59 protein-coding genes (2 of these 59 running past the window's edge) are annotated in these 57,163 nt (G+C 34.3%); 18 read left to right on the plus strand and 41 right to left on the minus strand.

Translation table 11 applies throughout. The features are described from left to right. The 3 genes from QLS97_RS06740 to QLS97_RS06750 form a co-directional block, all read right to left on the minus strand. Positions 1–690, minus strand: the 5' portion of a protein-coding gene (locus QLS97_RS06740; protein ID WP_282715235.1) for a DEAD/DEAH box helicase. It extends 663 nt beyond the left edge of the window; the window shows 690 of its 1,353 coding nt (coding positions 1–690); it begins with the start codon at positions 688–690; the stop codon falls past the left edge of the window. 116 nt (positions 691–806) lie between these two features. Next, positions 807–1,571, minus strand: a complete 765-nt coding sequence (locus QLS97_RS06745; RefSeq protein WP_282715236.1) for a TIGR02757 family protein — start codon at positions 1,569–1,571, stop codon at positions 807–809. A gap of 72 nt (positions 1,572–1,643) precedes the next feature. Continuing rightward, positions 1,644–2,306, minus strand: coding sequence for an ABC transporter ATP-binding protein (locus QLS97_RS06750; RefSeq protein WP_282715238.1), 663 nt, complete (start codon positions 2,304–2,306; stop codon positions 1,644–1,646). A 245-nt stretch (positions 2,307–2,551) separates the two neighbouring features. Between QLS97_RS06750 and msrA the strand changes: the two genes are divergently transcribed. Both msrA and QLS97_RS06760 read left to right on the plus strand, forming a co-directional pair. Further along, positions 2,552–3,100 carry a peptide-methionine (S)-S-oxide reductase MsrA gene (gene msrA, locus QLS97_RS06755; protein WP_282715560.1) on the plus strand — a complete coding sequence of 183 codons (549 nt, stop codon included), beginning with the start codon at positions 2,552–2,554 and terminating at the stop codon, positions 3,098–3,100. A 42-nt stretch (positions 3,101–3,142) separates the two neighbouring features. After that, positions 3,143–3,442 carry a hypothetical protein gene (locus QLS97_RS06760; RefSeq protein WP_282715240.1) on the plus strand — a complete coding sequence of 100 codons (300 nt, stop codon included), beginning with the start codon at positions 3,143–3,145 and terminating at the stop codon, positions 3,440–3,442. A 14-nt stretch (positions 3,443–3,456) separates the two neighbouring features. Here the strand turns inward: QLS97_RS06760 and QLS97_RS06765 are convergent, their stop codons facing one another. From QLS97_RS06765 to QLS97_RS06790, 6 genes are all read right to left on the minus strand, one after another. Beyond that, entirely contained in the window at positions 3,457–3,759 is a 303-nt protein-coding gene (locus QLS97_RS06765) for a DUF6787 family protein (protein WP_282715241.1), read from the minus strand. Between the two features lie 32 nt (positions 3,760–3,791). Beyond that, positions 3,792–4,226, minus strand: a complete 435-nt coding sequence (locus tag QLS97_RS06770; RefSeq protein WP_282715243.1) for a DUF6146 family protein — start codon at positions 4,224–4,226, stop codon at positions 3,792–3,794. A 112-nt stretch (positions 4,227–4,338) separates the two neighbouring features. Then, positions 4,339–4,902 (minus strand): DUF937 domain-containing protein, encoded by a 564-nt coding sequence (locus tag QLS97_RS06775; protein ID WP_282715244.1) that lies wholly within the window; start codon positions 4,900–4,902, stop codon positions 4,339–4,341. Between the two features lie 95 nt (positions 4,903–4,997). Continuing rightward, positions 4,998–5,948, minus strand: a complete 951-nt coding sequence (locus QLS97_RS06780) for a D-2-hydroxyacid dehydrogenase (protein WP_282715246.1) — start codon at positions 5,946–5,948, stop codon at positions 4,998–5,000. 160 nt (positions 5,949–6,108) lie between these two features. After that, complete coding sequence (gene serC / locus QLS97_RS06785; RefSeq protein WP_282715248.1) at positions 6,109–7,179, minus strand: 3-phosphoserine/phosphohydroxythreonine transaminase; 1,071 nt, start codon at positions 7,177–7,179, stop codon at positions 6,109–6,111. Between the two features lie 93 nt (positions 7,180–7,272). Further along, positions 7,273–8,331 (minus strand): acyl-CoA reductase, encoded by a 1,059-nt coding sequence (locus QLS97_RS06790; protein ID WP_282715250.1) that lies wholly within the window; start codon positions 8,329–8,331, stop codon positions 7,273–7,275. 135 nt (positions 8,332–8,466) lie between these two features. Here QLS97_RS06790 and QLS97_RS06795 point away from each other — a divergent pair, with 135 nt between their 5' ends. After that, positions 8,467–8,817: a 4Fe-4S dicluster domain-containing protein gene (locus tag QLS97_RS06795; RefSeq protein WP_073207893.1), complete on the plus strand. Its 351-nt coding sequence runs from the start codon at positions 8,467–8,469 to the stop codon at positions 8,815–8,817. Positions 8,818–8,888: 71 nt separating this feature from the next. Here QLS97_RS06795 and QLS97_RS06800 read toward each other — a convergent pair whose 3' ends face one another. The 3 genes from QLS97_RS06800 to QLS97_RS06810 form a co-directional block, all read right to left on the minus strand. Then, positions 8,889–9,425, minus strand: a complete 537-nt coding sequence (locus tag QLS97_RS06800; protein ID WP_282715252.1) for a hypothetical protein — start codon at positions 9,423–9,425, stop codon at positions 8,889–8,891. A gap of 116 nt (positions 9,426–9,541) precedes the next feature. Beyond that, a complete protein-coding gene (locus tag QLS97_RS06805) occupies positions 9,542–10,282 on the minus strand; it encodes a class I SAM-dependent DNA methyltransferase (RefSeq protein ID WP_282715253.1) in 741 nt (246 codons plus the stop codon). Between the two features lie 94 nt (positions 10,283–10,376). Continuing rightward, entirely contained in the window at positions 10,377–13,025 is a 2,649-nt protein-coding gene (locus QLS97_RS06810; RefSeq protein WP_282715255.1) for a TonB-dependent receptor, read from the minus strand. Positions 13,026–13,328: 303 nt separating this feature from the next. On the opposite strand from QLS97_RS06810, the gene ychF reads away from it, so the two are divergent. From ychF to QLS97_RS06835, 5 genes are all read left to right on the plus strand, one after another. Beyond that, positions 13,329–14,423 carry a redox-regulated ATPase YchF gene (gene ychF, locus QLS97_RS06815; RefSeq protein WP_131994568.1) on the plus strand — a complete coding sequence of 365 codons (1,095 nt, stop codon included), beginning with the start codon at positions 13,329–13,331 and terminating at the stop codon, positions 14,421–14,423. Between the two features lie 329 nt (positions 14,424–14,752). Next, on the plus strand, positions 14,753–15,274 hold the full coding sequence (locus QLS97_RS06820; protein ID WP_282715257.1) for an NADPH-dependent FMN reductase: 522 nt from the start codon (positions 14,753–14,755) through the stop codon (positions 15,272–15,274). A 131-nt stretch (positions 15,275–15,405) separates the two neighbouring features. Beyond that, positions 15,406–17,268: a DNA topoisomerase IV subunit B gene (locus QLS97_RS06825; RefSeq protein ID WP_282715259.1), complete on the plus strand. Its 1,863-nt coding sequence runs from the start codon at positions 15,406–15,408 to the stop codon at positions 17,266–17,268. Between the two features lie 11 nt (positions 17,269–17,279). Further along, positions 17,280–17,465: a hypothetical protein gene (locus tag QLS97_RS06830; protein ID WP_282715260.1), complete on the plus strand. Its 186-nt coding sequence runs from the start codon at positions 17,280–17,282 to the stop codon at positions 17,463–17,465. A gap of 50 nt (positions 17,466–17,515) precedes the next feature. Then, positions 17,516–20,251 (plus strand): DNA gyrase/topoisomerase IV subunit A, encoded by a 2,736-nt coding sequence (locus tag QLS97_RS06835; RefSeq protein WP_282715262.1) that lies wholly within the window; start codon positions 17,516–17,518, stop codon positions 20,249–20,251. Between the two features lie 55 nt (positions 20,252–20,306). On the opposite strand, the gene QLS97_RS06840 is transcribed toward QLS97_RS06835, so the two are convergent. The 10 genes from QLS97_RS06840 to QLS97_RS06885 all read right to left on the minus strand — a co-directional run bounded on the left by QLS97_RS06840 (position 20,307) and on the right by QLS97_RS06885 (position 27,769). Next, complete coding sequence (locus QLS97_RS06840) at positions 20,307–20,966, minus strand: 3'-5' exonuclease (RefSeq protein WP_282715264.1); 660 nt, start codon at positions 20,964–20,966, stop codon at positions 20,307–20,309. Continuing rightward, positions 20,966–22,885 (minus strand): DUF294 nucleotidyltransferase-like domain-containing protein, encoded by a 1,920-nt coding sequence (locus QLS97_RS06845; protein WP_282715266.1) that lies wholly within the window; start codon positions 22,883–22,885, stop codon positions 20,966–20,968. The genes QLS97_RS06840 and QLS97_RS06845 overlap by 1 nt, the downstream gene beginning before the upstream one ends. Before the next feature lie 160 nt (positions 22,886–23,045). Further along, positions 23,046–23,816 (minus strand): TerC family protein, encoded by a 771-nt coding sequence (locus tag QLS97_RS06850; RefSeq protein ID WP_282715268.1) that lies wholly within the window; start codon positions 23,814–23,816, stop codon positions 23,046–23,048. Positions 23,817–23,858: 42 nt separating this feature from the next. Then, positions 23,859–24,233 (minus strand): DNA topoisomerase IV, encoded by a 375-nt coding sequence (locus QLS97_RS06855; RefSeq protein ID WP_282715269.1) that lies wholly within the window; start codon positions 24,231–24,233, stop codon positions 23,859–23,861. 21 nt (positions 24,234–24,254) lie between these two features. Continuing rightward, the gene (locus QLS97_RS06860; RefSeq protein ID WP_282715270.1) at positions 24,255–24,827 is read right to left on the minus strand and encodes a pentapeptide repeat-containing protein; all 573 of its coding nucleotides are present in this window, start codon (positions 24,825–24,827) and stop codon (positions 24,255–24,257) included. Further along, entirely contained in the window at positions 24,827–25,048 is a 222-nt protein-coding gene (locus QLS97_RS06865) for a DUF6095 family protein (RefSeq protein ID WP_282715271.1), read from the minus strand. Before QLS97_RS06865 ends, QLS97_RS06860 begins: the two co-directional genes overlap by 1 nt. Before the next feature lie 10 nt (positions 25,049–25,058). Next, positions 25,059–25,361 (minus strand): Dabb family protein, encoded by a 303-nt coding sequence (locus QLS97_RS06870; RefSeq protein ID WP_282715272.1) that lies wholly within the window; start codon positions 25,359–25,361, stop codon positions 25,059–25,061. 6 nt (positions 25,362–25,367) lie between these two features. Continuing rightward, positions 25,368–26,180, minus strand: a complete 813-nt coding sequence (murQ, locus tag QLS97_RS06875) for an N-acetylmuramic acid 6-phosphate etherase (RefSeq protein WP_282715274.1) — start codon at positions 26,178–26,180, stop codon at positions 25,368–25,370. 156 nt (positions 26,181–26,336) lie between these two features. Further along, positions 26,337–27,005 (minus strand): ZIP family metal transporter, encoded by a 669-nt coding sequence (locus tag QLS97_RS06880; protein ID WP_282715276.1) that lies wholly within the window; start codon positions 27,003–27,005, stop codon positions 26,337–26,339. Beyond that, positions 27,005–27,769 carry a class I SAM-dependent methyltransferase gene (locus QLS97_RS06885; RefSeq protein WP_282715278.1) on the minus strand — a complete coding sequence of 255 codons (765 nt, stop codon included), beginning with the start codon at positions 27,767–27,769 and terminating at the stop codon, positions 27,005–27,007. Before QLS97_RS06885 ends, QLS97_RS06880 begins: the two co-directional genes overlap by 1 nt. A gap of 69 nt (positions 27,770–27,838) precedes the next feature. On the opposite strand from QLS97_RS06885, the gene QLS97_RS06890 reads away from it, so the two are divergent. After that, complete coding sequence (locus QLS97_RS06890; RefSeq protein ID WP_282715279.1) at positions 27,839–29,014, plus strand: THUMP domain-containing class I SAM-dependent RNA methyltransferase; 1,176 nt, start codon at positions 27,839–27,841, stop codon at positions 29,012–29,014. Between the two features lie 58 nt (positions 29,015–29,072). Then, positions 29,073–29,309 (plus strand): hypothetical protein, encoded by a 237-nt coding sequence (locus QLS97_RS06895; RefSeq protein ID WP_282715281.1) that lies wholly within the window; start codon positions 29,073–29,075, stop codon positions 29,307–29,309. Between the two features lie 83 nt (positions 29,310–29,392). On the opposite strand, the gene QLS97_RS06900 is transcribed toward QLS97_RS06895, so the two are convergent. From QLS97_RS06900 to rlmD, 3 genes are read right to left on the minus strand one after another with little or no spacing between them, the layout of a single operon-like run. Beyond that, complete coding sequence (locus tag QLS97_RS06900; protein ID WP_282715283.1) at positions 29,393–30,226, minus strand: DUF6048 family protein; 834 nt, start codon at positions 30,224–30,226, stop codon at positions 29,393–29,395. Continuing rightward, on the minus strand, positions 30,198–30,734 hold the full coding sequence (locus QLS97_RS06905) for a DUF6452 family protein (RefSeq protein ID WP_282715284.1): 537 nt from the start codon (positions 30,732–30,734) through the stop codon (positions 30,198–30,200). Before QLS97_RS06905 ends, QLS97_RS06900 begins: the two co-directional genes overlap by 29 nt. 57 nt (positions 30,735–30,791) lie before the next feature. Further along, the gene (rlmD, locus tag QLS97_RS06910; protein ID WP_282715286.1) at positions 30,792–32,204 is read right to left on the minus strand and encodes a 23S rRNA (uracil(1939)-C(5))-methyltransferase RlmD; all 1,413 of its coding nucleotides are present in this window, start codon (positions 32,202–32,204) and stop codon (positions 30,792–30,794) included. A 472-nt stretch (positions 32,205–32,676) separates the two neighbouring features. Here rlmD and QLS97_RS06915 point away from each other — a divergent pair, with 472 nt between their 5' ends. Both QLS97_RS06915 and QLS97_RS06920 read left to right on the plus strand, forming a co-directional pair. Next, positions 32,677–33,720, plus strand: a complete 1,044-nt coding sequence (locus QLS97_RS06915; protein WP_282715288.1) for a sensor histidine kinase — start codon at positions 32,677–32,679, stop codon at positions 33,718–33,720. Between the two features lie 108 nt (positions 33,721–33,828). After that, positions 33,829–34,239, plus strand: a complete 411-nt coding sequence (locus QLS97_RS06920) for an OsmC family peroxiredoxin (RefSeq protein WP_282715290.1) — start codon at positions 33,829–33,831, stop codon at positions 34,237–34,239. A gap of 68 nt (positions 34,240–34,307) precedes the next feature. On the opposite strand, the gene QLS97_RS06925 is transcribed toward QLS97_RS06920, so the two are convergent. The 3 genes from QLS97_RS06925 to cysM all read right to left on the minus strand — a co-directional run bounded on the left by QLS97_RS06925 (position 34,308) and on the right by cysM (position 37,044). Next, the gene (locus tag QLS97_RS06925; RefSeq protein ID WP_282715292.1) at positions 34,308–35,294 is read right to left on the minus strand and encodes an aldo/keto reductase; all 987 of its coding nucleotides are present in this window, start codon (positions 35,292–35,294) and stop codon (positions 34,308–34,310) included. A 26-nt stretch (positions 35,295–35,320) separates the two neighbouring features. Continuing rightward, positions 35,321–36,013, minus strand: a complete 693-nt coding sequence (locus tag QLS97_RS06930) for an SGNH/GDSL hydrolase family protein (protein ID WP_282715293.1) — start codon at positions 36,011–36,013, stop codon at positions 35,321–35,323. 143 nt (positions 36,014–36,156) lie between these two features. Further along, positions 36,157–37,044, minus strand: coding sequence for a cysteine synthase CysM (gene cysM / locus QLS97_RS06935; RefSeq protein WP_282715294.1), 888 nt, complete (start codon positions 37,042–37,044; stop codon positions 36,157–36,159). A gap of 401 nt (positions 37,045–37,445) precedes the next feature. Between cysM and QLS97_RS06940 the strand changes: the two genes are divergently transcribed. After that, the gene (locus QLS97_RS06940) at positions 37,446–38,144 is read left to right on the plus strand and encodes a DUF1003 domain-containing protein (protein ID WP_282715296.1); all 699 of its coding nucleotides are present in this window, start codon (positions 37,446–37,448) and stop codon (positions 38,142–38,144) included. Between the two features lie 36 nt (positions 38,145–38,180). On the opposite strand, the gene QLS97_RS06945 is transcribed toward QLS97_RS06940, so the two are convergent. Beyond that, entirely contained in the window at positions 38,181–38,459 is a 279-nt protein-coding gene (locus QLS97_RS06945; RefSeq protein WP_282715298.1) for a DUF2752 domain-containing protein, read from the minus strand. A 102-nt stretch (positions 38,460–38,561) separates the two neighbouring features. Between QLS97_RS06945 and QLS97_RS06950 the strand changes: the two genes are divergently transcribed. Beyond that, positions 38,562–38,744 (plus strand): hypothetical protein, encoded by a 183-nt coding sequence (locus QLS97_RS06950; RefSeq protein ID WP_282715299.1) that lies wholly within the window; start codon positions 38,562–38,564, stop codon positions 38,742–38,744. Further along, complete coding sequence (locus QLS97_RS06955; RefSeq protein ID WP_282715300.1) at positions 38,737–39,288, plus strand: Smr/MutS family protein; 552 nt, start codon at positions 38,737–38,739, stop codon at positions 39,286–39,288. Before QLS97_RS06950 ends, QLS97_RS06955 begins: the two co-directional genes overlap by 8 nt. Positions 39,289–39,429: 141 nt before the next feature. Here QLS97_RS06955 and QLS97_RS06960 read toward each other — a convergent pair whose 3' ends face one another. Further along, entirely contained in the window at positions 39,430–40,374 is a 945-nt protein-coding gene (locus tag QLS97_RS06960) for a hypothetical protein (RefSeq protein WP_282715302.1), read from the minus strand. Between the two features lie 205 nt (positions 40,375–40,579). Here QLS97_RS06960 and QLS97_RS06965 point away from each other — a divergent pair, with 205 nt between their 5' ends. The 3 genes from QLS97_RS06965 to QLS97_RS06975 are packed head-to-tail and all read left to right on the plus strand — an operon-like array spanning position 40,580 to position 43,739. Next, the gene (locus QLS97_RS06965; protein ID WP_282715304.1) at positions 40,580–41,500 is read left to right on the plus strand and encodes an EamA family transporter; all 921 of its coding nucleotides are present in this window, start codon (positions 40,580–40,582) and stop codon (positions 41,498–41,500) included. An 18-nt stretch (positions 41,501–41,518) separates the two neighbouring features. After that, on the plus strand, positions 41,519–42,643 hold the full coding sequence (locus QLS97_RS06970; protein ID WP_282715305.1) for a cysteine desulfurase family protein: 1,125 nt from the start codon (positions 41,519–41,521) through the stop codon (positions 42,641–42,643). A gap of 13 nt (positions 42,644–42,656) precedes the next feature. Next, positions 42,657–43,739, plus strand: coding sequence for an FUSC family protein (locus QLS97_RS06975; RefSeq protein WP_282715307.1), 1,083 nt, complete (start codon positions 42,657–42,659; stop codon positions 43,737–43,739). Positions 43,740–43,764: 25 nt separating this feature from the next. Here the strand turns inward: QLS97_RS06975 and QLS97_RS06980 are convergent, their stop codons facing one another. From QLS97_RS06980 to QLS97_RS07030, 11 genes are all read right to left on the minus strand, one after another. Continuing rightward, positions 43,765–44,742: an MlaD family protein gene (locus tag QLS97_RS06980; protein WP_282715309.1), complete on the minus strand. Its 978-nt coding sequence runs from the start codon at positions 44,740–44,742 to the stop codon at positions 43,765–43,767. An 8-nt stretch (positions 44,743–44,750) separates the two neighbouring features. Further along, positions 44,751–45,503: an ABC transporter ATP-binding protein gene (locus QLS97_RS06985; RefSeq protein WP_282715311.1), complete on the minus strand. Its 753-nt coding sequence runs from the start codon at positions 45,501–45,503 to the stop codon at positions 44,751–44,753. Positions 45,504–45,509: 6 nt separating this feature from the next. Further along, positions 45,510–46,292 carry an MlaE family ABC transporter permease gene (locus QLS97_RS06990; RefSeq protein WP_282715313.1) on the minus strand — a complete coding sequence of 261 codons (783 nt, stop codon included), beginning with the start codon at positions 46,290–46,292 and terminating at the stop codon, positions 45,510–45,512. Positions 46,293–46,473: 181 nt separating this feature from the next. After that, positions 46,474–48,369: an SPFH domain-containing protein gene (locus QLS97_RS06995; RefSeq protein WP_131916817.1), complete on the minus strand. Its 1,896-nt coding sequence runs from the start codon at positions 48,367–48,369 to the stop codon at positions 46,474–46,476. Positions 48,370–48,719: 350 nt separating this feature from the next. Continuing rightward, on the minus strand, positions 48,720–51,323 hold the full coding sequence (locus tag QLS97_RS07000) for a cation-translocating P-type ATPase (RefSeq protein WP_282715317.1): 2,604 nt from the start codon (positions 51,321–51,323) through the stop codon (positions 48,720–48,722). 49 nt (positions 51,324–51,372) lie between these two features. Continuing rightward, positions 51,373–51,666 carry a chaperone modulator CbpM gene (locus tag QLS97_RS07005; RefSeq protein ID WP_282715319.1) on the minus strand — a complete coding sequence of 98 codons (294 nt, stop codon included), beginning with the start codon at positions 51,664–51,666 and terminating at the stop codon, positions 51,373–51,375. Continuing rightward, a complete protein-coding gene (locus QLS97_RS07010) occupies positions 51,663–52,562 on the minus strand; it encodes a DnaJ C-terminal domain-containing protein (RefSeq protein WP_282715321.1) in 900 nt (299 codons plus the stop codon). Before QLS97_RS07010 ends, QLS97_RS07005 begins: the two co-directional genes overlap by 4 nt. A gap of 48 nt (positions 52,563–52,610) precedes the next feature. Beyond that, positions 52,611–53,183: a YceI family protein gene (locus QLS97_RS07015; RefSeq protein WP_282715323.1), complete on the minus strand. Its 573-nt coding sequence runs from the start codon at positions 53,181–53,183 to the stop codon at positions 52,611–52,613. Positions 53,184–53,440: 257 nt separating this feature from the next. Then, positions 53,441–54,502 carry a reverse transcriptase domain-containing protein gene (locus QLS97_RS07020; RefSeq protein WP_282715324.1) on the minus strand — a complete coding sequence of 354 codons (1,062 nt, stop codon included), beginning with the start codon at positions 54,500–54,502 and terminating at the stop codon, positions 53,441–53,443. A 499-nt stretch (positions 54,503–55,001) separates the two neighbouring features. Next, a complete protein-coding gene (locus QLS97_RS07025) occupies positions 55,002–56,156 on the minus strand; it encodes a phospholipase D-like domain-containing protein (protein ID WP_282715326.1) in 1,155 nt (384 codons plus the stop codon). Then, a protein-coding gene (locus QLS97_RS07030; RefSeq protein ID WP_282715328.1) for a site-2 protease family protein crosses the window boundary here: on the minus strand, positions 56,143–57,163 show its 3' portion. Its footprint extends 83 nt past the window's final position; 1,021 of the gene's 1,104 nt are visible here — the last part of the coding sequence; the start codon falls outside the window, past its right edge; it ends in the stop codon at positions 56,143–56,145. The genes QLS97_RS07025 and QLS97_RS07030 overlap by 14 nt, the downstream gene beginning before the upstream one ends.

The raw sequence follows: 57,163 nt of genomic DNA on the forward strand, positions 1-57,163 counted from the left end.
TATTTTGGTATTGAAATTGGGAACATTATAGGCAATTTGTTTGATGTTTTCCAATGGTGTTCCTGATGCCGAAAGTGTAACTTCTTCCGGATAATCAAAATAGTCATTCAAAATAGCATCTACTTCATCCGTCATAGTTGCCGAAAAAAGTATGTTTTGACGTTTTTTAGGCATCATGGCCAAAATAGCAGTCAATTGGGTGCGGAAACCTAAATTAAGCATTTCGTCAAACTCATCGATTACCAGCTTTTGCATTTCTTCAAAACGAATCACATTATCCAGCGTTAAATCCATGATTCTTCCTGGAGTTCCCACTAGTATGTCGCAGCCTTGATAAACGGTTGTTTTTTGAGTATTGATGTTGACACCTCCAAAAATACCAACAGTACGAACCGACATGTATTTTGTCAATTTTTCTACTTCTTCCACTACTTGCACGACAAGTTCACGTGTAGGAACCAAAATTACTATTTTAGGAGTATGTCCCGGAGTAAATTTATATAATTTTAATAAAGGCAAAAGATAGGCAAATGTTTTACCAGTACCAGTTTGTGCAATTCCCATCATATCTCTTCCAGACATTATCACAGAAAAAGTTTTTTCCTGGATGGGAGTTGGAGAAGTAAATCCTAAATCATCTATTGCTTTTTGCACAGATTTAGGGAGATTGAATTGTTCGAAAGTACTCATTTGCTTAAATTTTGTGCAAAGGTACATTAAATTTTAGACTTCATTAGATTCTTATATTTTTAGATTTCAGGTTTTTAAAATTAATCTAAAAATCGAAGGAGTCTAGCTCATCTAACTTAAAATTTTTCAAAAACCCCTAATCCAAATAATGCAAAGTCATATTTAACGGGATCAATCGGGTCGAATTCACGAAGTCTTAAATCTAATTCGGCTAATGCTTTTGCGTCATTTTGTTTTCTGGTCAGCAATCCTAGTTTTCGCGCTACATTACCGGAATGCACATCCAAAGGACAGGATAAAGAAGCTGGAGAAATACTTTTCCATATTCCTAAGTCGACACCTTTAGTGTCCTGGCGCACCATCCAGCGTAAATACATGTTTATTCGCTTGGCTGCAGAATTGTTCAGAGGGTCTGAAATGTGTTTTTGTGTTCTAATTTGATGGGGAATTTCGAAGAATGTCTTTTTGAATTCCGAGATGCTGTTTTGCATGGTTTTTAACTCTTGGTTTTTAGCATATACGGATTCTAATCCATTATGGTTTTCATAGATATTTTTTAGGCTTCTAATAAAACTTGCAAAATCCTGTCCGTTAAAAGTTCGATGAACAAAAGTTTCTAGTCGTTCCAAATCATTTTCGGAATGTGACATGACAAAATCATAAGGTGCATTTCCCATTAAATCCATCATTTTATGAGAATTTTTGATAATCATTTTGCGATTCCCCCAAGCGATTGTAGCACTCAGAAAACCAGCAATTTCGATATCTTCTTTTTGTGAAAATAAATGCGGAATTTGTACAGGATCACTTTCGATGAAGTCGAGTGTATTATATTGTATCACTTTTTCGTCGAGGAAAGATTTGAGTTCTGAAGAATTCATTTTTATTTAAAGTTTAATATTTAAAGTGGTTCGTCGTTTCAATGAACTTTAAACCTGAAACTTCAACCTTTTTTAGTTGCTAATCATTCCATCAACCATTATTAATTTTCTGTCGGCCATATTGGCTAAATCTTCATTGTGTGTTACAATCACGAAAGTTTGTCCCAACTCATCACGCAATTTAAAGAATAATTGATGTAAGTTTTCAGCCGAAGCAGTATCGAGATTTCCCGAAGGTTCATCGGCAAAAATGATGGCTGGTTTATTAATCAGCGCTCTGGCCACAGCCACACGTTGTTGTTCCCCGCCGGAAAGTTCATTGGGTTTATGATTCATTCTATGGGAAAGTCCAAGATAAGTCAGCAGTTTTTTTGCTTCAATCTCAGTTTCCGGTTTTGGTTTATTGGCAATGAAAGCGGGAATGCAAACATTCTCTAATGCAGTAAATTCAGGTAATAATTGATGAAATTGAAAAATAAAACCTAAATTTAGATTTCTGAATTTAGATAAGGTTTTGTCATTCATAGTCAGAATGTCTTCATTGTTGATGCGCAATTCAATTCCGTTTTCAACGGTTGGCTTGTCTAAAGTTCCAAGGATTTGCAAAAGAGTTGTTTTTCCGGCTCCCGAAGCACCAACGATAGAGACAATTTCTCCTTTTTGAATATGTAAATCGACTCCTTTCAACACATGTAGTTGATCGTAATATTTATGTAGATTTTTGGCTTGTATCATTTTGAAACTGTTTTGACAAAGAAACAAAGATTTTAATGATTATTAAATGCATCCCAATATATTTTGCTTTGACAAAATATAAACTTTAGTTAATATCGAATAATCAGTTCGTTTTAATGGATAAATTTGATTCTAAATCGGTAATGATGAAAAAAATAATTGGTATTTTTCTGGCACTATTGCCTTTTTCATTTTGTGCAAAAGAAAAGAATAGTATTGTGCCAAAAAGTAAAGAAACAAAAAATATGGAAATACAAAACGGATTGGAAGTTGCAACCTTTGCAGGAGGTTGTTTTTGGTGTACAGAAGCAGTTTTCTTAGAACTGGATGGAGTAAAAAAAGTTGTTTCAGGATATATTGGCGGCACTACTGTAAACCCAACGTACAAGGATATTTGTAATGGAGATACGGGTCATGCGGAAGCTATTGAAATTACTTTTGATCCTAAAGAAGTAAGTTTTGGAGAACTATTGGAAATATTTTTTGCCACACATGATCCGACTACGTTGAACCGTCAGGGAAATGATATTGGTACACAATATCGTAGTGAAATTTTTTATCACAATCCTACTCAAAAGCAACTCTCTGAAGATTATATCGCTTTAATGATCAGCGAGAATACATTTGGAAAACCAATTGTAACTAAAATCTCTGCAGTTTCTAAATTTTATGAAGCCGAAGATTATCATCAAAATTATTACAATCAAAACAAAACCCAAGGATATTGCAGTTATGTAATTACTCCAAAAATTGAGAAGCTGAAAAAAGTGTATCAAGACAAGCTGAAAAAATAATTGGCATCAGATTTGTACAATTTTCTGATAAATTGAAATAGTATGACAGAGCAAGTGCCCGTTAGTGCAGAAAACAATAAAACAAGGAATCTTATATTAGGAATTCTGTTTGATGCAATAGGATTAGTATCGTTTACGGTTCCATTGGTTGGCGAGTTTTCCGATGTGATTTGGGCGCCATTGGCGGGATTTTTAATGACTTGGATGTATAAAGGAACCATAGGACGAGTAGGAGGTGTGGTTACTTTTCTGGAAGAAATTTTACCTTTTTCGGATTTTATACCAACATTTACATTGACTTGGATTTATAATTATTGGATTAAAAACAAAAACGCCTCGTAATTGAGGCGTTTTTGTTATTCTGTAAAAAGAAATCCTAATCCCATACGTTTCAGCATCTTTTTTTCGAATGCCCAAAAGAATTTGAACTGCCCAAAAAGAAATCCAATTAGGACTAAAAGCACTTGGTATATAGGGAAAATTAAAATTAATCGCACTGGTGTAAACCAATATCCTAAATCTTCTTTTGTAATTCCCAACCAAAAACAAAATGGTTTTGACAACCATGCTGAAGCCGAACCAGTAATCGCAAAAACGATAAATATGATCATGAGTTGGAAATTTGTCTCAATTCCCCAACGTTGTTTTAGTTTATTCATTTTTATTTATAATGATTACAAATATAGTAACATTATCTGATGGGGACTAAACCAAAAAGTTTTTGTTTATAGGTATTTTGAAAATAAATCATGTAATTGTAGATCAAATAATTTACTTCGTAGCCATAATCAATATTTGGATCATAATTGATAGACATTTCATATAAATTTGGATCAAATCGCATAGGCTGTAAAACACGGCTATTCCACTCGCTGATGTAAAATTGGTTTTTGTTTTCTAAATAGCTTTGAGAATAATATCCTCTTGGGTATGCTCTTGAATTAAGCCACGTACTAAAACCGGGATCAATAATGATAACTTCATATTCTAGCTCGTCATTAGCAATTCGCACGGTATCGCCTTGAGTTGCAACAGTATTTTCAGTACTTGGAAAATTAGACTTTGAAGTGTTACAACTAAAAATAGAAACTAGAATAATTGCTAATAGATAAACACTATTTTTCATAATCAAAAAATTGAATATTAAATTTACAAAATTAAATGATTTGTTAGTAGCGTTTTAACATAAAAAATCACCTACAATGAGTAGGTGATTTTTTATAAATATTTTATTTTTATTATTTTCCAAAGAGTTTGCCAAGTATACTTCCAAGCCCGCCACCTTTTTTTGTTACGGCTGACATGGCATCACTGATATCTACTTTACCATCTGCATTTTGGTCCAAACCAAATTGACCTCCATATTTAGATATTGCCTCCATTATGCCAGAATTCTGGGTACTATCACCAGAAATAGCCGCTATCACATCAGAAATTTGAAAGCTGCTGTCATTAGGATCTTTAGCTTTATTGACTAACGAACCTAAAATTTGAGGAATTAAACTTCCTGCAACACCGGAGGCAGTTTCACTATTGAAGCCAAATTTTTCTCCCAAACTACCAGTAAGTTGTTCCGTTAATTTTTGAATTAGAGGATTAGAGGTGTTTTGTGCATTGTTTCCTTGAAATAATCCCGCAAGCTGATCTGCTCCGCCTTCTGAAACTATTTTTTGTAATCCAGAAAAAATAGAACTGCTGGCTTCAGTCATTACGGCTTCATTATGCTCGTTTGGAATTGCTTGGTTTTTAACAACTGATTCGACCCCAAACTGTTGTGCTAATTGTGTTAATTGTTCAAACATGGAAAATATTTTAAAATTAGAAATCAAATTTAATAAAAAAAGGGATTTATTAAACAAAGTTAATAAATCCCTTTTCATTTATTTAGTCTAAAATACTAGCCTAATATGCTAATGATTTGTGAAGCTAATTCAGTACCAATTCTGTCTTGAGCTTCTCCAGTTGCAGCCCCAATATGAGGAGTCAACGAGATTTTATGATTCATCAAAATAGTCATTTCAGGAGTTGGTTCGTTTTCAAAAACGTCTAATCCTGCGAATAATACTTTTCCGCTGTCTAGTGCTTTTACTAATGCAACTTCATCAATAACACCACCACGAGCACAGTTTACAATACCTACACCGTTTTTCATGATTGCCAATTCTTTCTCTCCAATGATGTAACCATCTTGAGCAGGAACGTGTAATGTGATGAAATCAGCTTCTTTGAATAAAGATTCCAATGATTGAGAAACGATAGTAGTTGTGATAGATTGCCCGTCAAAAAACTCCACTTTAATATCAACTTGTGGGATAAACATATCAGCAGCAATTACTTTCATGCCTAAACCTAGTGCCATTTTAGCAGTAGCCTGACCAATACGGCCAATTCCTACTACTCCAAGAGTTTTCCCTCTTAATTCAATTCCGTTTGCATAAGCTTTTTTCAAACCTTCAAAGTTTGTATCTCCTTCAAGAGGCATATTTCTATTAGAATCGTGTAAAAAACGAACACCAGAAAATAAGTGTGCAAAAACCAATTCTGCAACTGATTCTGATGAAGAAGCTGGAGTGTTTATTACGTGAATTCCTTTGCTTTTAGCATAATCCACATCAATATTATCCATTCCTACACCACCACGACCTATAATTTTTAATCCTGGACAAGCGTCAATGATATCCTTACGAACTTTAGTCGCACTACGTACCAAAACTACACTTACATTATTTTCGTTTACAAAATTAGCTACTTGTTCTTGAGCTACTTTTGTAGTTATAACTTCAAATCCACCTTTTTCTAAAGCTAGAATTCCACTTTTAGAAATTCCATCGTTGGCTAATACCTTCATTTATGTTTATTTGTTTATTCGTTATTTGTTTAATCGTATTTTGGATAAAAAATAACTGAATTATTAATTAATTTGATTGTTGATTTAAATAATTAAATCAACACGATATTGTTTTCTTGTTTTTTGGTTATTTCGATTAAACAAATAACCAAATTAACGATTAAACTTTTGACTCTAATTCTTTCATTACATCAACCAATACTTGAACACTTTCTAACGGAAGTGCGTTGTACATAGAAGCTCTGTAACCACCTACTGAACGATGTCCAGGTAATCCAGATATTCCTGCTGCTTTCCACATTGCATCAAATGTTGCAGCGTGTGCTTCATCATTCAATAAGAAAGTAGCATTCATGTTAGAACGATCTTCTACAGCTGCAGCTCCTTTAAATAATGGGTTTCTGTCTATTTCTCCATAAAGTAATGCTGCTTTAGCATTGTTTATTTTTTCAATAGAAGCAATTCCACCAAGGTTTTTCAACCATTGTAAAGTCAATAACGATGCGTAAACAGGGAAAACAGGTGGAGTATTATACATACTTTCTGCTTTGATATGTTTAGTATAATCCAACATGCTTGGGATTATTCTGCCATTTTTACCTAAAATTTCTTCTTTTACAACAACCAAAGTAGTTCCAGCTGGACCCATATTTTTTTGAGCTCCTGCATAAATCAAATCAAATTTAGAAAAATCCAATTCTCTTGAAAATATATCAGAACTCATATCACATACAATTGGCATATCAAGTGACGGGAATTCCTTCATTTGTGTACCAAAAATAGTGTTGTTACTTGTGCAATGGAAATAATCAGCATCTGCAGGGACAGTATATCCTTTTGGAATGTGATTGTAATTTTGTTCTTTTGATGAAGCTACAACAACTGTATCTCCAAAAAATTTTGCTTCTTTTATAGCGGCTGAAGCCCATGTTCCGGTATCAAGATAAGCCGCTTTTCCGCCTTCTTTCATTAAGTTATAAGGAACCATCAAAAATTCTAAACTTGCTCCGCCAGCAAGAAATAATGCTTGATATCCTTTGCCCTCAAGGCCTAAAAGTTCAATAACAATTGCTCTTGCTTCATCCATTACGGCAACGAAGTCTTTGCTTCTATGCGAAATTTCTAAAAGCGATAATCCAGAATCGTTAAAATTTAATATTGCTTGTGCTGATTTTTCAAAAACTTCTTGTGGTAAAATACAAGGTCCTGCGCTGTAGTTGTGTTTTTTCATGGTGTAGTTTAAGTCCAAAAAATTAAAGTGCAAATTTCGGCAATAGGAATTTAAAAGGCGTTAAATAATTCGAAATAATTAAACATATTTCAACTATGTTGTTAACAAAAACGAAATAGTATCGGTGTTATCTGCGTAATTCCACAATTTAGGTTTTTGGGTTTGCCCAAAGCCAATGCTGTTCTCTATAAGATTGTCACTTACAATGCACTGAATTTTATCGTTTTCTGATTGCAATCTAGTTTTCAAATCATTGATGTCATCATAAAACTCATAAAATATACTAGAAATGGGCGATGCATGGCTTTGATCTTCTTTTATTGTCAAAAAACCATTATCCAATAATTTGAAATTACTCATCAGGAAAACGGCTTTGTTGTAATCGTAATTGTTAGCGTATTTTTCATAATGAATAACGTGTTGGTATTCAAATATTGCTTCAAAAAAGGGAACAAAGGAATATCCTTTTGGTACAAAAAGTTTTGAAACATTGCGACAGCCCAATCCAAAATATCGGAATATGTCTTCCCCTAAAGCAGCTAGTTGCTCTTTAGTTTCCTTTCCATTCAAAACTGCAATTGAGTTTCTGCTTTTTCGAATGATAGAAGGTTTGTCTTTGAAATAATATTCAAAATAACGAGCAGTATTATTACTTCCTGTGGCTATTACAGCATCGAAATTTTCTAATTTTCCATCTACGAAAGTGATGTTATTGACTAATTTAGGGTCAACTGCTATGATGTATTTTGCTAAAAACGGCAACAAATGTTGGTCATTTGAGGATGTTTTCACCAATACATTATTTCCTGTAATTAAAACCGAAAGAAAGTCATGAAAACCCACTAACGGAATATTTCCGGCAAGAATTAAGGCGATGTTTTTAGGTTCTTTTATTTGAAAATTATAAGCCGAAAGCCATTGATTTAAGTTTTCTGCAGTTAATGCTTCTGCCCAAGATTGGATAGCAAAATAGACTTGTTCCGGCGTATACCATCCATTATGAGATTGAGATAATTTTATTAATTCTATAAAATCTTCAAAAAACAGATTGTTGTGCAAAACAGTCGGATTCTTAGAGGTATTATCTTCGGAAAATTGACTTAAGAATTTTCCTAATTCAACAAAAACACTTTTTTTTGTTTCTAATGTCATAATGTTTGCTTATGAATAGTTTTGATTGTAATTTTGCACAAAAATAAGCATAAATATGTCGAAAGTCAAAAGTCCTAATGTCAAAAGAATTTTGGCGTTTGACATTTGATACTAAGACTTTAAAACTATAGAAAAATGGCAATTATTATAACAGACGAATGTATCAACTGTGGTGCTTGTGAACCAGAGTGCCCAAATACAGCAATATACGAAGGAGCAGATGACTGGAGATATAAAGACGGAACAAAACTTAAAGGGAAAGTAATTTTGCCGGATGGTACCGAAGTTGATTCTGATGAAGCTCAAACTCCTATTTCTGACGAAGTGTATTACATTGTACCAGGAAAATGTACGGAATGTAAAGGTTTTCACGATGAGCCACAATGTGCTGCAGTATGTCCTGTAGACTGTTGTATTCCGGATGATAATCATGTAGAAAGCGAAGAAACGTTATTAAATAGACAAGCGTTTTTACATAACGAATAAAGATTAAATTTTAATCTAAAAAAAAATCCTGAGCTATTGTTCAGGATTTTTTTGTTGTATTCCGTAATAGATTATTTTTTGATAATTACAAAAGTTTCTACCGTTATCTTATCTGTTTTGTCATCATAGGATTCCAAAACTAAATTTCCATTAGCATCAAAGTAACCATAAGAAGTTTTGTTTTTTGAACTATAAATATAGTTGTTGTTTGATGTTTTTCTTAAAACAGCTGCTTTTTCAGCATTAGGTTGGTATATAGTATATCCACTTTCAGCTAATTTGACTTGGTATTTCTCTCCGTTTAAATCATAATATGCTGATCTGTCTACATCAACAATATTTGTAACTCCATTTGCGGTAATGCTAGTAATAGCCGTTACTTCAACCGGTGTTTCTTTTCTTTCTTTGTTTAAAGCATTAGATTCGGCGTCTTTTAATTCAATTTTTTGAATCTCTTTTACTTCTTGAGTTTTTATTGATTTTTTTTGGCCATCAGAACTTTTTACAGTAGTAACTGTCGTTTTAACTTCCGATTTAACATTTTTATTTTGAGCTTGAATATTTACTGAAAATAGAAAAGTAACCATTCCAAGAATTATAGTTTTCATAATATTTAATTTTGTGATTAATATGAAACAAATTTACAATCCTCTGGCGGAGTACTTGTTACGTAATTATGATAAAAGATTATATAATTTACATAAAGGGAGATAAAACTATGTTTTTATTTTTGTCTAGCAACAATTACAAAAGTGTCATAAGCATAGGTTTTTCGGTCAATTGTTCTAATGATTTCAAAGTCATTTAGATATAAAAACAATTGTATTTCATTTAAGGTAAAAATGCGAACTGTAGAAAAATCATCTGCAATTATTTCTTTTTCATCATTTTTCAAGGTATAATATTGTGCGGTCCACTCCAGCATAAAATTTTCTGATGAAGTTGTTTTCCAATTGCTGTTTCGATAATATTTTATTGAATCATATTCTGCTTCATGAATTATGATTTCATTCTCTTTGGTAAAAGGAATAAATCTATTGGCATCAATAAAATCAAAAATAAGAACTCCGTCTTTATTTAGGTTTTTATGAATAGATTCAAAAGTGTTGTTTATATCTTCATTTGTTATTAAATAACTGGTGGAGCGTCCGGTAATGAGGATGCAATCAACTGGTTTTTCAAGTTCAAAATCTCTCATGTCGCCATGTATGAAAGTGCCGTTTTTATTCCTCTCTTTGGCGATTGCAATCATGCTTTGACTATAATCCAGACCAATGTAATCTTGATTGTTTTCCTGGAATCGTTTGGCAAGATTTCCTGTACCACTGCCAATTTCAAGTATAGTTTTGCAATTTTTTTCTTGGATTAAACTATTATAAAAATGATACTCTTCATCATAATCAATAAAGGTTTGGTACATAGCATCAAAAATTGCCGCCATTTTTCCGTCATAAAGATTTGCCATGATATTTGTCTATAAAGAACTAAATTTAGGGAGAATAAATGAAATAAAAAAAGGGCTATCGAAAGATAGCCCTTTTAAATTATTCAAAACTTAATTAGAATTTATAGTTTAAAGATAAATTAAACATAGTCCCTAATTGGCTAAAGTGATATCCATCATACGTCATTTGAGAATAACGTTGGTTGAAAGTGATCAAATTAGATTGATTTTTTACTTGAGCAGGGTCATTTAAAATAGCTGTTCCAGCTGCATTTTCTGCTTTAAATTCCCATTCAGGAAGTATATTCAACAAGTTGTTTACATTCAATGCCAAAGTTAATTTGTCAGTAGCAGAGAAAGTAATCCCTAAATCTGTAACAATTTTAGGAGTAAATTCAGTTCTTAAATTAGAATCTAAACCAGCTTGTTTAAATGTAGATTTTCCAAAATAAGTGTTGTTAAGAGAAAAACCAAATTTTCCAACTTCGTAGTTTGCTCCTAAAATCCATTTTGTTTCTGGTCTAGAAGAAAACATTAATGCATCTAGTGTTGCACTAAAATTGTTGCTTTTTACTGGAGAGATTCTTTCATTTTGAAAAGTTACGTTTCCAGATAAATTGAATCCAAGTTTTCCAGTTCCTAATTGAATGTTGTTGTAATTAGCAACTACATCTAAACCTGAAGTTCTAGAGTCAAATGAGTTTTCAAACCAAGCAACATCTCCAAAACTAGTAGGTACAATATCTCCTAAAACAATTCTGTCTTCCACTTTAATGTTATAGTAATCTACTGTAAAATTAAAATTTTTCGTAGGTTTTGCTCCAATTCCAACAGTTATATTTGTTGATTTCTCAGCGTCTAAACGATCAATTCCTAATTGACGTGCTTGCGGAGAAACGTTATTTATAATTCCGCTTACTTGTATTCCTTCTCCAGGAACGAAAGAATATTGAGATTTTTGAGTGTAAATTTGGTGTAAAGTAGGAGCTCTGAATCCAGTAGATACAGATCCTCTTAATGTAACTTTATCATCTAAAAATTTATATCTAGAACTCAATTTCCATACGGTTGCTCCACCAAAATCGCTATAATCTTCATAACGAACAGTACCATTAATCAAGAAATCTTCTGTTACATCATAAGCAAGGTCAAAATACGCACCTAAATTATAACGGTTCCATTTTCCTGAATTTTCAGGTCTGTTACCGGCGAATGAATCAGCTCCAATTCCATCCCAAGAACCTTTGTCTCCTTCTGTTACTTCAAAAGTTTCTGTTCTGATTTCAGATCCAAAACCAATACTGATTTTATCTGATAATACTTTAGAGATGTCTAAATTCCCTACAACGTGATTGAAAGAAGTTCCTCCTGGTTTAAAAGAGATTTGACTATTCTCTAGGTAAACATTATTTCCATCAGCATCTTGAATGTCAGATCTGTTAAAAGAGTTGTCAACTGAATAAGTTTGTGTATTTCCACCTACAGTAATACTGGCGTCAGTATTCCAATCGTTTTTTGTTGATTTATATCCCAATGTAGCATTGTAATCATTTAAATCTCCTGTAAATGTTGGTACGTAACCTAAATAAGAAGCTGGTGTTCCGTCTCCAAAAAAGTCTTTTAGGAATGGGTAATCAGCTAAAGTTCTCCAATATGGAGTTCTGTAATTAGCAAATGAGTTTACTTTTTTGTAAACATAAGCAGCATTGTAATATAATAATGTTTCATCAGATAAACTAAATCCACCATTTACCAAGAATTTAGCAGCTGCAGTTTCTGGAGATCCATTTATATTTCCAGCATCTGGTTTTTTAGCAAGGAAGGCTTGAACATCTGATAGAGAAGCTCCAAAATCTCCTGCTTCACCAGCAGCATCTACTGTTCCCGGTCTGTTAGATAAATTTACTTTAGAAAAATCAACTGTATAATTTACAAATCCTTTATCTCCTACAGTAGAACCATTATTCATGCTTACTCCTAACATTTCACCATCACCTTCAGAAGTCATTCCGCTTCTTACAGTTACAGACCCACCGTTTGTATTCTTTTTCAAGATGATATTCATAACTCCAGCAATAGCATCAGAACCGTATTGAGCAGATGCGCCATCACGAAGTATCTCTACTCTTTCGATAGCATCAGTAGGAATTGCAGAAATATCTGCGCCTGTTTCACCACGTCCCGGAGACGTTTGTACATATAACAATGAACTTAAATTTTTACGTTTCCCGTTGATAAGGATTAAAGTTCTACTAGGTCCCATGTTTCTGATTTCATAAGGATCCAATAATGAAGTTGCATCATTTACTGGTGTTTGAACCGTGTTGAAAGATGGAATTTTGTACTGTAACGCTTTGTCAAATGAAGCTTGTCCAGTTGATGTCAAATCTTTTGAAGACAATACATCTATTGGAAGCGCGGATGTCGTGTTACTTCTCGGTGCCGTTCTGGTTCCCGTAACTACAACTTCGTCTAGATTCTGTCCGCCTTCTTCTGATAAAACCACATTTATTACTGCATCTGTAGCGGCTTTTTCTAATTTAGAAAACCCTACATAACTAAAAACTAAAGTAGCACCCTCTTTTACTTTAATCTTATACATACCGTCCATGTCAGTAGAAACACCATTCTGTGTCCCTTTTTCAACAATATTTACACCAGGCAAAGGGTTGCCGGTGTTGTCTTTTACAACGCCCGAGACTTCTTTTTGTGCAAAAAGAAACGAGACGTTTAATAGAAATAATAATAATGCAAATTTTTTCATAATAAGTTGTGTTTGGTTTTTGTTTGGTTTAAAATCGGTTGCAATATAATTTTTTTTTAACAAAAGATTAGCATATCGTTTAATTTTTTATAAAAAACATATCAGACCTGTTTAAACTACAATTTTTACTTAGTTTAAACATTTATAAAATCTTATATTTGCAAACTTTTAAAGTAAATGCTAAACTTTTAACTGGCAACGGTTATTGGTTAAGAAAAAGATCATAAACTCTCAATCGTTATGTTTTAGAGCAAAATTTAGATTGCGATACAATATTCCATTAAAAACAAATATTATCTACATATGAAAGCAGGAATTGTAGGATTACCAAATGTTGGAAAATCAACATTATTCAATTGTTTATCTAATGCCAAAGCGCAAAGTGCGAATTTTCCTTTTTGTACTATCGAACCTAATATAGGTGTTGTAAATGTTCCGGATTCCAGAATAGAAAAACTGGAAGAATTAGTAAAACCAGAGCGTGTGCAAATGGCAACTGTTGATATCGTTGATATTGCAGGATTAGTAAAAGGAGCTAGTAAAGGAGAAGGTTTAGGAAATCAGTTTCTAGGAAACATCAGAGAATGTAATGCAATTATTCACGTTTTACGTTGTTTTGATAATGATAATATAGTTCACGTTGACGGAAATGTAAACCCAATTCGTGACAAAGAAACAATTGATATTGAGTTGCAGTTGAAAGATTTAGAAAATGTTGAAAAACGTTTAGAAAAAGTAAAACGTGCCGCCAAAACTGGAAATAAAGAAGCAATCGTTGAAGAAGCGTTGTTGAACAGAATTAGAGAAACGTTACTTCAAGCGAAATCTGCTAGAACGATAACGCCACAAAACAATGACGAAGAAGTTCTGATGGAAGGTTTCCAATTGATTACTGCAAAACCAGTATTATACGTTTGTAACGTGGATGAAAATTCAGCAGTTAACGGAAACAAGTATGTAGATCAGGTTCGTGAATTGGTAAAAGACGAAGATGCTGAAGTTATCGTACTTTCTGTAGGTGCTGAGGCTGATATTACAGAATTAGAAAGCTACGAAGAACGTCAGGTTTTCTTAGAAGATATGGGTTTAAGTGAGCCAGGAGCATCAGTATTGATTCGTGCCGCTTACAAATTATTGAAACAACAAACTTATTTTACGGCAGGAGTTAAAGAAGTTCGTGCTTGGACTATAGATGTTGGTTCAACTGCACCACAAGCTGCAGGAGTTATTCACACTGATTTCGAAAAAGGATTTATCCGTGCCGAAGTTATTGCTTATGAAGATTTCGTTCATTACGGTTCAGAAGCTAAGTGTAAAGAAGCAGGGAAATTCAAAGTAGAAGGAAAAGAATATATTGTTAAAGATGGCGATGTAATGCATTTTAGATTTAACGTCTAAAAAAGTCATAAAGTCGAAAGTCATAAAGTCGAAAGTTAGCAATAACTTTCGACTTTTTTTATGTACCCAATTCCAGCTTTCCACATCAAGATTTTACCATCAATCTCTTTTTTCTAAGACAAAAAAAGAGCGACCAAAGGAAGCTCCTTTTTTGTCTTAGAAAAAAGAGATTGATGGTAAAAATGCTTTCCGTTTCATTCTGGGGTAAAATCGATTTTGGTGAGTACCAGATTTTATAGTTTTATATTCGTTTTCAAAATCTGTGAATCTGTGGCTAATTATTTTGCATCAGAGCCAATTTTCACTACTTTTAGTAAAAATAAAGTATCATGAAAATTATCGCTTTTGGCGCAAGCCCCAGTAAAAACTCTATCAATAAAAAATTAGCAATTTACGCAGCAAGTCTTTTCGAAAATGCCGAAGTGGAGGTTTTGGACTTGAATGATTTTCAAATGCCAATTTTTACTGTTGATATAGAAAAAGAAATCGGTCAGCATGAATTAGCAAAAGCATTTTTGGCTAAAATTGCCACCGCTGATATTCTGGTGGTTTCTATGGCTGAAAATAACGGAAATTATTCTGCAGCTTTCAAGAATATTTTTGATTGGTGCACTAGAATAAATGCTAAGGTTTTTCAGGAAAAACCAATGCTGTTGATGGCAACTTCTCCAGGAGCGAGAGGTGGTGGAAGCGTTTTGGGAATTGCGAAAAATGCTTTTCCTTTTTATGGAGGAAATATAAAAGCAACGTTCTCATTGCCTAGTTTTGATGCTAATTTTGATATTGTAAACGGTAAAATTTCCAATCCGGAATTTGATAATCAGTTGAAAGAAATTATCAAGAATTTTTAATTTTTTTCAATCCTTTAATTTTTCAATCTTTCAATAGAAAATGTCAATATCATTCTTGATAACTTTGATGGCTTGCTATTTTAAATTTTATCGAATTACACTACATTAGCACCAAATCCACAAATTTTACAATGTCCGAACAAAATCAATATACCGAAGATAATATTCGGTCGCTCGACTGGAAAGAACATATTCGCATGCGTCCCGGAATGTATATCGGGAAATTAGGTGATGGTTCTTCTCCGGATGATGGTATTTATATTCTTCTAAAAGAAGTGCTCGATAACTGTATCGATGAATTTGTGATGGGCGCCGGAAAAACAATCGAGGTAACGATCAAAGACAAAACGGTTACTGTTCGAGATTATGGTCGTGGAATTCCATTAGGGAAAGTGATCGATGTAGTTTCTAAAATGAATACGGGAGGGAAATACGATTCCTTGGCATTTAAGAAATCTGTTGGTTTGAATGGAGTAGGGACAAAAGCCGTGAATGCTTTGTCTAATTATTTCCGTGTAGAATCTGTTCGTGACGAAAAACAAAAAGCAGCTGAATTCTCGGCTGGAAACCTTGTTCTTGAAGAAGATGTAATTGATACCACTAAACGAAAAGGAACAAAAGTTACTTTTATTCCGGATGAAGCGATTTTCAAAAATTATAAATTCAGATATGAATATATAATCAAGATGCTTAAAAACTATTGTTACTTAAACAATGGTTTGACTATTATATTCAATGGTGAAAAATACTTTTCAGAGAATGGTCTGAAGGATTTATTAGAAGAAACGATTCACGCCGAGGATTTGGAATATCCAATCATTCACTTGAAAGGCGATGATATCGAGATTGCGTTAACACACAGCAAAACACAATATAGCGAAGAATACCATTCGTTTGTAAACGGACAAAATACCACACAAGGAGGGACACATTTAGCAGCCTACAGGGAAGCGATTGTGAAAACTATCAGGGAGTTTTATAATAAAAGTTTTGAAGCTTCGGATGTTCGAAAATCTATTGTTACAGCTGTTAGCATCAAAGTAATGGAGCCCGTTTTTGAGTCACAGACTAAAACCAAATTAGGTTCGACTGATATGGGTTCTGAACCGGGAATGCCATCAGTGCGTACTTTTGTAAATGATTTTGTAAAAACCAAATTAGATAATTATTTACACAAGAATCCTTCCACTGCAGATGCTTTACTTAGAAAGATTCTTCAAGCTGAGAGGGAGCGTAAAGAACTTTCGGGTATTAGAAAATTAGCAACAGATCGTGCCAAAAAAGCGAATTTGCACAACAAGAAATTAAGAGATTGCCGTGCGCATCTTCCAGACACTAAAAATCCTAAAAATCTGGAAAGTACCCTTTTTATTACTGAAGGAGATTCGGCTTCTGGATCTATTACAAAATCACGGGATGTAAATACACAAGCCGTTTTTAGTTTGCGTGGTAAGCCTTTGAATTCGTATGGAATGAGCAAGAAAATTGTTTATGAAAATGAAGAATTCAATTTATTGCAAGCGGCTTTGGATATTGAAGACGGACTAGAAAAATTGCGTTACAACAACATTGTAATTGCAACCGATGCCGATGTCGATGGAATGCACATTCGATTATTGTTGATTACTTTTTTCTTGCAGTTTTTTCCGGAGTTAATCAAAGAAGGACATTTATACATTTTGCAAACGCCTCTTTTCAGGGTTCGAAATAAAAAAGAAACGATTTACTGTTATTCTGATGAAGAGCGTAAAGCAGCGATAGAAAAACTAAAACCAAAACCAGAAATCACCCGATTCAAGGGATTGGGAGAGATTTCTCCAGATGAGTTCAAAAATTTTATTGGAGAAACCATTCGTTTAGATCCGATTATGATGGACAAAAATACTTCTATTGAGCAATTATTGTCTTTCTATATGGGGAAAAATACGCCAGACAGACAGGAATTTATCATCAAGAATTTGAAGGTCGAATTAGATGTAATTGAGAAAGTTTAAAGAGTTATAAAATGCCTACAAAAAGAACATTAATTTTTATCGCTTTACTATTTGTGATTAGTTTTTCAGCTACCTTTTTTATGATAAGGAGTAATGATCATAAAGAATGTGAGATAGTTATAAAGAAAGAGTTGGATAAAAATGGAATTGAGGTTACCAAGGAAGGGCATGTTTGTAAAGAAAAATATTCTTTTTAGCATTTTTAGTACAAAATTAGAATTGATTACTATTCAATAGAATACATTTAATGAAAGACGAAGAAGACGATAACACAATCCCAGAAGGTCAGGACGAAGAAAATAATTCAGAGGATCATTCTATTGATGAAAATCAAGAAGAGAATGATGCTGATGGAATTATTGAAGTAAACGCCAAATCTTTTGAAGGCCAGCATTTTTACGATAATCAAGAAGACGGAAACGATACCATTACCAAAGTTACGGGAATGTACAAGGACTGGTTTCTGGATTATGCTTCGTATGTAATTTTGGAACGTGCCGTTCCGGCGATTGAAGATGGTTTTAAACCGGTACAACGTCGTATCATGCATTCTTTGAAAGAATTAGATGATGGTCGTTACAATAAAGTGGCCAATGTTGTAGGACACACCATGCAGTATCATCCTCACGGAGATCAGAGTATTGGTGATGCGATGGTGCAAATTGGACAAAAAGAATTACTGATTGACTGTCAGGGAAACTGGGGAAATATCCTAACAGGTGATGGTGCTGCGGCTTCCCGTTACATTGAAGCGCGTTTGTCTAAATTTGCTTTGGAGGTTATTTATAGTCCAAAAATCACTGATTGGGGCATTTCTTACGATGGACGAAGAGCAGAACCGAACAATCTTCCGGTGAAGTTTCCGTTGCTTTTGGCACAAGGAGCCGAAGGTATTGCGGTAGGTCTTTCCACGAAAGTGTTGCCTCATAATTTTAATGAATTAATCGATTCTTCGATAAAAATATTAAAGGGGAAACCTTTTACACTGTATCCGGATTTTATGACGCAAGGTATTGCCGATGTGTCTAATTATAATGATGGATTGCGTGGCGGACGGGTTCGTGTTCGTGCCAAAATTGGTCAGCTTGACAAAAATACCTTGGTGATCACCCAAATTCCGTTTTCAACTAATACGACGACTTTGATTGACAGTATTTTGAAAGCGAATGATAAAGGGAAAATCAAAATCAAGAAAATTGAAGACAATACCGCTGCTGAGGTCGAAATATTAATTCACCTTTTTCCTGGTGTTTCTCCAGATAAAACTATTGATGCATTGTTTGCTTTCACGGCTTGTGAAACTTCGGTAGCGCCATTGGGTTGTGTGATTGAAGATAATAAACCGTTGTTTATTGGGGTTTCTGCGATGTTGAAAATTTCAACGAACAGAACAGTCCAATTGCTGAAAAGCGAACTCGAAATTCAGTTGAGCGAATTGGAGGAACAATGGCATTTTCTTTCTTTGGAACGTATTTTTATCGAAAATAAAATCTATCGAGACATTGAAGAAATGACGACTAGAGAAACGGTAATTAAGGCCGTTGATGATGGTTTGAAACCACACACGCAACACTTAAAACGCGCCGTTACCGAGGAAGATATTCTGCGTTTATTGGATATCCGAATCATGCGTATTTCTAAATTTGACAGTAACAAAGCACAGGACAAAATCGAATCGTTGGAAGGCGATATCGAACAAGTAAAACACAATTTAGAACATCTGATTGATTTTGCGATTGCCTATTTTACCAAATTAAAAGAGAAGTACGGAAAAGGACGTGAACGTCAAACGGAGCTTCGTATTTTTGATGATATCGAAGCAACCAAAGTTGTTTTAAGAAATACTAAATTATACGTAAATAAAGAAGAAGGATTTGTAGGTACGAGCCTGAAAAAAGACGAATACGTTACGGATTGTTCTGATATTGATGACGTAATTGTTTTTCTGCGTGATGGAAAAATGATGATTACCAAAGTGGATGCGAAAACCTTTGTGGGTAAAGATATTATTCACATTGCTATTTTTGACAAAAGTGATAAGCGCACCATTTACAATATGATTTACCGTGATGGAAAATCTGGGCCTTCTTACATCAAACGATTCAATGTTTCAGGAGTTACCAGAGATAAAGCATACGATTTAACCAATGAAACTGCAGGTTCTCAAGTAGTATATTTCTCTTGTAATCCAAATGGAGAAGCAGAAGTAATTACGATATTATTGCGTCAGGTGGGAAGTGTCAAAAAACTGAAATTCGATATTGATTTTGCCAGTTTAGCTATAAAAGGAAGAGCTTCCAAAGGAAATTTGGTTACCAAGTATCCAATCAAAAAAATAGAACTGAAGGAGAAAGGAATTTCTACTTTATTGCCTAGGAAAGTTTGGTTTGACGATACCGTTCAACGATTAAACGTTGATGCAAGAGGAGAATTATTAGGGGAGTTCAGGCCTAATGATAAAATTTTGGTCATATCGCAATCCGGAAAAATAAAAGTAATTACACCAGAATTATCGACTCATTTTGATGAAGATATGGTGGTTTTGGAGAAATGGATTCCTAAGAAACCAATTTCGGCGATTTATTATGATGGAGAAAAAGAACGTTGTTACATCAAACGTTTTTTAGTGGAAACAGAGAATAAAGAAGAAAGTTTTATCACGGAACATTCTAATTCACAATTAGAGATTGTATCAACGGATTATCGCCCTGTGGCTGAATTAATTTTCACAAAAGTAAAAGGAGTTCAAAAAGAGGCAATGACGGTAGATATAGAATCATTTATTTCGGTAAAAGGATTTAAGGCTTTAGGAAATCAATTGACAACCGATAAGTTGAAACAAGTAAACCTACTGGAACCTTTACCGTATGAAATTCCTGTTGAGGTTATTCCTGAGGATTTAGAAGTAAAAGGAGAAACAGATGCTGATGATTCTGATATTCAATTGGAAGATGACGGTCAGATTACTTTGTCTTTAGAATAATGAAAAGCTCCTGAACAGGGGCTTTTTTTATGCGTTTTCACCAATTTTTCTACGCTTATTTAAACAATTGTCTTAGGGTAATTTCTTTTCTCTCTCTCAATTTATTTAGAATTTTCAAAAAGGCAATTGCAGTAATATAAGCATCTCCCATTGCGGTATGCCTGTCTTTTTTTGAAATATCAAATTTATCGGCAAGCTCGTCTAAACTATAATTTTCTTTACGTTCCAATAAATTAGAAACCAATAACGTTTTTTTATACAAAACAGCCGTGTCTAAAGTCTTGTTTTTTAATTCTGGCAATCCGTTTCTTTCGAGTGCCTTATTAATCATGGTAATGTCAAATATGGTATGATGTGCAATGATGATAGAATCTCCTAAAAAATCTAAAAACTGTTGTAAGGCTTCTAATTCTGTGGGGCGGTCTATTACAAATTCTTTCAGAATTCCATGAATTTTTGCAGTTGCCTGATTGTAATGTTCTTGTTGAATAAAAACTTCAAAACTTCCATTAATAGGAATCGTATTGTTTTGAAGAACAATAGCGCCAATGCAAAGTATCCTGTCAGTTGTATAATCAAATCCGGTGGTTTCTGTGTCCAATACAACAAAACGTACCGCATCAATATCGTTTGATAGCTCCTCATCTGATGATTTTTCGGATTTCCCCAATAAATCAAATAAAATAGTTTTACTTTTTTCTATAAAATTTATCATCATAATATATTTGAAGGATTAAATCGGATGGTAATGACTTCTTGGAGTTCCTTAATGGTTTTGAATGTTCGCTTTAGCTTAATTTTTTCTAATTTAGATAACGCTTCGAGAGCAATAAACTGTCCGGAATCATTATGCAAAAGTCCTTGTTTTGTTCTGAATTTTAATAATGCTTTATACGAATACGAACAAGCTAAATACAATTCTTTATTGTTGGGTTCTAATTCTGCCAATTTTTCAAAACGTTCGGGAGTATTGCTGATTGATTTTACGGAATGAGATAGAATTAAAACCCTTGCAGCATCTGTTAGTGGCATTAAAGCGCGTCTTTTTATATCGAAAAAATCTTTGTGGGCGCCATCTTGTTCTACTAAAAATTGTCTAAAGAACCCTGTTGGAGAAGGACTTTGTAGCGCGCCACTTACCAAGTGAATATAAAAAACAGGATTTGCTTTTATGTTTTCAAAAATAAATTCAGAAAGCTTGTTTACCAGTTCGCTGTCTCCGTAAGACAGGCTGTAATCAAAAAATATAAAGGACAACAAGACTTCATTTTTCCCGGGGTTCGTAATCCAATGATAAACCAGACTTTCCCATTCGCCAAGACTTAAGCACCACTTTGGGTTAGAAGCCATCATTTCTGCCGGACAGTATTCATAGCCAATTTCAAAAAGTCCTTTGTTGACATGTGTGGCGAATTCTAAAAAATAGTTTTTGGTCTTTTCTTTTAATTCTTCGGGTACATCCTCATAGACTAAAGCATTGTCTTGGTCAGTATGCAGTAACTGTTCACTTCTTCCTTGACTTCCCAACGCCAACCATCCAAATTTTACTGGAGGAGGCGTTTTCATTTTCTTCAAGGCGATTTCAATAACTTGCTTGATACAGGCATCATTTAATTCTGTAATTATTTTAGAAGTCAGTGTCATCGGAATATTTTGGTCTAAATATCCTTGCAACAATTGCATTATACTGGCGCGTATTGGTTTTATCTGTTTGGCTTTTTTAGCTCTTTTTACTGCTTTTATCAATACTGCTGGATTATTGCCAAGTTCTACCATAACATCATGTTTGGATAGAATTCCAACAGCTTTGGAGTTTGGCGTGCCATCTTTCGTAAGGCATAAATGGCTGATATTGCTTTTCATCATGGCCATTTGAGCTTGAGTAACCGTCATTTTCTTTGGATACGTAATAACAGGAGTTGTCATTATTGTTACCGCAGTTGTTGTGATGGGAAATTCTCCAGTCACAATTTTGTTCCTTAAATCTTTATCTGTAATGATGCCAATGGGGAGCGAATCTTCGACTACAAGAATTGCACCCACATTTTTTTTGGTCATGGTCTCCGCAATATTTTTTACAATAGTGTTTGAATAACAGGTGATTAGTTTTTTAGAATATTTTACAGGTTGTAAGTCTAATAATTTTCTACCCGTGTCCAGACCTTCCAGATCTATTGTTTCGCCATATAGTTTTCCGCTGTGACTTTTGGAATAAGGATTGTGCGTATTAGAAGCAAAGCTTTCGATTAAAAAATTTCCCACAGCCCTGTTTTCTAATGCATAAGGTTTGAAAATTGCGATTGGAATCGCATAAAGAATACTTTCTTCATGGGTTCTGGCTTCCATTTTATAGTTTTCATTGGCTATAAGTGGTCTCAACCCAAAAATATCTCCTTCATCACACATATCCAAAATATCGTTCTCCAGATTTGTTCTAAGTGCCACTGCTCCTTTATGTACAACATAAAAACAAGAGTGTGTTTCTTCGTTTTCGGCAAAGATAACACTGTCCTTTTCTCTATAAATAATGGAGATTTGTTCAGAAATCACTTCGATGTCTTTTTGATTTAAAAAGGAAAAAGGAGGGAAGTTTTTTAAAAAGTCAGCAACTCTATGGGAGATAGTATTTTTCATGGTGCTTATTTGTGTCTAAGGTAATTTATAAAAAATAAAATAAAAAGAAAAAAGACCAAATTTGGGTCTTTTTAGCGTTTCCCTATTTAAGGAGGAATATATTTTCAGAATAAAAAAAAAGCTCCCGAAAAGGAGCCTTCTTTATCAAAAAATAGTTTGATTATTTATTTTTCTTCATTTTCATATTCAGCACTTCAACTAATAATGAGAAAGATATGGCAAAATACAAGTATCCTTTTGGTACTGGAGTAACGTGATTTCCAAAGATTAAAGCATTCGATAAATGCGCACTTTCGGTAAGTAGCATCATTCCAATTAATATCAAGAAAGATAATCCAAGTATTTGAATAGAAGGATGTTTGTTGACAAAATTTCCAACAGGAACAGCAAATTGCATCATAATTAATACGGAAATAACTACTGCAGTTATCATAATATACAAAGCACCTTCAACTCCGTTTGTCATACCTACCGCGGTAAGAATACTATCGAAAGAGAAAACTAAATCAATCATGATAATTTGAAAAAGCACGTTCTGGAAGGATTTTGTGGCAGCTTTTCCTATTTCTTTTTCTTCATGACCTTTCTCGTCTACTTTTTCACGAATTTCATTGGTACTCTTATAAATCAAGAATAATCCTCCGCCTAGTAAAATAAGACTTTGACCAGTAATTCCTGCTGAAAACCAACTGAAATCTATATGAAACCACGGTTCTTTCATTTGAATCAATAAGTTGATACCAAACAAAAGCGCAATTCTCATGAACATGGCAAGGAACATTCCTATTTTTGTAGCTCTCTTACGTTGTTCAGGAGGTAATTTTCCTGTAGCAATTGATATGAAAATAATGTTGTCGATTCCTAATACAATTTCCAAAAAAGTCAATGTTAAAAGGGCAATCCAAGCATCCGGATTTAAAAATACTTCCATGTTTGTTTCGTTATTATTTGTAATTATTTTGATTTTATATGCTTAATCGGAAATCTTAGTAACGGTTCCTCTTTGTTTTTCATCCACACCAACCATTCCAAATTCAAAGGTATAGGAATTTTTTGTGGTTGTCAAAATTTTCATACCAATAGCCTTTTCCTCAGCCATATTTTTTGGATGCAATTTCAGCAATACATATTCACAATCGTTTACCCATCGTATCGAAGCGGTATCAGTCTTTCCTTCAAAAGTTTCTATTTCGATACTGTCATTACGCTCAAAAATAGCCGTTTTCTTTACGCCGTCAACTTCATATTCAAACTTGAATTTTCCAGTTTTAAAATCCTTACAATTGCGCTCCGCATCATAGCAAGAGATTAGTAGCAATAGTGGGAGGAGTAATAATATTTTTTTCATCTCAGTATATTTATTTTTTAACTATTGTATTTTGATATCGTATTTGTCCAGAAGCCCAATGATTCCTTGTGTAGAAAACTTGGCTTTTTTCATGGGATTGAATTCGGGATCAATTTTAAAATCAGTTGCTTTTGAAAAATCGGCTCCGGCTAATTGCGTATTGTTAAAAATAGCACCGTCTAAATTACTGTTGTCAAAAACGGAACTCGTAAGATTGGTACCAACAAAACTTACCTCTCTTAGCGAACAGGAATTGAATTTCGTCTTTGGCATTTTTTTATTGGCAAACGAGGAATAATCCAAAACACATTCCTGGAAATTGACATTAAACAAAAAATCATCGCATTCCTCAAATTGAATGCCCAGTAATTTACAGTTTTTGAATTGTATGCCTTTCAAGCTTGTTCCTGATAATTTGGTCATAGCCAAATTGCAATCAATGAACTCGCAGTCCATGAAGCTACTATAGGAGAAGTCACTATTTGATAAATCACAATTTTTAAAAACGCAATCCTCAAATTCTCGGTTGTTTACTTTTTTATCGACGTAAACGATTTTTTCAAATGTTTTTTGAACGTGAATTAGATTTTCCATTAGTCGTTAAATAAGCTTTTCATAATTATTTTTAATCCCAAATACATCAAAAACATTGCGGCAATACAAGCAATTATCCCTATTGCTAAAACCAAATAATGCCACACATTTTGCTTATTCATAAAGGCATTATAAATCACGGCTGGTCCCAAGAATAGCAAAGGTAAAGCGCCTGCTAAATATTTAATTCCTTTAGATAATAGTTCTTTGTTCGTTGCCATAATTTAATAATTAAAATTCATAATCCACACAATATCTCAAATCTCTAATTTTACCTATCCATTCAGCAACAACATTATGTGTTGGATGATTTTGGTATTTATCTAATGTTTCAAACGAATCAAAATAGGAGTGTAGAACGGTATCAAAGTTTGAATATTCACTTTCAATATTTAATCCTACCCGTATTTCAATTATTTCAGGAATATCCTTTTTTAAACCTTCAAGCCTCTCTTTTAGGATAATTGCATTTTCGGCTTTGCTTTTGCCTTCTGCAAAATCTTTTAATTTCCACATTACGATATGGTGAATCATTGTTGTTTACTTTTTAAAATTATCAACAGCTTTCCTTACACTTCCATGTTTTTTTAATAATTCAGCACCTTCTTCATAGGAAACGGGAATTTCTCCCATAATCATTTTCACACCGCGATCGACCAGTTTGCTGTTGCTCAATTGCATATCAACCATTTTGTTGCCTTTCACTTTTCCCAGTTGAATCATAGTTGCGGTAGTAATCATATTCAGTACCAGTTTCTGGGCTGTTCCGGCTTTCATTCTAGAGCTTCCAGTTACAAATTCCGGTCCTACAACTACATCAATAGGGAATTTTGCTGTTTGCGAAAGCGGACTTCCTGCATTACAAGAAATACTTCCTGTGGTTATATTGTTCTCGTTGCAAGTTTGTAATCCTCCAATAACATAAGGTGTTGTTCCCGAAGCGGCTATTCCTACCACGACATCATTTTCATTTACATCAAAAGCTTTCAAGTCAATCCAGGCTTGTGTTGCGTTGTCTTCGGCATTTTCTACTGCTCTGCGGATTGCGGTGTCGCCTCCGGCAATTATCCCAATTACCAAATCGAAAGGAACGCCAAAGGTTGGCGGACATTCCGAAGCATCAAGAATTCCCAAACGTCCGGAAGTTCCAGCGCCAATATAGAATAATCTACCTCCGAGTTTCATTTTGGCAACGATTTCAGTCACTAAATTTTCTATTTGGGGTAGCGCTTTTTCTACGGCAAGCGGAACTGTTTTATCTTCTTGATTGATATTGGAAAGCAATTCTTGAACCGACATTTTTTCTAAATGTTCGTATTTTGAGGATTGTTCGGTGGTTTTAGTAAATTCCATAGTTATGTTTTTTTGAAGGGACAATTTACAAGTTGTCCTAACTACAATGTTTTCTTGCGTGAGGGATAATAGCGGAAATCCTTTTTATTTTTTCTTTAAAAATAAAAAGATTACAGCGAATAGCCCGACCCTTGTGGTCACGCCCAAATTGTGAAATTATATAAAATACGCCAAGGCAATTCCTATCACAATCATCGAAACTTTGGCAATGTTGAACTTGTGTCCTTCGCTGCTTTCGAAAATAATGGTAGATGAAATATGAAATAATATTCCTATTACTATAGCTGTGATTTCAGTATAATACACGTTTAATATTGGCAAATAATCAGATAAGATGGTTCCCAGCGGTGTCATAACGGCAAAGGTAATCATAAAGAAAAAAATTGCTTTTTTATTCAGACTTGCATTGATGAAAAAAGTAGTCAGAATAATGGCAATAGGCAAATGGTGGATGGCAATTCCTATGGCTAAATCATGATGATGGCTTACGGGGAATCCTTCTAAAAACGCATGTATACAAAGACTGATGAATAATAGCCACGGGATTTGGGTCATTATTTCATGTCCGTGAACGTGACCGTGTTCAGCTCCTTTTGAGAAAAATTCCAATATAATTTGGAATAATATTCCCAGCATGATAAAAAGTCCAATGTTTGGGTTTGCACTTTCGTAAATTTCCGGTAATAAATGCATCACCGTTAATGAAAGTAAAAAAGAGCCACTGAAAGCCAATAGCAATTTTAGGTTAGTTTTGTTCTTTGGTCGTATAATCAATGCGACGATATATCCTAAGATTACGGAAAGTAAAGGTAAAAGGTAATTCATTATTTAAAAATCATGATTAGGCGTTCACTATCTGTTTTATGGAATTTTTTCAATTTGTAATCACCAAAAATATCCAATAGATAAATTCCGGCTTCTTCCATTAATTCTTCGAAATCTTTTAGGGTAAGGGCTTTTACTTTTTCGGTAAAATGAAATTTTTGACCTTTGTCTTCAAAGTCAATTTCTTTGTAAATATGCCCGTCTTTTAAATACCGTTTGATATGAAAATCAATGCCTTCGACTGTTTTTGTTTCTTCAGGAACTAATGTTTCGAGTACTTGGGCAACATTCATGAAGTCAATCACGGCAAAACCATATTCCGAAAGGCTTTCTTTGATGGCTTTTAGTGTAGTTAGATTGTCTTCGTCATTTTCGAAATAACCAAAGCTGGTAAATAGATTGAAAATGGCATCGAATTTTTCTTCAAAAGGTTCACGCATATCGTGTACTTTGAAATGAAGGGTTTCATTCGTATTTTTAGTGGCTTCGGCAATGCTGTTTTCAGATAAATCAGCTCCAAGAACTGTAAAACCTAATTGATTCAAATAAATAGAATGACGGCCTTTGCCACACGCTAAATCCAATACTTTTGCCTTTTCAGGAAGATTAAGGTAATGGGTAAGATTATCCATAAAAACCTGAGCTTCTCTATAATTTCGGTCTTTGTAAAGAATGTGATAATAGGGAGTGTCAAACCAAGAAGTATACCAGTTTTCAGTTGATTTCAGTTGATTTTCAGTTGGTGGATTTTGTGCTGCAGACATTTATTCTTTTTCAATTAATTCGATTGATGCAAATTTAGTGTATTTTTGCAACGAATACTTGATTTTACAATGGAAAATAATTATAAAATGGTTGCCAAAACCTTTTTTGGTTTTGAAGAAATATTAGCAAAAGAATTGCAAAACCTTGGCGCACAAAACGTGGAGCAAGGGGTGAGAATGGTTAGTTTTAAAGGGGACAAAGGGTTTATGTACAAAGCAAATTTGTCTTTGCGTACGGCTTTGAAAATCCTGAAACCTATTTATTTTTTCAAGGCAAATAATGAGCAGGCTTTATACAAAGGCATTTCGGGAGTGAATTGGTCTAAATTGATAGGTGCCAATCAGACATTTGTGATTGATACAACGGTGCATTCGGAATATTTTAATCACTCAGAATTTGTTTCCCAAAAATGTAAAGATGCGATTGTCGATCAGTTCAGAGAAAGAACGGGGCAACGACCAAGTATTGATAAAGTACATCCTGATTTAAGAATCAACATTCATATTGATAAAGACCAAGTTTCAGTTGCACTGGATACTTCAGGAAATGCATTGAACCAACGTGGGTATAGAACCGCTACCAATATTGCTCCTATAAACGAGGTGTTGGCAGCAGGAATTCTATTGCTTTCCGGTTGGGACGGTCAAACGGATTTCTTGGATCCAATGTGTGGTTCGGGAACATTCTTAGCCGAAGCAGCCATGATTGCTTGTAATATTCCCGCAAATATTAACCGTAAAGAATTTGCTTTCGAAAAATGGAACGATTGGGACAATGATTTGTTTGATAGTATTTCAGACAGTTTATTGAAACGCGTTCGTGAGTTTCATTACACCATAAAAGGCTACGATAAAGCACCAAGTGCGGTTCAGAAAGCCAAAGACAATATCAAAAATGCCAATCTTGACGAGTATATTTCTATTGAAGAAAAGAACTTTTTTGATACTGAAAAAACTTCAGAAGGGAAATTACACATAGTTTTCAATCCGCCGTATGATGAGCGTTTGGATATTCACATGGAAGAATTCTACAAAAATATTGGTGATACTTTGAAGAAAAATTATCCGGGAACAAATGCTTGGATGATTACAGCAAATCTGGAAGCATTGAAATATGTAGGTCTTAAACCTTCGAGAAAAATCAAGCTTTTTAACGCTGGTTTAGAAGCTCGTTTGGTAAAATACGAAATGTACGAAGGAAGTAAGAGAACAAAGTTTCAGGTAACAACTGATAGTGCTGAATAAGCAATATTCAATTTTTTATTTTTCGACCTTTGACTTTAAAACTTTAAGACTTAAAAAAATGACTAAATTACAAATACGCGCATTTATTTACCAACTGGGATGTTTTGCAATATTATTTATTTCTGCCCGATATGTAGTGGCACATTTTACTAATTTAACTGGTTTCTGGATTCCATTAACGGCATTTGTTATAGGAACGCTTTTGGCACCAAAATTCCAATCCGTAAAAACCAAAGACGGAGAGAAATTATTCATGAAATGGATTTTCATGAAAGGAATTAAGGAAATAGGGTAGTTTTAGTTTATTCTAACAACAAAAAAAAAATCGCAAAGAAGAACTGTTGTTTTCTTTGCGATTTTTTTATTCGTATTTCGTAATTATTTTTTCTCAGCTTTTTTAGCAACCGCAACAGGTTTTACTTTTTTCTTATAAATAGGAACAAAATAAGTAACGGTGTAGTTGAATCCTACTCCAAAACTACCATCGTAAGTTCTGTTAAATCCAGGAATATATAAGTTAGAGAAATTTTCAGGTTCTTTGTTGGTTACCAATCGGTTCAATCGAAGACTGAAACCCACAAATACATTATTGAATACTTTAGCTTTCACTCCGGCCACAACTTCAATCCAGCTCGCGGATAAACCATCAAACTTTTTACCAGAAGGAATTACAGGAACTTCACCAAAATAAGGATTGGCATTGTAAATTCTATAATTATTTAATTGCTGATTAAAAGTACTGAAACCGTATCGCATTCCTATAGAAATGATATTCTCCATATCCAGCCAGTTTTCATAGGCATTATAATCAAAACCGGCTTTTAGGTACGAACCTTTGGTAGTAAAATTAAGGCGGTCATCATCAGTAGTTTTGTTTTCGTTTCCAATTTCGGCAGCCAAAAAATATTTTTTCGTCAATCGATAATCTCCCACAAACTCAATTCCTTTATAATTTTCGTCATATAAAGCGCGTGTCAGTTTGAATAAATCTAGTCCTACACGAATCCCGTATCGGTCTGTTTTTACAGGAATCGAATCGTTCTTTATAATTTCAGGACTAATTTCGACCAATGGCAATGGCGCTTCAGGAATCATCTGATCCGTTTTGGTGCTTTTTGGGTCATTTTTGACAGGAGTAGTTTCCTGTGCTTGTACCAAAGTCAACGATAATAGGAGACAAAAACTAAAAAAAGATCTTAATGTGTGTTTCATTTTCGTTTTCTAAGTTACTTTTTTCAACCGAGATGTATTCTATCCATTTTTCATCTGCAACAGCAGCATCGGTATGTGTATATGGATTTATTGGGTCTAATGTAAATATAGTTTTGTAGCCACAAGCTCTTGACACAAATAATTCTTGAGTCGTATAATCAAATTTTATATTGTCTACGTTTACCAAAGCTGGATTTGTATTACCAGAATTTAACGTAAAACTATAGCTGGTGCTGGTTCCAACTGTTTTTAGCGGAATCGAAATCGTACTTCCGTTTGTCAGGTATTTAGCATCTCCGGTAGCAGCATTAAATACAATTCCATCTGTCATTCCTTCACCAACTACTTTTAAATTCGTTACATTTTTTAAAACCGAAGGATTTAAGAAATCATAAAAGCTAATTACCAAACGCGGTGTTGTGGGAGTATTTGCATCGCAAATGTCATCTTTCTCACAACTGGAGAGGGATAGTGCTAATGTGAATACCAACAAAATTATTTTTTTCATATTTTTTTAATGAAAACTTTTGATTGCAGTTTATTAAAATCTGCAATCAAAAATCAATTATCTTTTTTCCAAAAGTACAACATTCTCTACGTGATGCGTTTGAGGAAACATATCCACAGGACGTACACGAGTCACTTTGTATTTTTCATCCATTAAAGCTAAATCACGCGCTTGTGTAGCCGAATTACAACTTACATAAACCACTTTTTCAGGAGCAATTTTCATAATTTGTTCAATTACATCTTTGTGCATTCCGTCTCTTGGCGGATCCGTGATAATTACATCAGGATGACCATGCTGGGCGATAAAACTATCGTTGAAAACGACTTTCATATCTCCTACAAAGAACTCACAATTCGTAATTTCATTGCGTTCCGCATTCAATTTAGCATCTTTAATCGCCTCAGGAACACTTTCCACACCAATTACTTTTTTTGCTTTTTTCGAAACAAACTGAGCAATAGTTCCCGTTCCTGTGTATAAATCATAAACGATTTCATTTCCGGTAAGTCCAGCAAAATCGCGTGTTATTTTATACAATTCATATGCTTGGTCGGAATTGGTTTGGTAAAAAGATTTCGCATTAATGCTAAATTTTAAACCTTCCATTTCTTCTAGGATGTAATCTCTTCCTTTGTATAATTTAATGTCAGTGTCGTATAAAGTATCGTTCGCTTTATTATTGATAACATATTGTAGCGAAGTAATCTGAGGGAATTTCTCGTAAAGATGATCCAGAAGTAATTCTCTGTTGGCTTTGTCATTTTCAAAAAACTGAATCAAAACCATGATTTCACCAGTCGAAGCCGTTCTTAACATCAAAGTTCTCAATAAACCTTCATGCGCTCTTGGATTAAAGAAAGTCAAACCATGTGCATTGGCAAAATCTCTCACTTCGTTTCTTATCGCATTCGATGGATCTTCCTGCAAATGACATTTGTTGATGTCCAGGATTTTATCCCACATTTTCGGAATATGAAACCCAAGCGCATTTCTGTTTCCTAAATCTTCGGTGCTGTCAATTTCTTTTTCGGTCAACCAACGGCTGTTCGAAAATGAAAATTCCATTTTGTTTCTGTAAAAAAACTGTTTTTCAGAACCTAGAATCGGTTCAAATTCTGGAAGTTCTATTTTCCCGATGCGTTGCAAGTGATTTTTCACCTCATTTTGCTTATAATACAATTGTTGGCTGTATTTCATATTCTGCCATTTACAACCACCACAAATACCAAAGTGCTCGCAAATAGGCTCTACACGATGCTCTGAATATTCATGAAAATGAACTGCTTTTCCTTCGTAATAGGCCTTGCGCTTCTTGAAAGTCTGCACATCAACCACATCGCCCGGAACCACATTCGGGATAAAAACTACTTTTCCATCGGGAGCCTTTGCTACCGAAACGCCTTTTGCACCAGCATCAAGGACTTTTATTTGATGAAAGACAACTTTGTCTGTATTTTTCTTTGCCATAGCGCAAAAATAAGTGTTTGAATGGTTTTATAAATTCAAATTGTGAAATATTTTCACTTTTAGCTGTTTTTTATTTGAGCCCATTCCCGCTTTCCGCTGTAAATCCTCATTCCGCAAGCAGCAACACTACGCCCGTAAAGGAGCTTCCGTTGGTCGCTCTTTACCGGCAAGTGTTCCAAAGCTTTCGCAACTGCGGGTTTTTCGCTATAATCGGGGGCAGGGATTTGTGGACGAGAATTGTATTTTGTTTTTCAGCGAAGCGCAATTGTGTTTTACTTTTGTAGAAAATCATAAGTTAGAATAATAGTGGATTACTTTTAAGAACCAAATACTCTTTTCACACTTAAATACGTCGGCGTAAAGCACTTAATTTAACATTTTATTTAGAAAAACTTAGGTATTAATAAGAAATTAATCACTTATTTTGTTGTTTATGATTGACTTTTGTTAAAAAAACTAAAATAAATTTTCTATGCAATTATATAAAAAATTATCTCACATAGGTTTTCTTAAAAATAGCTATGCGTTCAAATTTTTGTTTGTCGCATTTATAGGAATTCATATCCCACTGATTGGACTGTTGTTTTTTGTGCTTTATGGCAGTAAAACTATTTCTACAGATACCATTTTGATTTTCGCACTTATAATGACCTTAGCCGCTACAGGTATTACATTACTGTTTTTAAAGTTACTAATTAAGCCAATTGAAGTCGCATCTAAAGCCTTGAGTGAATATAGGAACAAAAAAACTATTCCTTCATTGCCAACTAATTTCTCTGATGAAGCAGGTTTGTTAATGAGTAATATTCAGGATTCAATCGAAGAAAATGAAAAGTTCATTACTGAAAAACAAGATTTGGTATATTTGCTTTCCCATGATTTAAGAAACTTCGTTGGGAATTCTAAATCGGTGGCATTACTTATTTTAGAAGAGAAACCTTCAGAAACCATAACAGAATTAGCCGAATTAATACTTCAATCGACAGAACAACAATACAATTATATTGAAAACTTCATTAAATTACTAAAAGAGCAAGATCAAATTATAGAAAAAAAATCCGAAAATGAGATTGTTCAATTTTCTTCTATTTTTTCTGTGGTATCAAAGCAATTGGATCAATTGTTAATTCATAAAAATATTAAATTGGATTTATCAATTGAAGTTGAAGAGGCATTTTTGAAAATTGATAAAATTTTGTTGATTCGAGTTTTAGTGAACTTGATTGATAATGCTATAAAATTTTCGTTTCCGAATAGTGAAATAAAAGTTCGTGTTTATGTTCAAGGCAGTAAATTGTTTTTTAAAATAACGGACAAAGGTTTGGGTTTTGATCAAAAGCAAAGCCATGAACTGTTCCGTAAATTTACTAAAATGAGTAAATTAGGAACGTCAAATGAGCCTTCAACAGGAATTGGATTGTATTTGTGTAAAAAAATAATAGAAAAACACGACGGTCAAATTTTAGCAGAAAGTGATGGAGTTAATAAAGGAGCTACTTTTTCTATTGTTTTTTAGCGCATCATAGAAAATACACGAACTTTAAATTTTCGTTAAAAAATCCTATTTCCGAAAGCGTTTTTTTACAAATGAACTAAATTTGAGAAAACATAAAAATTTATAATTATGAAAAGAAATGCAACCGCAGTTTGGAATGGTTCACTTAAAGAAGGAGCCGGGAAACTTACCACACAAAGTACCACGTTAAAAGATACACAATATTCGTTCAAATCCCGTTTTGAAGAAGGAGTAGGGACTAATCCGGAAGAATTAGTTGCAGCGGCGCACTCAGGTTGTTTTACCATGCAACTTTCGGCTTATATAACTGAAGCTGGTTTTGAAATCGAAAGTATCGAAACAAAATGTGATATTGATTTGGTGGACGGAACAATTATAACGTCACACTTAACGGTAAATGGAAAAGTAAATGCAATAACAGATGATGTTTTTCAACAATTAGTTACTAAGGCTGAGAAAAATTGTCCTATTTCTAAACTATTGAATGCTGCAATTTCTACTACGGCTACTTTAGCATAAAAATAAGATTCACATAAAAAAAGGCTCGATTTAACTAAAATCGAGCCTTTTTTTTATGCTAAAATGGATTACCAAAGTTGGTGTACTTCGGATTTTATATAACGCTCATAAATTTCATTCATCGCTGCAATTTTTTCATAGGTCAATTTAGGTAAATCATAAACCGATAAATTAGACAGCACATGACTTTCGTTAGAAGCGCCAGGAATAATGCAACTTACTTCATCAAAACCTAAAATCCATTGCAAAGCAATAGGAGCTAAGTTTGTTGTTTCTGGAAATAATGCTTTCAATTCTTCTACGGCTTTTAAGCCCAGTTCGTAATTAATGCCGGAGAATGTTTCGCCTTTGTCAAAAGCAGCTCCATCTCTATTAAAATTGCGATGATCTTGAGTGTCAAAAGTAGTTTTAGTATTGAATTTTCCTGTCAGAAGCCCGCTCGCAAGAGGAACTCTAGCAATAATACCAACATCATGTTTTGTTGCTTCTTTGAAAAATAGTTCGGATGGACGCTGACGAAAAAGATTAAAAATAATCTGAACCGAAGTTACATTTGGAAATTCGATAGCTTTTAGTCCTTCTTCCACTTTTTCGACGCTAACGCCAAGATTTAAAATTTTTCCTTGCTCTTTTAAACGGTCAAACATTTCAAATATTTCAGGACGGTAAAACACTTCAGTCGGAGGACAATGCAATTGTATTAAATCCAGTGTTTCTAATCCAGTTCTTCTCAAACTATCTTCCACAAATTGTTGCAGCACTTTGGGCTGATAGCCTTCATTTATATGCGGATTAATGTGTCGACCGCATTTTGTAGCCACATAAATTCGTTCAGAACGGGAACGAACCACTCGACCTACCGCAGTTTCACTCAATCCGTTTTCATAAACATCGGCTGTATCAATAAAATTTACGCCGTTGTCAATCGCAGTATTGATTAACTCATCTGCGGTTTTATCATTGAATGCAGAACCCCATTTTCCGCCTACCTGCCATGTGCCAAGAGATATTTCTGAAATTTCAAAATCTGTTTTACCCAATCTGCGATAGTTCATTTTTCGTTTCTTTTTAAAGTAATAATTTATTTTTTCGATAAAACTTTGGCGATTGCTTTTTCGGCAAGTGGCGCCATTACTTGATACCCTTTTTTATTGGGATGCACTTCATCATTAGAATACAAAGTAGGCAAACCTTTTCGTTCATCTGCCATAGCCAAAAAGTAATCAAGATAAAGAATACTATTGGCATCAGCGTAATTTTTTATCATTTCATTTAAAGCTACTACTTTTTCAGCAGGATTTTGATTGGGTTTCCAAGAGAAATCATAAGCAGGCAAAACAGAACAAAGAATTACTTTAATCTGGTTTGCTTTTGCCAATTCGGCCATCGAGAAAATATTATTTGCTATCATCTCCAATGTTGCAGGACCTGTATTGCCGGCAATATCATTTATTCCAGCCAAAATAACCACAGCAGCGGGTTTTAAAGCAATAACATCAGCTCTGAAGCGTATCAGCATCTGAGGCGTAGTTTGACCGCTAATACCGCGATTAACGTATGGTTTTCCGGCAAAATATTCGGGGTCGGTTATACTCCAAAATTCAGTTATGGAATCTCCCATAAATACAATTCTTTTTTGTCCGGGCGTTACCGGTTTCAGATTTGCATTTTCATTTTGGTATTTATTTAAATTTGGCCAGTCTTGAGCCTGTACTTTTCCTCCCATAATGATTGATAAAAATAGAATGCAGTAAATTAATGGTGTGTTTTTCATTTGTAACCAAATTATAAAGTGTGAATCAGTTAATAGGTTTTGATTAAAAATAGAAATTGTTCTTTCTTAAAATCGAAACAACCTTCCTTTTTATATCCGAAAGATACAGAAAAGGAAGGTTGTTTTTATAACGTCTAATTAATTTAATCAAACAAATCAGAAGACAAATAGCGATCGCCACGGTCGCAGATAATAGCTACGATTACTCCTGATTCTAATTCTTCAGCTATTTTTATTGCAGCTGCAACTGAACCGCCACTGCTCATTCCTGCAAAAACACCTTCTTCAAGCGCTAAGCGTTTTGTCATGGCTCGGGCTTCTTTTTCAGATACTTCAATGATTGTATCTACTTTTTTGGAATCAAAAATTTTAGGTAAATATTCTTCAGGCCATTTTCTGATTCCCGGAATTTGAGATCCATCGCTGGGTTGAGCGCCTACAATTTGTATCGTAGGATTCATTTCTTTTAAATATGTTGAAGTGCCTATAATTGTTCCTGTTGTTCCCATAGCAGAAACAAAATGGGTTACGGTTCCTTCTGTATCATTCCATATTTCTGGGCCTGTGGTTTTATAATGTGCTTTCCAGTTGTCATCATTTGCAAACTGATTGAGCATGATGTAACCGCCTTCGGCTACTTTTTTATCAGCATAATCTCTGGAACCTATTATTCCGGTATCTGCAGGTGTCAAAATTACGGTTGCGCCATAAGCCCGCATGGTTTGAGTACGTTCTTTAGTGGAATCTTCTGGAAGAACCAGTTCGATTTCGATATTGAATAATTGGGCAATCATGGCCAAAGCAATTCCGGTATTTCCACTTGTTGCCTCAATAAGTTTATCCCCTTTTTTGATTTCTCCTCTTTCCAGTGCAGAAGCAATCATATTGTAGGCTGCCCTATCTTTTACACTACCACCGGGATTGTTTCCTTCGAGTTTCAGTAAAAGTTTTACGTTTTTATTTTTTATCAAATTAGTAGTTTCTACTAAAGGCGTGTTTCCAATAAGGTCTAATATTTTTTGTGATTTCATGCTATTTTGTGTCTTGTGTTTTAATTGTAGCAATCTGATTACAGAATTGATTACAATACGTATTCGTTTTTGAACAATGTTTTTTAAGGAGAGTATTTTAAAAACAGCTACAACAATAGCAGAAAGGAATATTTTTGTAGTTCAGTGACATTTTTATGGGTTTTAAAACGAATTGCAAAGATATTGAACTATTTCGAATTATTTCTTTCTTAAACATAAAGCTATCTTGTTTATTTAGACACTTTTGTTAAATAAATTGATGTAAAATGTCGTGGGTAGTGCTGTTTTAAACTTTTAAGATAAAAAAGCTGTTGTGTATCTGTTTTATTTTCAATGTATAGGAGCTGAATTATTAGTTTTGATGAAAGTGTTTTTTTAAATTAGCCAATAAATAACAATCCATGAAATCCAAGACTACTTTTATAAGCGATATTTCCCAAAAAGAATTTCCAATAGCGGATAAAATTGCTGCCAAAACCATACGAAACCCAATATTGGCGCTTATTCAAAATGATTACCCTGATTTTGATGAGGACAAATTCTTATCAATTGGCGAATTGAATATGTATCGCGAGAAATACATTTCTAATTATTTATTGGTAGAAATAGGGGAGTTGTCAAATCTGGAAAATAGAGTTATCGGTTCCTTGAACGAAGATAAATCATTAGTGAGTACTGTTGAGGATGAAATTGGTATTCGTACAATTGGGCAAAAAGTGGCGGATAAAGTGGCGGCTTTTGGCGGAAGTTGGAAATTTATAATCCTTTTTGGAGTATTTATTCTTTTTTGGATTCTGATTAATATTTACATTTTCTTGAATAAAGGATTTGATCCGTATCCGTTTATTTTGCTGAATTTAATTTTGTCTTGTCTTGCCGCACTTCAGGCTCCAGTAATTATGATGAGTCAAAATCGTCAGGAAGAGAAAGACAGGGAAAGAGCTAAAAAAGATTATATGATTAATCTAAAATCAGAACTTGAAATTAGAATGCTTCATGAAAAACTGGATCATTTGATTATGCATCAACAAGAAGAATTAATAGAAATTCAAAAAGTCCAAATCGAAATGATGAATGATATTTTGACTCGAATCAAATAATTTTTTTTGTTCTAAAAAGTCAAAAAAAGTAACTTCTTAGTAGTGTTTAAAATAATAACCCACAATCATAAAAACACCATTTAGGATTGCCGAACCAATAATGAGTTTTTTGTAATTCCTGTTTTTGTCGATAAAATTAAAACCTAGAATTCCCAGAAATATCAAGGTTGTAAAAATGGCCGGATACATCTTAAAAGCACCTCCAAAATCTCCTTGCAAAAGTAACAAAAATCCCCTCTGAAAACCACAGCCCAAACACTCGATTCCAAAAAGTGTTTTGCTTAAACAAGGCAACATAAATTTTTCTAAATCCAATGGTTTTTCTTTTTTACAATTTTACAAAAAAATAAGAAACGGTTGCGATAATAATTGATGCAATTTTAAATTCATTACTTTTGAAAACTGATATTTAAAAAGATGAGAAAGTTTATTATTCCAATAATGGTTGTGGCGATAACTGTTGCTTTATATGAGCAGGTAAGTGCAGAAAAAAATGTGTATATAATGGTAATTGCAATTGTAGTTTTCATGATGGGAATGATGCAATTGAGTGCCAAAACGCCAAGTAAAAATCAAGATAAAGAAGACGGAAATGTTTAACAAAGGAGATAAGGTTTCAGTACTTGACGAAGCTATCAATGGAGTCGTGTTGTCAGTCAAAGAGAAGCAGGTTACGGTAGAAACAGAAGACGGATTTACGATGACATTTTTTGTCAATGAGTTAATTAAAATAAACGATTCCAGTAACTTACTAGATTCTATTAGAAGAATTAATATAAGTGAGGTTTCAAAAGAAAAAGAGATCCCGAAAGCGCGAAGTTTTGTTAAGGAAAAGAAATCAAAGCACGAAATTCCGGCTCCGGAGTTTGATTTACACATCGAAAAACTGGTGCCAAATAAACGCGGAATGTCGAATTATGACATACTAACTTTGCAGACTGATACGGCAAAACGTCATATAGAATTTGCTATTCGGAATCGCATTCCAAAGATTGTTTTTATCCACGGCGTGGGTGAAGGAATTCTAAAAGCAGAGTTGGATTTTTTATTAGGGCGTTATGATAACATCGCTTTTCAAGAAGGGAATTATCAAAAATATGGTCAAGGGGCAACAGAAGTTTTTATTAAACAAAGTGCCATGTAAACTTTATTTTGGTTTTTAAAAGCACAAAAAAAAAGGTCCGATTTTTAAGCAGTTTTCATTAGAAAATTCACTTAAAAATCGGATCTTTTTTGGGATTAAAAACGGTTGTTTTTTGTCTCTAATTTTGCTTCTTATTTGGGGTTAATTTGTAGTCAATAATTCACCATAGATGTAATTATCACCCAAAATAAAATCACTGTTTCCTTTCTTCATTTTTGCTTTTTTAAGGACAACGGTGTGTTTAAAACCAGTTCCCAAAGTAGTAGTTGTTACTTCCACAATGCCACTTTCGTTTGCCACTCCAGCCACTGCAATCCATTCTTCGCTTACTGCGGGAGTTGCCGGAAAAGTTGTGTTACAAAAATAAGCGCCAGTTAGTAAACCGGAGAATAAACGATACGTAAGTTTGTTTTTTGTGTCGCTTATTAATCCGGTTCTTGGGGTATTTAGCGGTGTAGCTTGATTAACAATTAAAGCGGGATCAATGTCTAAAATAAGTGCTTCACTACTATTGTAATCATACAATTGTTTAGAAGAACTGCATTGTTCAAGTGTCTTATTGAATGCAAAAGGTAAAGGAGTGGCGCTAATTACATAGTCGCCAAAAGGGAATGTTTCGTAAACTTGAGTCCCGTTACTTTTTACAAATGTGATATTTTTGAATGTGATATTATGATTGTAACCTGTAATTTTAGTACTGTTATCGGTAGTATTAGTTGTTTTGATAGCAGTAGTATTTATAACTATTTTTCCGCCTGAAGTAGTCCATTGATCCATAACAATTGGCGTTGCTGGAGGAATGGTTTCGCAAATGGTCGAAGAAGTTACCGCGCCGTTGTAAAAGCGATATAGTACACGATTTGAAGTATTAATGTCTAATTCCTGCGATATAGTTTCAGTTGGGAAAGTAAAACCCAAAACCTCAAGAATAAGGGCTTCGCTATCTTTTAGTTTGTAGATGATGTCATTTGTAGTGCAATTTTGTGCGGCAACATCTTCAAAACTAATGTCTTCTTGAATTAAATCACCATCATCACAACCGTTTAATAGTAATGCAAAAATCAGTAAGCTAACAACTCTTTTCATTTTTATAATATTTGTAACAAAAATAGAATTTTTAATTTGTTCCAATTGCATTCCCCTTTAAAAATAGATTATTTAACAGGATATTGGGTTTTTGAATGTCAAATAGTGTGATGAATATAATAGCGTGTGCTTTATTGTATTGCCACGATCGGATGAATTTAAAGCGAATAGAAATCATTATCTTTGCGCAAATTTTATACTAAAAATGAGGACTAATAAATATTATTTAGCTGCTTTCTCAGCATTTTTTCTCTGGGGTTTTTTCAGTTTAGCATTAAAGCCAATACATGCTTATCCATCATTGGATATTTTGTTCTATCGCGTTTTTTTTAGTGTAATTACGATGGTATTAATTAATGTTTTTTTTCGACGAAATGTAATACGACAAAATTGGAATCATTTCAAAAGTATGCCTCTAAAACAACAGAAAAGTACTGTTGCATTGACACTTGGCGGCGGTGTATTTCTATCTTCAAACTGGTTTGTTTATATTTATGTAATGAATCACGTCAGCGTGAATGCGGCTTCTTTGGCGTACTTAATTTGCCCGATTCTCACTACCGTTTTTGCCTTTTTTATGCTGAAGGAAGAACTAACTAAATGGCAATGGATTGCAGTTGGGATAAGTGTTTTTAGTTGTGTTTTATTATCATTCAATCATTTTAAGGATATTTTTTACAGCCTTATTACGGCAGCAACGTATGCTTTATATTTAGTGAGTCAACGAAAAAATAGTGATTTGGATAAATTCTTGAGTTTAACCATTCAATTGGTTTTTACGGCATTAATTCTGTTGCCTTTTTACCCCACATACAGCGGGCCAATTCCTACGGAGCCTTTATTTTATACTTGTTTGCTAATGATTGTAGTTTTTTTTACAATTATTCCGTTGTTTTTAAACCTATATGCACTCAAGGGAATCAATTCCTCTGCGGTGGGAATTATGATTTATATCAATCCCATTATTAATTTTTTAATGGCAATTTTTTATTATCACGAACAAGTGAGTACACTCCAGCTATTTTCCTATTTCCTGATTATGATTTCGATAGTTGTTTTTAATGAAAGAATACTCTTTTCTAGAAAATCGAAAAACATTCCAACAGAAATAGACGGTGTAAAATAATTTTATAATTTTCCAAAAATGAAAAAAGTATATCTCGATAATGCTTCTACAACTGCTATTCGTGCCGAAGTGATCCAGGAAATGACCAAAGTAATGACCGAAGAGTATGGAAATCCTTCCTCAACGCATAGTTTGGGTCGTGCCGCCAAAAGCATATTGGAACTTTCCAGAAAATCGATAGCTAAGAATCTAAATGCGACTGCACAGGAAATTATTTTCACATCCTGTGGTACCGAAGCCAACAACTGGATTCTTCGTTCTGCGGTTAAAGATTTACAGGTAAAACGAATTATTACCAGTAAAATAGAGCATCATGCGGTTTTATATACGGCTTTAGTATTAGAAAAAGAATACGATATTCAAATTGATTATGTGGATGTGAAACCAAATGGAGAAATTGATATTACTCATTTAGTGGAGTTGCTTTCGCAGGAAAAGAAAACATTGGTCAGCCTGATGCACGTGAATAATGAAACTGGGAACGTTTTAGATTTGGAACGAATAGGCCGCATTTGCCAAGAACACAATACTTTATTTCATTCGGATACGGTTCAATCCATTGGAAAAACAACGATTGATTTACAAACCATTCCTGTTGATTTTATTGTGGCAAGTGCGCATAAATTTCATGGACCAAAAGGTGTTGGTTTTGCTTTTATTCGAAAAAACTCCGGGTTACAACCCTTGTTTTTTGGTGGCGAACAAGAAAAAGGATTGCGTGCCGGAACCGAAGCATTGCACCAAATTGCCGGTATGGCAAAAGCCTTGGAAATTTCCTACACCAACTTAGAAACAGAACAAAAGTATATTGCTGAGTTGAAAAGCTATTTGATTACTCAACTCAAAATTGAATTTCCGGAATTTAAGATTAACGGAAATCCCGATGGTTTCTATACAGTTTTGAATGTTCTATTGCCTTTTGCAGCAGCAAAAACAGCGATGATATTATTTCATTTAGATATGAAAGGAATAGCAGTTTCCCGAGGAAGTGCTTGTCAGTCCGGAAGTATAAAGCCTTCACATGTTTTAGCCGAAATGCTTTCTGCAGAAGATTTGAAAAAACCGAGTTTGAGGATATCTTTCAGTCATTTCAATACAAAAGAGGATATTGATTTACTTATTGATGCCTTAAAAAGCATTTAAAAAAGAACTTAAAATGGTGAATGATAATTTAAAAATACTACTTGCTGGAGAAGTCAAAGCACTGTTCGAGTTAAAAAAAACAGAGCGACTTTGGCATATTCCAGTTTTAGCGTCATTATGCGTTGGAATTCCGTTGTTAGTAGGTTATTATTTTAATCGACTGGATTATGGAATATTAGCTTGTATTGCAGGACTTGTTATTTTGTATATGCCTACAACCACAGTTGCGCGCCGAATGATTACACTATTGGCTTGTTCTTTTGGTTTTATGGTTTCGTTCTTTATAGGGGTTTGTTTTAGTTTTGACCCCATAATCTCCTCTGTGGTTTTGGGTTTGTTTACCATGAGTGTGCATTGGATTGTTAATTACTTTAGAATGAAGCCACCCGGAGGTTTCTTTTTTATCATGATTGCGTCCCTTGCCAGTTGTATGCCATTTAATTTAGAGACTATTCCCATTCGCGTAGGATTAATTGGGATGGGCGCTATGCTAGCTTGCACGCTTGCCTTACTTTATAGTTTATTTGTTGCTGAAAAACATTCTCCCAAAAAGGAGCTGATTGTTGTTGAAAACAATAATGAAACGACTCTTTTTGAATCCGTAATTGTGGGAGTTTTTATATTTTTATCACTCATTACAGGACGCTTACTTGAATTAGAAAATCCGTATTGGCTTCCTATATCGTGCGCAGCTGTCATGCAGGGCGCGAGTTTGAAACATGTTTGGCAACGGAGTTTTCAACGTGTTTTGGGAACTTTTATAGGTCTTGGACTTACGTGGTTATTACTATTGTTCAAAATGACACCTTTAACGATCTGTATTTGCATAATGGTACTACAATTTATAATAGAAATGCTAATAGTGAGGCATTATGGCTTGGCAGTTGTTTTTATTACACCATTGACTTTATTTTTGGCCGAAGCCGGTGGAGCCATGACCGTTGATGCGACGACTTTAATTTCTGTTCGGTTTCTGGATATTTTTCTGGGAAGTTGTATTGGCGCTGTTGCAGGATGGTTTTTGCATGACGAACAATTGCGTCACAAAGCCGAAAATCAAATTCGAAAAGCCAAAACCCGTATTTCACGAAAGTAAAATGAAGGATTATTTTAATAACGTTTTACTTTTTCTGTTCTTTATTTCTTGCTTTCTCCTGTTTTTTAAAATAACCCCGAAATAAAAAATTGTGTTTCAAGGCTTCCATATTTTCATTCAAACGCAAACTCGCTTCGTTAATATTTGTCATCGTAGAGTCTATTTTTCGTACTAATTCAGGATTATTCGATAAGTAGTTTATAGCTCCTTTTCCATCTTTAATATTTGCAATTGTCGAATTGAGATTGGTTACTACTTTGTTTATTTCGGTGCTGGATTTATCTAAATTGCGAATTACTGCTTTCATATCATTGGCTACAGCCGTATCTTTCAAAAAGCCTATCACATTATCTTTATTTTCTAAGGAAGAAATGAGTCGGTTTAATTTTGTCACAGATTCTGAAGTTCCTTTTCCGGTACTTTTCAAGTAGCGCATGGTTTCTTTCAAGTTATTGGCTACAGTCGAATCTTTAATCAATAAGCCCACCGTTCCTTTGCCTTGATTTATTTCCTGTGTGATTTTAAGCAAATCAGCCGTAAGAAGCGCCGCATTTTTATTGGTCACGCCAAGGGTATTTAGTAAATCATCCGTACGAATGCGGCTTAAGGATTGAATCTCATCCCCAGGATTCACCGCTGCTTCCATCCCTTTACCCGGGATAATATTTATAATCATATTACCTACCAAACCATCAGAACCTATGGTGGCAACAGCATTTTTTCGGATGTGAGGAAAAATAGTTTTATCAATGAGCATATCGACTTTGATGGTAGAGTCATTGATCATTTCTATTCCGCGTACAGTGCCTACATTTATTCCGGAATATCGTACATTGTTGCCTAATTGTAAGCCGCTTACGTTATTGAAAACCGCCTCAAGATGATTGGTTTTTCCAAACATTTTTTGCTTATCGCCAATGAAATACACTGCCAGTACAAATAGCGTTAATCCGATGATTACAAAAAGTCCAAGTCGCAGTTTTTGTGATGTCGTTTTTTCCATGTCTATTCTTATTTAAAGAAAGCTTGTACTTTAGGATCTGTTGAAAGTGATAATTCCTCAAAAGTTCCTTCGATGTAATTGATACCGTCAACTAATAAAATCATTCGGTTCGAAATCATTCTGGCACAGTCCACATCATGTGTAATGATAATCGCCGAAGTGTTGTATTTTTTCTGGATGGACATCATTAATAGCAAAATTTCCTTTGCAGTAATGGGGTCTAAACCAGTTGTTGGTTCATCATAAAGAATGATTTTTGGTTGTAGAATTAAAGTTCTGGCCAAAGCAATCCTTCGTTTCATTCCCCCCGAAAGTTCTTCGGGCATTAAATTTATAGTATGGGCCAGGCCTACATTTTCCAGTGCTTCCATAACCAGTGGAGTAGTATCAGTTATTTTTCCAAATTTTTTTTTGTGACGCCGCAAAGGAAATTCTAAATTTTCTCTGACGGTCATTGAGTCATAGAGTGCGCTTCCCTGAAAAAGAAAACCCACTTCCGTCCGAAGGTCATCTAATTCTTCCCGGTTGAGTTCGCTAATATCTTTTCCCATTATTACAACAGTCCCACTGTCATGTTCTTCTAATCCAATGAGGCATTTTATCATAACAGATTTCCCAGAACCTGATTTTCCCATAATAACTAGATTCTCTCCTTCATTCAAAACCATATTAAAACCATCCAAAACATGATTGTCACCATAGCTTTTTTTTAAGTCTTTGATTTCTATTATGGCTTTTTGATTTGGTGTAGATGTATTCATAATCAGTTATAAATCATAAAAAATATCAGTAATAAAAACAGCAACAAAATCAATAATAAACAAAAGCATTGAGGTAAAAACAACGGCAGAATTAGCCGCTAAACCTACACCTGCAGTTCCTTTTTTACAATAATATCCTTTAAAACAACCCACTAAACCGATAGCAAAACCAAAAAAGAACGTTTTAATGGTTGCCGGGATTAAATCCCCAAATTCCAACGCATCAAAAACCTGATTATAATACAGTAAAAAAGAAACATTTCCTTTAATGTTTTCTACTAAAAAAGAACCAAAAATGGCAATAGTATCTCCAAAAAAAACTAGAATAGGAAGCATGAAAGTAGTTGCTAATATGCGGGTTACCACTAAATACTTGAAAGGATTTGTACCGGAAACTTCCATGGCATCAATTTGTTCTGTAACTCTCATAGACCCTAATTCAGCTCCAATACCGGAACCAATACGGCCTGCACAAATTAAAGCCGTAATGATAGGTCCAATTTCCCTGATAAGAGAAATACTTACCATGGACGGCATCCAGGAAACGGCACCAAATTCCTGTAAAGTGGGACGCGATTGCAAAGTAAATACTAAGCCAATGATAAATCCTGTCACTGCAACAAGCAGCAAGGAACGATTTCCCATATAAAAACATTGTCTAAGAAACTCTTTGAATTCCGAAGGACTTTTAAAAGCTTCTTTAAAAAAACGACCGGCAAAATAGGAGAGTTCGCCAACTTCAAGTAAAAAACTTTTAAACAATTCGATTATTTTAAAAATACTATTCATTAGCAAATGAATTAATTTTTAATAGAAAAAAAGCTACTCAAATATAGTATTATTGTGTTGATTTTCAGTTATTTTAAGCTATTTTTTTAGTGTTTTTATTGAAAAAATATAAAAAACAAACGCCATTCAAATTTTGAATGGCGTTTGTTGAACGTTTTATAAAAAACTATTGTACTACTGTTTATTCCTTCTCGTTTTTTGTATCCATCATTTCCATTAGTTTCATTCCAAGAAGGCCGCTGATAGGTCCATCAGAGCCATTATTTCCTGAGATTAAAACATCAGGAATTACTTTGATTTTTCCTTTGCCAATCTCTTCAGTTATTTTGTATTTCGTGAAGTTATCACCACCCATTGCTGAGACTTGCAATTGATATGCTTCGGCAGTTGATTTACCAATAGCCATAATTTTTTCAGCTTCGGCAAGACCCGTTTTAGAAATTCTTTCGGCTTCGGCACTTGCAGTTAGTTTTGTCGCTTCTGCTTGTGCTCCAGCTCTTGCTTTAGTAGCTTCCGCTTCGGCATTGGCACGCATTTTTGTAGCTTCTGCCTCTGCATTTACATTTAATTTTAAACTGGTTGCATCTCCTTCTGCTTTTTTAACTGTTGCATCAGCAGTACGTTGTGCAATTTCAACACTTTGAGAAGCTTTTACGATTTCTTTTTGCATATCGGCAATAGCAGTTTCTTTTTCCATTCCCTGACGTTGCTCCTGAGCCATTCTCTGTGTTTGATAGGTTTTTTGCTCTTCTTCGGCAATCTTCCTGTCAGTAAGCGTTTTCATTAAGGATTCCGGAGGTACAATATCTCCTATTAATGTATCAACAGCATTTACATTGTATTCATCAAGAACCACTTTGATATGATTTTTAGCAGATTCCTGACGCTCTTTTCTTGTTGATAAAAAGGATATTACATCACTTTCCTGAGCAGAGTTTCTAAAATAATTCCCAATTGTTGGTTCCAAAACCTGTGAAACAAGATTGTTCATACTACCAAAACGGGCAATTACTTTTGGAGCTTCATTAGCGGGAACATGAATAATTTGTGAAACATCCAGATTAAAAGGGAAACCATCTTTTGAGCGAACCGTAATTGTGGATAAATTTTGATCTAAATTATGGGATTCACTACGTGCATCAGCCCAGTTCAACACTAGATTTGTTGTTGGAACAGGTTCTAATTTAGTAGTGTATTTGTTTAATGCATATTTTCCGGGACCCAGCGGCTCCATCCATACACCACGTTGCCCTTTTGAAACAATATTTCCATGTTTGAAAGTATCACCTGTTACATCCTGTCCGTCTTCGCCAATATAAGAAATCACAACCCCAACATATCCAATAGGTACGTCTGTCATAGGAGTTTGCTCTATTTGTATCGCCCAAGTATTAATATAATAGGATCCGGCAAGCATAACCTGTGGTTGCAATCCACGATTTCCGCCATTTTTTAGAAATTGATCAAAATCTTGAAAGTTATTATGATTTTCAACAAATTTACCTGCAATTTGACCAATAGGAATTGGCTCACCATCCATAGCAGTAACAATCCCGACCATATTTTCTGAAATCACAATTTGAGGAGACATTACCACTTCAAATAAAAACGTATTAATCCTGTAAGATCCAGTAGTTATAAAGGCAGATTGACGTCCTTTTTGTCCACCATTATTAAGAAATAAGGTAGCATCCTGAAAATTGTCGGAGTTCACTTTTTGTGCCAAAATTCTACCCGTTGGTATTTCGGCACCATCCTTACTTAAAAGTAAACCAATATTGCCTTCAGGGATAATGGTAAATGGAGCCATTTCAACAGAAAATTGCCAAGGCCACATAGCCCAATATAACCCTGGAGCAAGTGTTTTTGCCTGAAAACCAGCTTCCCCTTTGGTAGCTATAATTCTGCCATCCGGTAAAGATTTTTCGGATCCAAAGAGGACGAATTTTTTGGTTACTAAACCAATTTTATCTTCAGGAACGATTACCATTCCGAAGAAAACACGTAAAACGAATTTGTAAAGAATCAGGCATAAAATCAATACCAGTACCCACCAATAATCTGTAATTGTTGTCATATTATATAAATTAGAATTGTAAAATTAAGGCAATTTTTAGTGTTAATTCTAAAAATTAAAATAATTAACGTTTGAATAATCTTACTAAATTTATATAAAAAAATATGGCTTTTAATAATGTAAACAGGCTCTTTAAGACCCGATTAATTTTGAACTAATCAAAAGTTGGCATTTTGAATATTAACACTTTTAGCAATGTTTTTTTTGCTCATAAATTTATCCGCAACTAATACGAATTAATTATTTCAGTCACGAATTCCAATTTTAATTTTAAAAAAAATTAGTGGTTAACTTTTTCAACGCGTTTGCGTCCTGTAAATTTGGTCCCGTTTGTGAACAGTAATATTGTTTTAAAACAGAACATGGAAGTTAGTATTACGTCTGTTTTTAAGCCACTTCTCTATTTCACCAGACCAAAATACAATGCTTGATGCTGCTAAGGTTAGTCCTAATTCATTTAAAGATAAAGGTTGGGTTTTAAAAATTTCATTAAAGAAAGGCATGTAAATAACCATGAACTGAAGGGCAATAGTTATCAATAGTGCACCAACCATAGGTTTATTAGAAAAAAATCCAATTTTGAATATAGATTCACGCCCGGAACGAATGACCATTACATGTCCCAATTGGCTAAAACAAAGTACCGTAAAAGCCATCGTTTGCCAATGTGTATTGGTATTATAGATAGCATACGCCTGCATTCCTATGGTAACGCAGCCCATCAAAAAACCAACCCATAAAATGTGGAAAGCCATACCATTTGAAAAAATATTTTTCTTCGGATTTCTGGGTGGTCGTTTCATGATATTTGTTTCAGATGGCTCTGAAGCTAGTGCTAATCCGGGCAAACCATCCGTAACCAGATTAATCCATAGGATGTGAATTGCCAATAGCGGAATGGGCAAGCCAAAGAATGGCGCTAAAAAAATGGCCCATATTTCGCCGGAGTTTCCTGTCATAATGTATTTGATAAATTTTAGGATGTTATCAAATATTTTTCTGCCGTGTTTAACGGCGATAATAATGGTCGCAAAGTTATCATCGAGTAAAATCATGTGGGAAGCTTCTTTAGAAACTTCGGTTCCGTTGATTCCCATTGCAATACCAATATCAGCATTTTTTAGAGCCGGAGCATCATTTACACCGTCGCCAGTCATTGCCACAAAATGATTTTTGGATTGTAATGCATTAATGATTCTTAGTTTCTGTTCCGGATTTACACGGGCATACACTTTTACCTTTTCGACAATTTTTATAAACTCACTTTGTGTTAATGCAGTTAGTTCTGAACCCGTTAAAACAAGGTCGTCATCCGTGACAATAATACCTAATTTTTCGGCAATTGCTTTGGCGGTCAGCTTGTGGTCACCCGTAATCATTACCGGAATAATACCAGCTTCCTTACATTCAGAAACTGCCTGTTTTGCCTCTTCTCGTGGTGGATCAATCATGCCTACAAACCCAATAAGTGTTAACTCATTTTCTATCAAATTAGCATCTGAAGTATCCGGTAAGGACGAAAGTGTTTTCATTGCGTACCCCAAAACCCGATATCCTTTTTCTGCCATTTCGTTGACTTTACGTTCAAATTCAGGAATAAGTGATTTTTGATTGTCATTCAGTTTGTGAAACAATACATCGACAGCCCCTTTTGTAATCACGATGATTTCATCATTAGAATTTTGGGTTTGGTGAATTGTAGTCATGCATTTTCTTTTAGAATCGAAAGGCAACTCTCCAATTCGAGGTAATTTTAGTTCTAAATCAGAGCGATTCAAATTTTTATCGGATGCATATTGTACCAACGCCAACTCCGTTGAATCTCCCAACCATTTTCCGTTTTCATCTTTTGTAACATCATTATTTAAAGCGATAGCATGTAGCAATATGTTTTTTTCTTTAAAAATAGTCTTATACTTTGTATCTGAAGTTTCAAAAATTTCCTGCACCGTCATTTTATTCAACGTAAGAGTTCCTGTTTTATCTGAACAGATGTAGGTCACGGAACCCAAAGTTTCTACCGCCGGTAATTTTCGAATAAGCGCATTATTTTTAGCTAATTTTTTGGCACCAAAAGCAAGAGCAATCGTGACTAGTGCAGGTAAAGCTTCAGGAATGGCAGCTACAGCTAGTGAAATAGAAGTAATCAGCATTGTCAAAACAGATTCTCCCCGCAACCATCCGATACAGAAAATTATAGCGCAGATAAAAAGTATAATCACTGATAATCGTTTGCCAAAAGCAGACAGTCTTTTTTGTAAAGGTGTTGAGGTTTCATCGGTTTGAATCATTTTTGCGATATGTCCAAGCTCAGTATGCATTCCTGTTGCCACAACATAAGCTAAGGCCCGACCATTGGTAACAGAAGTTCCTTTATAGCCCATATTGGTCTGGTCGCCAAGAGCATAATTTCCTTCGGGAAGTTCCTCTGTATTTTTTTCTACATTATTTGATTCACCGGTAAGTGCTGATTCGTCTACTTTTATTTGATGGGTTTCAAAAAAACGGATGTCCGCAGGAATAACATTTCCCGCTTCGAGTACCACGACATCTCCAGGGACAATATTCGAAGCAGGAAGGTCAATCATTTTTCCTTCGCGTAAAATACGGGCATGGTTTGCTGCCATATTCTTTAATGCTTCCATTGCTTTTTCTGCCCGATACTCTTGGATGAACCCCACTGCTGCATTAATAATAATGATAGCAAGAATAATTATGGTATCTGTAAAATCTCCTATTATGCCTGAAATAATTGCGGCTGCAATAAGAATGAGAATCATGAAATCTGATAACTGAGAAAGCACCATCTGTAGAATTGTCTTCTTCTTTTTATCTTCAATTTGATTTTTCCCATGTTCACACAAGCGTTCTGTCGCCGTAATATCATCAATACCGGATGGAGTTGTATTTAGCAACTGTGTTATTTCTGATAGCGGTAGTAAATGCCAGTTCATATTTTTTACTTTTTATATTCAGTAAAAAGAATATTGGGATTATCAAATCTCAACTTTCATACAAACGCAATCTGTTTTTAGTGGAAACAAGCTCATTTTGCAAAGCATCAATTTTTTGTAATAGATTAAACACCACATCAATTCCCTCGGTATTAATATCTAATTCCTGATGAATTCGTATCATTTTCTCTATTTCATAGATGGCATCCGGATGGATATATTGTGTTTCTTCGATTGTTTTTATTTCGAGCAAACCCATTTCGTTGAGGTTGTCAAAAAAGGAGAGTTCCACTTTATAATGAATGCATAATGCAGGTAGCGGTATGAGGCTTTCTATGTTCATGACGTTCTTAACTTTGCGAGTTCCGTAAATAATTCTTTTTCTTTTTCAGTAATATTTGTGGGTATTTGTACTTGATAGGTAATGTATAAATCTCCAAATTCTCCTTCCTTTTTATAAACTGGAAATCCTTTTCCTTTCAGTTTTACTTTTGTTCCGTTTTGGGTTCCGGGTTTTACGGTTAGTTTTACTTTTCCGTCAAAAGTATCTGCGGTGATATCGCCTCCCAATATGGCAGTATATAAATCTAAGGAAACAGTGGAGTAGAGGTTGTGCTTGTCTAACTTAAAGTTGGTATGGTTTTCAATAGTGAAAGTGATGTACAAATCTCCTTTTGGGCCACCGCCAGCGCCTTCACCACCAAGTCCGCTAATTTTTATTTGTTGGCCATTTTCAACTCCGGCAGGAATGGTAATTCGAATGTTTTTACCGTTAATTGTCAAGGTACGTTTGTGGGTGGTGTATACGTCTTTTAGGTCCAGATGCAATTCAGCATTAAAATCCTGCCCCTTGAACTGTGTACTGCGACGACCTCCACTTCCTGAGGAGCGACCTCCAAACATAGATTCAAAAAAATCTGAAAAATCGCCGCCTCCGCTGAATCCGCCAAAACCCTCCTGTTGACCGCCTCTATGATACTGCTGCTGTTGTTTTGATTTCTCAAATCCCTCAGCATGCTGCCAGTTTTCACCGTAGTCATCATATTTTTTACGATTCTCGGCATGGCTCAATACTTCATTGGCCTCATTGATTTCCTTGAATTTTCTTTCGGCTTCCTTATCGTTGGGATTTAAGTCGGGATGGTATTTACGAGCCAGTTTACGATAGGCCTTTTTAATCTCGGCTTCCGTTGCTTTTTTGTCTACTTCTAGAATCTTGTAATAGTCTATAAATGCCATCTGGATTGGTTTTTATATAATGTCTGGGCTGTATTATTAACAAAGGATTTATTGTTTAATAAACTCACAATCGGCTTTAATTTTTACTTCGTCGCTAATCATTTTCGAAGGGAATTTAGAACCTACATTAAATTCAGAACGCTTTAAAATTCCACTAAACTGGAACCCGGCAGTAATTGCTTTTGATTGTTCATTCACTATAGTTCCTCTGTACCACATAGTAATTATTGCCGGTTTTGTTATTCCATGTAATGTGAGTGTACCTATTAGTTTGTATTTATCCTTTCCAATTTTTTTTATGGACATGCTTTTAAAAGTCATTTTTGGATATTTTTCTACGTCAAAGAAATCGGCACTTCGCAAATGATTATCCCGCATTTCGACTTCGGTGTCAATAGAGGCAACATCAGTCGAAAGTTCAAATACAGCATCACTAAAATCCGTTTTGTTAGTTGTTGCGGTTATCTCAAATTTTTTGAATAATCCCGCTATATCCGAAATACCATGATGCACGGTGCTAAAAGTAAGTTTTGAGTGCATTGGATCTGCTTTCCATGTTGTTTGTGCCAGCAGAAAAGTAGATAAAAACAGTGTTGCGATGATGGTTGTTATTTTTTTCATGAGGTATTATTTTTTAATTATTTGATAGGTTTTAAAGACGTCCGGAGTTTGTAATCTTGCTTTTATCAATATCAATATGCATGAAAAAGACAGCACAAATGATTGTGGTTTTTAGACATTTTTATCTATCAAATTTAATTAATTTTAAGGTATTAAAATAGTAATAAATAGCTTTATTTCAGATGGTTATAAAAATATAAAAAACTCTAAAATGAGTTTTTTAAGGAACAGTGCTGCACAAGAATTTTTTTCAATCCTTATATTGGTATTAATTCGTCCTCCATAGCTTTTAAATCCTGTTTCTTTTTTAGGTCTTTCAATATAGATTTGTATTCTAAAAACTCGATGTCTTTTGGGTTTATTTGTAACACAAAATTGATTTTCCCTAACAAATGTTCGAGATAATTTTTTTGGTTAATTTCTTTGTATTCGCGGTGCTCCTCGAAACCAAATTTCTTGATATAATACATGGCTTGTCTTAAATCATTGCGTTTGTGAAATACCACCTGCGGTTTTTCATTTACAACAATCCCTGTAACGGTTTGACGGGTATTAGACGTCATGAGTTTAGTCTTGTTTTTATTAATGCGAAGGTTTAATTTTTCAACAGTTTCAATTACTTTATGAAGCAATTTATTTTCATCAAAATCCCCTGAAAAACTCATGTCGTCAGCATAACGGGTATATCTTATTTTATGTAATTTACAGTAAGCGGCAATCTCGGCATCGGCATCTTTAAAAATTAAATTCGAAAGATACGGACTTGTTGGTGCGCCTTGAGGCAAAGTTTTGTCTCGGGTACATAATTTGGATAGCAATCTCGATACCATCTTAGAATAGCCCAATTGATGAAACTCTTTTTCAACTAATCCGATAGTAAGTGATTGAAAGAAGTTTTCTAAATCCAATGTAAATACTTTAGGTTGATTTTTATGAAATTTCAGGTTTTCTATAAGACTTACATTGGTTTTGTATGCTTTCGCAAAAGGGCTGATGGGAACTTTATTGAGAATATTTCTCAAAATCCAGATTTGGATTTCTTTCAAGCTAGGAAGCGGTTCAGAAATAAGTCGCTTTGTTCCATTTTTTTTTAAAATCTCAAAATCACGATAAAAATAGCGGGGATAAACAGCTGCTTTTTTTAAATATTCTTTTTTGTATCCTACCAAAAGAGATAAATGGCTTGGATTGTAAATAACCGGTACGTCATTAGAAAATAAAACTTCGGCATAATCCAGACAGCGTTGAATATTTGGCAAGGAATAGCCAATTTTATGGGCTTTATCTGTAAAGGTATCTTTGTAATGTGCAAAATCCATAGCGTTGAAATCGTTAATGGAGTAGGGACTATTCTGTCCCTAACCCCGATTAAGAATACCGGTTTAAAAGTTCGGAGCTCTGCGGAGAATCTTTTAAACCTGGTGCTTGAAAGAACATTCAATTACAGAGCAGTGACTCACGGCTCCGATGTTAACCTGGGCTAACAAATTTCTTTGAGAAATGAACTAAAAAAATAATTCATCCTGACTGGGAATAAACACTATTTTACTGCTTAATTTGGGAATTTTACTCTCCAAATCTTTTTGAATCCAATCCTCTTTTTTTTTAGTTTTTAGTCGGTGTGCTTCCATTGTTATTTATTTATAAAATGCTTATTATTAATGTTTTAAATGATTGAAAATCACACATAAAGTTAATTAAAAATAATTTATTAACAGTACTAATAGTGATAATTTTTTCAACAATGATTTTGATTTTAGAAACAGAATACTCTTTTTCTGTTTTGGAATAAAAACTGTACTTATTGTTTTATAAAAATCAATTATTGAATCGCTTGTAGGGTGTGTACGTGATAATTATTTCTATTATTCGGGTAATAAAATACGAAAGAAAATTGATAGATTTTGTAAATAGATTGGTCTTTATTTTTAGCGATTGGGGTGTTATGTTTTGACATTGAGCAATAATTTTGATGAGGTGCTCTTGAAACATTTTAGAAAATAAAGCAGAATTTATTTCAACATTCATTTCAAGGCTTCCGTACGAACTTAAATTATTCAGATTAAAAGAACCTATTGTGGTCCAATTGCCGTCTATTACGGCCACTTTTCCATGTAAGATGGATTGATTCCATTCGTACAATTCAATATTATATTTAAGTAGTTTGCCATAGAGAAAGCAGGTAGCGCGCCTTGTGAGCGGTAAATCTGATTTTCCGGAAAGAATTAATTTTATTTTTACCTGATTTTTAGATGCTTTTTTCAAGGCTCGAATAATTCGAATCCCCGGCAGAAAATAGCTTCCCACAATGATTATTTCTGTTTTTGCATTTCGAATGGATTTTATGTATCCATCACAAATCTCATTTTTGCCTTTTAACCAGTCATTTTGCAGGATGCGAACCATTGCGTTTTCTTGGATAGGAAAGAAAGATTTTATTTTCTTGTTTTGGAAACGTCTTTTTTTAAAATAGATATCGGTACATAATTTTTGAAGCGGTTCGGCAATTTCTCCCTTTAATTGTACGGCATAGTCCAGCCAAGGAGCTTCTGAACCAGAACCACAATATTTATCGGCTATATTTATACCGCCAATAAGCACGATTTTTGCATCAGCAACAATAACTTTTCGGTGCAGTCTTCTGCCAAGATAAAAGGTGTAGGTTGAAAATAAAGGTGCGAAAAAACGAATATTTATACCGCTTTGTCTCATTTCTTTTAGTGTTTCGGAGGGAAATGATAAAGATCCCAAACCATCTAAAAGAACATAAACCTGAACCTTACGCGAAGCGGCCTCTTTTAATGCTTTAATAATTCTATTTCCGGTTGTATCGTTTTCAAAAAGATACATTTGCATGTGAATTTCAAACTGTGAATTACGAATAATAGCCTCTAATCGAGAAAAATAATCTTCGCCACTGTAAATAAGCTCCAGATTTTTTGGAACACCAAGGCTATTTTTACTTTCTATCATGGGCTTTATTTATTTTCACTTCGTTTATTAAAAGAAATTCCATCAGATTTTCAACATCCAAGATACCAATAACGGAATTATTTTCCATAACGAGCATTAATCTTGATTTATTGAGTTGTATGAGCTCAAAAACTTTTTCCAAAAGTGAATCGCTGTCGAGATAAACTAAATTTCGATCCATAACATTGTAAATAAATTCAGCGTCGCCTTTTGTGGAAAGTGCCATAATGATTTGGTCTCGATTCAGCGTTCCTACCGGAATACCTTCTTCTGTAATCAAAAAATTCTTGTTTTGACTGTCCAGAACTAGTTCAACCGCTGTTTTTACAGTATCATTAGCATCAATCTTTGGGTATTGTTTCATTACAACATCATGGACTTTAAAACCTTTCAAGATGAATTTAGATTCCGTATAATCAGCCTCAACCTGAGCTCCAATAATGACAAAAATACCTATGAAAACTAAAATCGGGGAAGTGAAAAATCCAAAAATAATGAATCCCATTGCTAATAGTTGTCCTATCCGTGCCGAAATTCTTGTGGCAACATGCCTTTGTAACTTGAACGATAACAGCGCCCGTAAAATCCTGCCGCCATCCATAGGAAAAGCAGGGATTAAATTAAAAATTGCCAACCAGAAATTAACTAAAAAGAAATTAAGAAAGAAATTATTTGCGTTTACTCCATTAGATAACTCCGCCATTAACTGCTCAGAAGTATCCGGAATCGTAATGAAAATTCCCGTGATAAAGGCCAATGTAATATTTACCAAAGGTCCCGCAAAAGCGACTATTACCTCTTCGGATGGTTTTTCTGGTAATCGTTCCAGTCTGGCCAATCCGCCAATGGGTAAAAGGGTGATGTCTTTGGTTTTTATGTTGTAATTTTTTGCCGCTAAAGCATGACCGAGTTCGTGTAATAAAACAGTAATGAATATGCATAAAATAAACGCAACAGACCATATTATCTGAGTAACATTTTGCCCTGATTTGTAGTTCATGAAAATG

This window comes from Flavobacterium yafengii (genome assembly GCF_030010375.1).
In the GTDB taxonomy this organism is placed as follows: domain Bacteria; phylum Bacteroidota; class Bacteroidia; order Flavobacteriales; family Flavobacteriaceae; genus Flavobacterium; species Flavobacterium yafengii.

Excerpts from the sequence above, each read along its gene's own strand:
- QLS97_RS06955 (WP_282715300.1), top strand. The coding sequence starts at position 38,737 with ATGTTTAACAAAGGAGATAAGGTTTCAGTACTTGACGAAGCTATCAAT.
- QLS97_RS06855 (WP_282715269.1), bottom strand. The coding sequence starts at position 24,233 with ATGAAAAAAATATTATTACTCCTCCCACTATTGCTACTAATCTCTTGC.
- ychF (WP_131994568.1), top strand. The coding sequence starts at position 13,329 with ATGAAAGCAGGAATTGTAGGATTACCAAATGTTGGAAAATCAACATTA.
- QLS97_RS06800 (WP_282715252.1), bottom strand. The coding sequence starts at position 9,425 with ATGAAAACTATAATTCTTGGAATGGTTACTTTTCTATTTTCAGTAAAT.
- QLS97_RS06760 (WP_282715240.1), top strand. The coding sequence starts at position 3,143 with ATGACAGAGCAAGTGCCCGTTAGTGCAGAAAACAATAAAACAAGGAAT.
- QLS97_RS07020 (WP_282715324.1), bottom strand. The coding sequence starts at position 54,502 with ATGGATTTTGCACATTACAAAGATACCTTTACAGATAAAGCCCATAAA.
- QLS97_RS06965 (WP_282715304.1), top strand. The coding sequence starts at position 40,580 with ATGAGGACTAATAAATATTATTTAGCTGCTTTCTCAGCATTTTTTCTC.
- QLS97_RS06745 (WP_282715236.1), bottom strand. The coding sequence starts at position 1,571 with ATGAATTCTTCAGAACTCAAATCTTTCCTCGACGAAAAAGTGATACAA.
- QLS97_RS06835 (WP_282715262.1), top strand. The coding sequence starts at position 17,516 with ATGAAAGACGAAGAAGACGATAACACAATCCCAGAAGGTCAGGACGAA.
- QLS97_RS06830 (WP_282715260.1), top strand. The coding sequence starts at position 17,280 with ATGCCTACAAAAAGAACATTAATTTTTATCGCTTTACTATTTGTGATT.
- QLS97_RS07025 (WP_282715326.1), bottom strand. The coding sequence starts at position 56,156 with ATGATAGAAAGTAAAAATAGCCTTGGTGTTCCAAAAAATCTGGAGCTT.
- QLS97_RS06980 (WP_282715309.1), bottom strand. The coding sequence starts at position 44,742 with ATGGAAAAAACGACATCACAAAAACTGCGACTTGGACTTTTTGTAATC.
- QLS97_RS06845 (WP_282715266.1), bottom strand. The coding sequence starts at position 22,885 with ATGAAAAATACTATCTCCCATAGAGTTGCTGACTTTTTAAAAAACTTC.
- QLS97_RS06985 (WP_282715311.1), bottom strand. The coding sequence starts at position 45,503 with ATGAATACATCTACACCAAATCAAAAAGCCATAATAGAAATCAAAGAC.
- QLS97_RS06840 (WP_282715264.1), bottom strand. The coding sequence starts at position 20,966 with ATGATAAATTTTATAGAAAAAAGTAAAACTATTTTATTTGATTTATTG.
- QLS97_RS06885 (WP_282715278.1), bottom strand. The coding sequence starts at position 27,769 with ATGTCTGCAGCACAAAATCCACCAACTGAAAATCAACTGAAATCAACT.
- QLS97_RS06870 (WP_282715272.1), bottom strand. The coding sequence starts at position 25,361 with ATGATTCACCATATCGTAATGTGGAAATTAAAAGATTTTGCAGAAGGC.
- QLS97_RS06895 (WP_282715281.1), top strand. The coding sequence starts at position 29,073 with ATGACTAAATTACAAATACGCGCATTTATTTACCAACTGGGATGTTTT.
- QLS97_RS06780 (WP_282715246.1), bottom strand. The coding sequence starts at position 5,948 with ATGAAGGTATTAGCCAACGATGGAATTTCTAAAAGTGGAATTCTAGCT.
- serC (WP_282715248.1), bottom strand. The coding sequence starts at position 7,179 with ATGAAAAAACACAACTACAGCGCAGGACCTTGTATTTTACCACAAGAA.
- QLS97_RS06920 (WP_282715290.1), top strand. The coding sequence starts at position 33,829 with ATGAAAAGAAATGCAACCGCAGTTTGGAATGGTTCACTTAAAGAAGGA.
- QLS97_RS06765 (WP_282715241.1), bottom strand. The coding sequence starts at position 3,759 with ATGAATAAACTAAAACAACGTTGGGGAATTGAGACAAATTTCCAACTC.
- QLS97_RS06915 (WP_282715288.1), top strand. The coding sequence starts at position 32,677 with ATGCAATTATATAAAAAATTATCTCACATAGGTTTTCTTAAAAATAGC.
- QLS97_RS06850 (WP_282715268.1), bottom strand. The coding sequence starts at position 23,816 with ATGGAAGTATTTTTAAATCCGGATGCTTGGATTGCCCTTTTAACATTG.
- QLS97_RS06950 (WP_282715299.1), top strand. The coding sequence starts at position 38,562 with ATGAGAAAGTTTATTATTCCAATAATGGTTGTGGCGATAACTGTTGCT.
- QLS97_RS06890 (WP_282715279.1), top strand. The coding sequence starts at position 27,839 with ATGGAAAATAATTATAAAATGGTTGCCAAAACCTTTTTTGGTTTTGAA.
- QLS97_RS06795 (WP_073207893.1), top strand. The coding sequence starts at position 8,467 with ATGGCAATTATTATAACAGACGAATGTATCAACTGTGGTGCTTGTGAA.
- QLS97_RS06970 (WP_282715305.1), top strand. The coding sequence starts at position 41,519 with ATGAAAAAAGTATATCTCGATAATGCTTCTACAACTGCTATTCGTGCC.
- QLS97_RS06805 (WP_282715253.1), bottom strand. The coding sequence starts at position 10,282 with ATGGCAAATCTTTATGACGGAAAAATGGCGGCAATTTTTGATGCTATG.
- QLS97_RS06750 (WP_282715238.1), bottom strand. The coding sequence starts at position 2,306 with ATGATACAAGCCAAAAATCTACATAAATATTACGATCAACTACATGTG.
- QLS97_RS06975 (WP_282715307.1), top strand. The coding sequence starts at position 42,657 with ATGGTGAATGATAATTTAAAAATACTACTTGCTGGAGAAGTCAAAGCA.
- QLS97_RS06880 (WP_282715276.1), bottom strand. The coding sequence starts at position 27,005 with ATGAATTACCTTTTACCTTTACTTTCCGTAATCTTAGGATATATCGTC.
- murQ (WP_282715274.1), bottom strand. The coding sequence starts at position 26,180 with ATGGAATTTACTAAAACCACCGAACAATCCTCAAAATACGAACATTTA.
- QLS97_RS06775 (WP_282715244.1), bottom strand. The coding sequence starts at position 4,902 with ATGTTTGAACAATTAACACAATTAGCACAACAGTTTGGGGTCGAATCA.
- QLS97_RS06960 (WP_282715302.1), bottom strand. The coding sequence starts at position 40,374 with ATGAAAAGAGTTGTTAGCTTACTGATTTTTGCATTACTATTAAACGGT.
- QLS97_RS06770 (WP_282715243.1), bottom strand. The coding sequence starts at position 4,226 with ATGAAAAATAGTGTTTATCTATTAGCAATTATTCTAGTTTCTATTTTT.
- QLS97_RS06810 (WP_282715255.1), bottom strand. The coding sequence starts at position 13,025 with ATGAAAAAATTTGCATTATTATTATTTCTATTAAACGTCTCGTTTCTT.
- QLS97_RS07010 (WP_282715321.1), bottom strand. The coding sequence starts at position 52,562 with ATGGCATTTATAGACTATTACAAGATTCTAGAAGTAGACAAAAAAGCA.
- QLS97_RS06790 (WP_282715250.1), bottom strand. The coding sequence starts at position 8,331 with ATGACATTAGAAACAAAAAAAAGTGTTTTTGTTGAATTAGGAAAATTC.
- cysM (WP_282715294.1), bottom strand. The coding sequence starts at position 37,044 with ATGAAATCACAAAAAATATTAGACCTTATTGGAAACACGCCTTTAGTA.
- QLS97_RS06940 (WP_282715296.1), top strand. The coding sequence starts at position 37,446 with ATGAAATCCAAGACTACTTTTATAAGCGATATTTCCCAAAAAGAATTT.
- QLS97_RS06860 (WP_282715270.1), bottom strand. The coding sequence starts at position 24,827 with ATGGAAAATCTAATTCACGTTCAAAAAACATTTGAAAAAATCGTTTAC.
- QLS97_RS06995 (WP_131916817.1), bottom strand. The coding sequence starts at position 48,369 with ATGACAACAATTACAGATTATTGGTGGGTACTGGTATTGATTTTATGC.
- QLS97_RS06925 (WP_282715292.1), bottom strand. The coding sequence starts at position 35,294 with ATGAACTATCGCAGATTGGGTAAAACAGATTTTGAAATTTCAGAAATA.
- QLS97_RS06825 (WP_282715259.1), top strand. The coding sequence starts at position 15,406 with ATGTCCGAACAAAATCAATATACCGAAGATAATATTCGGTCGCTCGAC.
- QLS97_RS06900 (WP_282715283.1), bottom strand. The coding sequence starts at position 30,226 with ATGAAACACACATTAAGATCTTTTTTTAGTTTTTGTCTCCTATTATCG.
- QLS97_RS06865 (WP_282715271.1), bottom strand. The coding sequence starts at position 25,048 with ATGGCAACGAACAAAGAACTATTATCTAAAGGAATTAAATATTTAGCA.
- QLS97_RS06990 (WP_282715313.1), bottom strand. The coding sequence starts at position 46,292 with ATGAATAGTATTTTTAAAATAATCGAATTGTTTAAAAGTTTTTTACTT.
- QLS97_RS07015 (WP_282715323.1), bottom strand. The coding sequence starts at position 53,183 with ATGAAAAAAATAACAACCATCATCGCAACACTGTTTTTATCTACTTTT.
- msrA (WP_282715560.1), top strand. The coding sequence starts at position 2,552 with ATGGAAATACAAAACGGATTGGAAGTTGCAACCTTTGCAGGAGGTTGT.
- QLS97_RS06820 (WP_282715257.1), top strand. The coding sequence starts at position 14,753 with ATGAAAATTATCGCTTTTGGCGCAAGCCCCAGTAAAAACTCTATCAAT.
- rlmD (WP_282715286.1), bottom strand. The coding sequence starts at position 32,204 with ATGGCAAAGAAAAATACAGACAAAGTTGTCTTTCATCAAATAAAAGTC.
- QLS97_RS07000 (WP_282715317.1), bottom strand. The coding sequence starts at position 51,323 with ATGAACTGGCATTTACTACCGCTATCAGAAATAACACAGTTGCTAAAT.
- QLS97_RS06905 (WP_282715284.1), bottom strand. The coding sequence starts at position 30,734 with ATGAAAAAAATAATTTTGTTGGTATTCACATTAGCACTATCCCTCTCC.
- QLS97_RS07005 (WP_282715319.1), bottom strand. The coding sequence starts at position 51,666 with ATGAACATAGAAAGCCTCATACCGCTACCTGCATTATGCATTCATTAT.
- QLS97_RS06930 (WP_282715293.1), bottom strand. The coding sequence starts at position 36,013 with ATGAAAAACACACCATTAATTTACTGCATTCTATTTTTATCAATCATT.